Annotated in this window: 43 protein-coding genes (2 of these 43 only partly in view); 19 read left to right on the top strand and 24 right to left on the bottom strand. The window is 47.0% G+C overall.

The genetic code is table 11. The annotated features are described in order from the left end of the window. A protein-coding gene (locus tag L1N97_RS14265; protein ID WP_229587670.1) for a tryptophan synthase subunit beta like protein crosses the window boundary here: on the top strand, positions 1 to 362 show its 3' portion. The gene continues 1 nt to the left of window position 1, outside the view; 362 of the gene's 363 nt are visible here — the last part of the coding sequence; its start codon straddles the left edge of the window (only 2 of its three bases are visible, at positions 1 to 2); its stop codon occupies positions 360 to 362. Positions 363 to 368: 6 nt separating this feature from the next. Here L1N97_RS14265 and L1N97_RS14260 read toward each other — a convergent pair whose 3' ends face one another. The 8 genes from L1N97_RS14260 to L1N97_RS14225 all read right to left on the bottom strand — a co-directional run bounded on the left by L1N97_RS14260 (position 369) and on the right by L1N97_RS14225 (position 8,878). Further along, positions 369 to 2,267 (bottom strand): bifunctional diguanylate cyclase/phosphodiesterase, encoded by a 1,899-nt coding sequence (locus L1N97_RS14260; protein ID WP_236130245.1) that lies wholly within the window; start codon positions 2,265 to 2,267, stop codon positions 369 to 371. A 34-nt stretch (positions 2,268 to 2,301) separates the two neighbouring features. Continuing rightward, positions 2,302 to 2,958, bottom strand: a complete 657-nt coding sequence (locus L1N97_RS14255; protein WP_236130244.1) for a transglutaminase-like cysteine peptidase — start codon at positions 2,956 to 2,958, stop codon at positions 2,302 to 2,304. A 239-nt stretch (positions 2,959 to 3,197) separates the two neighbouring features. Continuing rightward, positions 3,198 to 3,995 carry a hypothetical protein gene (locus L1N97_RS14250; protein WP_236130243.1) on the bottom strand — a complete coding sequence of 266 codons (798 nt, stop codon included), beginning with the start codon at positions 3,993 to 3,995 and terminating at the stop codon, positions 3,198 to 3,200. Between the two features lie 170 nt (positions 3,996 to 4,165). After that, positions 4,166 to 5,764, bottom strand: coding sequence for a peptidoglycan-binding domain-containing protein (locus L1N97_RS14245; protein WP_236130242.1), 1,599 nt, complete (start codon positions 5,762 to 5,764; stop codon positions 4,166 to 4,168). Between the two features lies 1 nt (position 5,765). Then, complete coding sequence (locus L1N97_RS14240) at positions 5,766 to 6,113, bottom strand: hypothetical protein (RefSeq protein WP_229587661.1); 348 nt, start codon at positions 6,111 to 6,113, stop codon at positions 5,766 to 5,768. A gap of 22 nt (positions 6,114 to 6,135) precedes the next feature. After that, the gene (locus L1N97_RS14235; RefSeq protein ID WP_229587659.1) at positions 6,136 to 6,423 is read right to left on the bottom strand and encodes a hypothetical protein; all 288 of its coding nucleotides are present in this window, start codon (positions 6,421 to 6,423) and stop codon (positions 6,136 to 6,138) included. Next, on the bottom strand, positions 6,424 to 7,239 hold the full coding sequence (locus tag L1N97_RS14230) for a hypothetical protein (protein ID WP_236130241.1): 816 nt from the start codon (positions 7,237 to 7,239) through the stop codon (positions 6,424 to 6,426). 193 nt (positions 7,240 to 7,432) lie between these two features. Beyond that, positions 7,433 to 8,878, bottom strand: a complete 1,446-nt coding sequence (locus L1N97_RS14225) for a sensor domain-containing diguanylate cyclase (RefSeq protein ID WP_236130240.1) — start codon at positions 8,876 to 8,878, stop codon at positions 7,433 to 7,435. A gap of 490 nt (positions 8,879 to 9,368) precedes the next feature. Here L1N97_RS14225 and L1N97_RS14220 point away from each other — a divergent pair, with 490 nt between their 5' ends. Together L1N97_RS14220 and L1N97_RS14215 are read left to right on the top strand one after the other, a co-directional pair. Further along, entirely contained in the window at positions 9,369 to 10,214 is an 846-nt protein-coding gene (locus tag L1N97_RS14220; RefSeq protein ID WP_236130239.1) for an alpha/beta fold hydrolase, read from the top strand. Continuing rightward, complete coding sequence (locus L1N97_RS14215) at positions 10,204 to 11,184, top strand: sensor domain-containing diguanylate cyclase (RefSeq protein WP_236130238.1); 981 nt, start codon at positions 10,204 to 10,206, stop codon at positions 11,182 to 11,184. The genes L1N97_RS14220 and L1N97_RS14215 overlap by 11 nt, the downstream gene beginning before the upstream one ends. A 266-nt stretch (positions 11,185 to 11,450) precedes the next feature. Here L1N97_RS14215 and L1N97_RS14210 read toward each other — a convergent pair whose 3' ends face one another. Continuing rightward, entirely contained in the window at positions 11,451 to 11,639 is a 189-nt protein-coding gene (locus L1N97_RS14210) for a YgaP family membrane protein (RefSeq protein WP_226751918.1), read from the bottom strand. Between the two features lie 445 nt (positions 11,640 to 12,084). Here L1N97_RS14210 and L1N97_RS14205 point away from each other — a divergent pair, with 445 nt between their 5' ends. The 5 genes from L1N97_RS14205 to L1N97_RS14185 all read left to right on the top strand — a co-directional run bounded on the left by L1N97_RS14205 (position 12,085) and on the right by L1N97_RS14185 (position 19,733). Next, the gene (locus tag L1N97_RS14205) at positions 12,085 to 14,067 is read left to right on the top strand and encodes an LTA synthase family protein (RefSeq protein ID WP_236130237.1); all 1,983 of its coding nucleotides are present in this window, start codon (positions 12,085 to 12,087) and stop codon (positions 14,065 to 14,067) included. Positions 14,068 to 14,130: 63 nt separating this feature from the next. After that, positions 14,131 to 15,330, top strand: coding sequence for a TolC family protein (locus L1N97_RS14200; protein WP_236130236.1), 1,200 nt, complete (start codon positions 14,131 to 14,133; stop codon positions 15,328 to 15,330). Further along, positions 15,327 to 16,364, top strand: coding sequence for a hypothetical protein (locus tag L1N97_RS14195; protein ID WP_236130235.1), 1,038 nt, complete (start codon positions 15,327 to 15,329; stop codon positions 16,362 to 16,364). The genes L1N97_RS14200 and L1N97_RS14195 overlap by 4 nt, the downstream gene beginning before the upstream one ends. A gap of 2 nt (positions 16,365 to 16,366) precedes the next feature. Then, complete coding sequence (locus tag L1N97_RS14190) at positions 16,367 to 19,432, top strand: efflux RND transporter permease subunit (protein WP_236130234.1); 3,066 nt, start codon at positions 16,367 to 16,369, stop codon at positions 19,430 to 19,432. Then, a complete protein-coding gene (locus L1N97_RS14185) occupies positions 19,419 to 19,733 on the top strand; it encodes a DUF3240 family protein (protein WP_236130233.1) in 315 nt (104 codons plus the stop codon). Before L1N97_RS14190 ends, L1N97_RS14185 begins: the two co-directional genes overlap by 14 nt. Before the next feature lie 90 nt (positions 19,734 to 19,823). Here the strand turns inward: L1N97_RS14185 and L1N97_RS14180 are convergent, their stop codons facing one another. The 3 genes from L1N97_RS14180 to L1N97_RS14170 all read right to left on the bottom strand — a co-directional run bounded on the left by L1N97_RS14180 (position 19,824) and on the right by L1N97_RS14170 (position 23,963). Continuing rightward, entirely contained in the window at positions 19,824 to 22,088 is a 2,265-nt protein-coding gene (locus L1N97_RS14180; protein WP_236130232.1) for a TonB-dependent receptor, read from the bottom strand. Between the two features lie 85 nt (positions 22,089 to 22,173). Beyond that, a complete protein-coding gene (locus tag L1N97_RS14175; RefSeq protein WP_236130231.1) occupies positions 22,174 to 22,710 on the bottom strand; it encodes a response regulator transcription factor in 537 nt (178 codons plus the stop codon). Continuing rightward, entirely contained in the window at positions 22,707 to 23,963 is a 1,257-nt protein-coding gene (locus L1N97_RS14170; protein WP_236130230.1) for an ATP-binding protein, read from the bottom strand. The genes L1N97_RS14175 and L1N97_RS14170 overlap by 4 nt, the downstream gene beginning before the upstream one ends. Before the next feature lie 284 nt (positions 23,964 to 24,247). Between L1N97_RS14170 and L1N97_RS14165 the strand changes: the two genes are divergently transcribed. From L1N97_RS14165 to L1N97_RS14155, 3 genes are all read left to right on the top strand, one after another. Beyond that, the gene (locus L1N97_RS14165) at positions 24,248 to 25,480 is read left to right on the top strand and encodes an Nramp family divalent metal transporter (protein WP_236130229.1); all 1,233 of its coding nucleotides are present in this window, start codon (positions 24,248 to 24,250) and stop codon (positions 25,478 to 25,480) included. A 154-nt stretch (positions 25,481 to 25,634) separates the two neighbouring features. Further along, the gene (locus L1N97_RS14160) at positions 25,635 to 26,591 is read left to right on the top strand and encodes a sugar kinase (protein ID WP_236130228.1); all 957 of its coding nucleotides are present in this window, start codon (positions 25,635 to 25,637) and stop codon (positions 26,589 to 26,591) included. Positions 26,592 to 26,708: 117 nt separating this feature from the next. Then, complete coding sequence (locus L1N97_RS14155; protein WP_236130227.1) at positions 26,709 to 27,326, top strand: TetR family transcriptional regulator; 618 nt, start codon at positions 26,709 to 26,711, stop codon at positions 27,324 to 27,326. A gap of 111 nt (positions 27,327 to 27,437) precedes the next feature. On the opposite strand, the gene L1N97_RS14150 is transcribed toward L1N97_RS14155, so the two are convergent. The 5 genes from L1N97_RS14150 to L1N97_RS14130 form a co-directional block, all read right to left on the bottom strand. Then, entirely contained in the window at positions 27,438 to 30,545 is a 3,108-nt protein-coding gene (locus L1N97_RS14150; RefSeq protein ID WP_236130226.1) for an efflux RND transporter permease subunit, read from the bottom strand. A gap of 14 nt (positions 30,546 to 30,559) precedes the next feature. Further along, a complete protein-coding gene (locus L1N97_RS14145; RefSeq protein ID WP_236130225.1) occupies positions 30,560 to 31,708 on the bottom strand; it encodes an efflux RND transporter periplasmic adaptor subunit in 1,149 nt (382 codons plus the stop codon). 251 nt (positions 31,709 to 31,959) lie between these two features. Further along, positions 31,960 to 32,916, bottom strand: coding sequence for a glutaminase B (glsB, locus tag L1N97_RS14140; RefSeq protein ID WP_229587632.1), 957 nt, complete (start codon positions 32,914 to 32,916; stop codon positions 31,960 to 31,962). Positions 32,917 to 32,983: 67 nt separating this feature from the next. Next, entirely contained in the window at positions 32,984 to 33,331 is a 348-nt protein-coding gene (locus L1N97_RS14135) for a hypothetical protein (protein WP_236130224.1), read from the bottom strand. Positions 33,332 to 33,543: 212 nt separating this feature from the next. Then, a complete protein-coding gene (locus L1N97_RS14130) occupies positions 33,544 to 35,736 on the bottom strand; it encodes a TonB-dependent receptor (RefSeq protein WP_236130223.1) in 2,193 nt (730 codons plus the stop codon). Positions 35,737 to 36,130: 394 nt separating this feature from the next. Between L1N97_RS14130 and L1N97_RS14125 the strand changes: the two genes are divergently transcribed. The 5 genes from L1N97_RS14125 (at position 36,131) to L1N97_RS14105 (ending at position 43,944) form a co-directional block, all read left to right on the top strand. Further along, positions 36,131 to 37,711, top strand: a complete 1,581-nt coding sequence (locus L1N97_RS14125; protein WP_229587626.1) for a methyl-accepting chemotaxis protein — start codon at positions 36,131 to 36,133, stop codon at positions 37,709 to 37,711. Between the two features lie 9 nt (positions 37,712 to 37,720). Continuing rightward, positions 37,721 to 39,832 (top strand): putative bifunctional diguanylate cyclase/phosphodiesterase, encoded by a 2,112-nt coding sequence (locus L1N97_RS14120; protein ID WP_236130222.1) that lies wholly within the window; start codon positions 37,721 to 37,723, stop codon positions 39,830 to 39,832. A 103-nt stretch (positions 39,833 to 39,935) separates the two neighbouring features. Beyond that, the gene (locus tag L1N97_RS14115; protein WP_229587623.1) at positions 39,936 to 41,867 is read left to right on the top strand and encodes an esterase/lipase family protein; all 1,932 of its coding nucleotides are present in this window, start codon (positions 39,936 to 39,938) and stop codon (positions 41,865 to 41,867) included. 88 nt (positions 41,868 to 41,955) lie between these two features. Further along, positions 41,956 to 43,317 carry an oxygen-independent coproporphyrinogen III oxidase gene (gene hemN / locus L1N97_RS14110; protein ID WP_236130221.1) on the top strand — a complete coding sequence of 454 codons (1,362 nt, stop codon included), beginning with the start codon at positions 41,956 to 41,958 and terminating at the stop codon, positions 43,315 to 43,317. A gap of 117 nt (positions 43,318 to 43,434) precedes the next feature. Next, positions 43,435 to 43,944: a hypothetical protein gene (locus L1N97_RS14105; RefSeq protein WP_229587619.1), complete on the top strand. Its 510-nt coding sequence runs from the start codon at positions 43,435 to 43,437 to the stop codon at positions 43,942 to 43,944. Between the two features lie 74 nt (positions 43,945 to 44,018). Here the strand turns inward: L1N97_RS14105 and L1N97_RS14100 are convergent, their stop codons facing one another. Beyond that, positions 44,019 to 46,562 carry an EAL domain-containing protein gene (locus L1N97_RS14100; protein WP_236130220.1) on the bottom strand — a complete coding sequence of 848 codons (2,544 nt, stop codon included), beginning with the start codon at positions 46,560 to 46,562 and terminating at the stop codon, positions 44,019 to 44,021. Positions 46,563 to 46,760: 198 nt separating this feature from the next. Next, positions 46,761 to 48,197 (bottom strand): Na+/H+ antiporter NhaC family protein, encoded by a 1,437-nt coding sequence (locus tag L1N97_RS14095; RefSeq protein ID WP_236130219.1) that lies wholly within the window; start codon positions 48,195 to 48,197, stop codon positions 46,761 to 46,763. A 236-nt stretch (positions 48,198 to 48,433) separates the two neighbouring features. On the opposite strand from L1N97_RS14095, the gene L1N97_RS14090 reads away from it, so the two are divergent. Then, positions 48,434 to 49,783 (top strand): M14 family zinc carboxypeptidase, encoded by a 1,350-nt coding sequence (locus L1N97_RS14090; protein ID WP_236130218.1) that lies wholly within the window; start codon positions 48,434 to 48,436, stop codon positions 49,781 to 49,783. Positions 49,784 to 49,789: 6 nt separating this feature from the next. On the opposite strand, the gene L1N97_RS14085 is transcribed toward L1N97_RS14090, so the two are convergent. The 4 genes from L1N97_RS14085 to L1N97_RS14070 are packed head-to-tail and all read right to left on the bottom strand — an operon-like array spanning position 49,790 to position 54,318. Continuing rightward, complete coding sequence (locus L1N97_RS14085) at positions 49,790 to 50,959, bottom strand: exo-beta-N-acetylmuramidase NamZ family protein (protein ID WP_236130217.1); 1,170 nt, start codon at positions 50,957 to 50,959, stop codon at positions 49,790 to 49,792. Further along, a complete protein-coding gene (gene murQ, locus L1N97_RS14080; RefSeq protein WP_236130216.1) occupies positions 50,956 to 51,876 on the bottom strand; it encodes an N-acetylmuramic acid 6-phosphate etherase in 921 nt (306 codons plus the stop codon). Before murQ ends, L1N97_RS14085 begins: the two co-directional genes overlap by 4 nt. A gap of 13 nt (positions 51,877 to 51,889) precedes the next feature. Further along, positions 51,890 to 52,747, bottom strand: coding sequence for a BadF/BadG/BcrA/BcrD ATPase family protein (locus L1N97_RS14075; RefSeq protein WP_236130215.1), 858 nt, complete (start codon positions 52,745 to 52,747; stop codon positions 51,890 to 51,892). Continuing rightward, entirely contained in the window at positions 52,747 to 54,318 is a 1,572-nt protein-coding gene (locus L1N97_RS14070) for a sodium:solute symporter (RefSeq protein ID WP_236130214.1), read from the bottom strand. The genes L1N97_RS14075 and L1N97_RS14070 overlap by 1 nt, the downstream gene beginning before the upstream one ends. 265 nt (positions 54,319 to 54,583) lie before the next feature. On the opposite strand from L1N97_RS14070, the gene nagZ reads away from it, so the two are divergent. After that, on the top strand, positions 54,584 to 56,395 hold the full coding sequence (gene nagZ, locus L1N97_RS14065) for a beta-N-acetylhexosaminidase (RefSeq protein ID WP_236130213.1): 1,812 nt from the start codon (positions 54,584 to 54,586) through the stop codon (positions 56,393 to 56,395). A gap of 2 nt (positions 56,396 to 56,397) precedes the next feature. Continuing rightward, entirely contained in the window at positions 56,398 to 57,588 is a 1,191-nt protein-coding gene (locus L1N97_RS14060; RefSeq protein WP_236130212.1) for an acyltransferase family protein, read from the top strand. Here L1N97_RS14060 and L1N97_RS14055 read toward each other — a convergent pair. Next, positions 57,578 to 57,671, bottom strand: the 3' end of a protein-coding gene (locus L1N97_RS14055) for a DUF1294 domain-containing protein (protein ID WP_236130211.1). The gene runs 563 nt beyond the window's last position; the window shows 94 of its 657 coding nt (coding positions 564-657); the start codon falls outside the window, past its right edge; its stop codon occupies positions 57,578 to 57,580. The two genes, L1N97_RS14060 and L1N97_RS14055, sit on opposite strands and share 11 nt — an antisense overlap.

Genomic DNA, 57,671 nt, shown 5'->3' with positions numbered 1-57,671 from the left:
TGTATGTTAAGCGAGCCAGCAATAAAGAGATCGTCGCGTTAAGCACGGAGCCATCCGCAGACTATCCAGAATTTATCTCTAACAACGATCCTGATCTTCTGCAGTTTATGCAGAAAAATATGCCAACTTATGCGCTAGCCAGTACAGAGTTGAGCCACAGTCAACAACTGGAAGATTCCGACGCAGATTTAGCGCGCGTCCTGGAAGATTTGGTGGAGTTATTAACGGCTAATGGCGTTATTACCTTTACCAAACTGCCGATGGCAGCGCAGGTGAAATTACTGAATCGTAAAACGCTACGCCACAACATGCAAACGCTTAGCCTCCTCAATGAAGAAGAGGACGACAGCATTATGCCCTAAGCGGCGTTAAACAATAGCCGGGCCGGTTAAGCCATCAAAACCCAGCTCAAGCAAGCCTTCGATGTCTGCGCTGGCGCTTACGCCCTCGGCAATCACGGTTAAGCTTAAAGTATGTGCCAGTTTGATTAAACCCGACAACAAATGGGCACTGTCTTTGTTTTGATAACGTCGTACCAAGGCGGCGTCGATTTTTAAGTAGTCTATGCCCAGTTTTTCTAAGTCTTGGATAGCATTAATGGCAAAGCCACATTTTTGCAAGCCAACATTCACTGACAATGACGTTAAAGCGGCAGCGAAACGGCTAAACAGCAATGGCTGTTTCACCACTAAGCGCTCATCAAACTCCAAGGCTAAACGCACACGAATCGATGGCTCCACCGCCTGCAGCAGCGTTAATAATTCATAATGTGTTGCTACATCTATCAAGGTAAGATCAGAGATATTAAGCGCCAAGTTCAGCGCATTGTTCTCTTGCAGCAGCAACAAAGCGTGCTTTAACATGGCGATATCCAACTGGCTGGTGTAGTGATAACGCCGCGCCCAACCTAGCACCTGAGCAGCCGATAACCAGTGGCCGTCGATTTTCATTTTTAACATGGCTTCTTGATGCATAACACGGCCATCTCGAAGTTGCACCGGGTAAATAGTCGAGCTAATACTGTCAGATGTTACCGCCTGCTGCAGCGCTTTTAGCCAGTCGGTTGCATCAGCTAAATCGGCGTATGGCTTGGCATCAAGCAGCGTTTTACTTTGTAGTGGTGGCGAGGCTTCAACTTCAACTAATAAAGCATCAAGCTGCGCTAACGTTTGCTGCCGGCTAGTAACGGTATCTAATGACATACCGACCAACAATACCGGTGCATTGACCGCACTGGGCGAAACCTTACAGTTCTGATTAAGTTGTTTGAGCAGTTGTTCTGTCAGTTCAGCGGTTGAAGCTAACTGATCGACAACTAAAAAGAAATCGCTACCATTTAAACGGCTAACCAAGCGCATCCCCGAATATTGCTGAACCTCTGCAATTAACTGTTTTAACCAAAGATCTGTTTTGGCATGGCCGAGTTGCAGGTTTAACTCGTGCAGTTCGCTCACCCGCAATAACAGCACGCAACTTAATTCACTGTGTTCAATGTTGCCAAAATAACTGTCGAGCCAGTTGGCGCAATAATCGCGGTTAAACGCGCCGGTAACATCGTCCAATTCATGTTGCTTTTGCAGTCTATCCAGTTGTTTTTGTTCTTGTTCCAGCATGCTGCGCACGCGGCTGGTTAGCCGATTCATGGCTGCAACCAAGCGTTTTAACTCAAAGGTTGAGGGTTCTTCACTGGTAATAAATTGGCGATTACCTAGCGCTTCAGCATGGTTTACTACTTGGTTTAAGGGGCGACTGACACGTTTGAGTAAAAAGCTGCCCACCACACCACAAAAAATAGCAATCAGCAAAAAGCCTAGCGCTAAATCTTGGGTAATCTGCCATAACGCGATTAAGCTGTAATCGGTTTGGCTTTCCAGTTCAATACTGCCAAAGCGTTGCCAGCCATCTTGGATCTGAGCAATACCGGGTTTAACATTAAACGCTAATAAACTAGCAAACCAATCGGGTACCGCAACCGGTTGAGGGCTAAGCGTAAACTCTGTAAGGGTATTTCCTGCCACATCTTTCAAGGCAATGCGTCGGTAATAACCGGTATCAAATTGTGCCGAGAGCATCAACTCGATAGTGGTCAGATCTTTTTCCATTTGTGACAGGCTTAAAGCCATTCCGGTGGCATTATCGATATTTTTAACTTGCAGTTGTTCTGCGAGATAAATTTTTGATTGGTAGGCACTGATAAAAAAGCTACTGCCAAAGGCTAAGAGCACAATAACAATAATTCCAATCCACAACTGCTTAATCAGAGACATAGCCTAAACTCCTTAACCCACATATTGCCCAGCATCATAAAAAAATGCCCTGCAGTGATAATCGTGCTACCAGATCACGCCAGCGCGATAACCGCGCCGACGCACTGTGTTTTGATTTTTGATTGCCGCTACCCGCCCAAAGCCCAGTAGAATTAAAACTAAATACTGGCGTTAGATCTGGCCTGGCTGATGCGGGTAAAATATTTTGAATTAAACTATCGATAATCAGAGGTTCAGCTTCGGCATCTGGATAATAAGCCAGTACCATATGCGCTAAACTGAGGCCGCTGTGTTCAGCCCCAACGCGCGCTCGAACATAGACTAAGCGAAGCTGTGTATCAGGGATCCCTAAAGCGCGTAAGCTGATGTAACTGGTGATCGCCCAATCTTCGCAGTCGCCGCGCCTTGATGCCAATATTTCGGCAGGGCTAGCCCAGTAATCTTCGACTTGATAGAGCGAGGTATCTAACTCGTAACTGAGTGTGTTATGTAAGAACGTATTCACGGTTTCTAGTTGCTGAACAACCGGTAAGTTTGCAGCATCTTGCAACATTTGTTGCCAAGCCGATGAGGTAGCCAGTGTTGTTGACGCTGGAGCAGATTGTTCGAGATAACGATCAAACTGAGAGAAATCAATAAGAAAGGGGGTTTCAAGCGCATGGTTATGCAACGCTGCCGCGATAAACAGCATGCCTCCAAAAGATATTGCGAATTTTTTTATCGCCTTTGCTGGCATTTAGCACACGCTCAGTACTCGTAACCCAGCCCCAAGATAGTGTAAAACTACTTGTATCTCAACGGATTTTTGCAGCGCGCTCTGCTCTTTTGTTATACCTGTTACCGTCTGAGGCCGTTGTGACGAGTGTGACAGCCTTAAATCACGCTCATCGGGTTTGACACGTTAAGCTAGGCTAATCACACGCTGTGAACTTAGCGTTTGCGTGTTGCTGCGGGATGAATACGCTCGTCATACAGTTTGCCAAGCGCTTGGCTAATGCTGAGCGTGTCATCTTCGGTTAAATACCGCTCAACTTGTTTATGAACAAAAATGACCGATTGTTTATGTTGTTTAGCAAATTGCTGGCACAGTGTAGTGAGTTGTTTTTGAAATTCCTTGGCTGCGGTTTCTTGATGTACCGCGTGGATGGCTTTTTCAAAACTGTTGCCGTGCTCTGCGTAGTATTCTTTTAAGGTGATCTTGGGAATGCGATAAGCTTTACTGGCATAGTCTAGCGCTTCTCTAAAGCTGCTATAGCTTTCACCAAATACGTCAAAGCTGGCGCTAAGGTGATAATGTACTTGATGATTAATACCGGCAGCTTCGTAATTAAAACCCGGAAAATTAAGCCTTTCGGTGGTTTCTAAACCTAGTTTTAAGCCCGCAGCAATGCTATGGCTTAAGCTAAAATCCAGCGCAGCGAGTTCTTCTTCTGTCCACATTTCGAAAATATTTAAGGCTTTTTCATATTTTTTCGCCAGTTTTTTCTTGGCGTAAACACGGCGCTCTTCTAATGCCCCCGCTTTACAGCTTTTTAAATGCTCAAAGCATTCACGACAACTGGGGATCTTCACAAAGTCAGCAGGTTCTTGTGTGCTGAGAAAGAAATCACGGTATTTTAATGGCGGCGCAAAGTCATATTCACTGGCAATACAACCACAATAAAAGCAGGTATTAAAAGACGCTCTCTCAGTCGGCACAAGGAGGTGGTAGTCGGGATATTCGCTCATAAAGGCTCGCCTAGTTAAAAACTGCCGTTATAGTACGCTGTTTCACACGATCTCAACAGCTAAGTGCCGCCGTGAGCCTATTAGGCAAACTGTAACGGGGCATCATTACACTGATGAGGTGGTTGACATGCTTAACTAAGCGGGCGGCTTCGGCTAAGGCTTGGCTGAATTTAGGATATGTGTGCTTGAAAAAGCGCCTGTTTTATATCGATGCTGAGTTGATAATCAGCGATGCTATCGAGTTGTTGTTTTATGGCCTTTGCCGAATTAGCGAAATCAGCCAGTGCCAGTAATGCCAGTAACCAACCAAAGGGTGTGGTTACGGTTTTGAGCACCCGATGCGCCATACGCATTAAGTGGCTAATAATATTTAAGCTTGCGGCATAAAGCTTAACGCGAAAACGATATTGCACGAGATGGTGCTGGATTTGTGCAGGGGTAGCGCTAGGGCTGAGTAAACAATATTGGTCAAAATCGTGGTCGTGGCTAAACAGCAAATTGGCGGGTTGGCTAAACTGATACACTGAGTTGCGCAAATAACTGGTGCCTGCGTGCACAATATCGATGGCTTTAACCACGCCAATATAAAATTTTCGGGCTTTTCTACTGATATAGCGCGCGAGATTAGCAATAAATTCTGTAGTGAACTGCTGCAGTTGTTTCACGGCTCGAAATAACCAGCGGATCACTCGCTTGAGGCCATCAAAAATACCGTTGGCCAGCCGAGCAAATTGGTTCTGAAATTCTTTTTTGTGCTGTTTGTGCGACAAAATGCTTTGCACGGTATTATTGAGCTGCTTACCTAGGTAAATGTCTTTGCTCGGCTCATGAGTTAAAACAGCAAAAGCAGCCATCAGTTGCGCATCTACAGTGTTGCTGTGTGGTTTTGCATGAAGTGCTTCTGACGAATTGTCTTGATAAAAACGACTAATGGCGAGTGTTGTTTTTGACAGCTGGCGCCTTGGTCTGGCACTTCTTTTCGCGCGCAGTCTTTCCCATTCAGTTTGGTCTTGGCCAGGGGTAATATCATAGCCGAGCAGCCATAGTTCGATACGGCTAATGGCCTCAATGTTGTGCTGAAACTCGTGAGTAACTTGAGCAAATAACGCAGCATCGGCAAGCTTAACCACGATAGCATCATGTTGGTACAGGGCATGCACTAGTGGCTCGGTAAGCGTTAACGATGCCGTACTGAGCAAGCCTAAACGCCGTGCAAATTGCGCAAACCGGGCGATGGCCAAAGCGAAAGCGGGGTTGTCTTGTGGCAATAGGATGGTTTTGGTGTGGATACGATGCTGTGCCCAATCACTAAAAAAGCCCATACTGTAAAGACGACAATAAATACCCCGTAACAACGCTAGGTTAGGCATGCCGACGGCAGGAATTAATTGCGCCAATGGCTTGGCCCACACCTGTTGCCAATCTGCGGGCTGTTGCTGATTTTCAAAGCTCACTAAACACTCCAACACCTGCCACGTTTCTGGCCCTGCCCAGCCGTCCACTTCGATGCCGGCTTCTTGTTGTAGCTGTTTAATTTTCTTTACCAAGATCGGATCTAAAGTGTGATTGCTGCGATTAACCCGCTTGTCGCCCTCGGCTAAATAACCTAACTCAATTAAACGTGCTCTAACGGCACGAATATAGGCCGCCGAGTCGGTTTGATTGGGGTTGCTTACCGCCATAACGGGGTTGGGGAGATGTCGCTCATTAACGGCAGCATCGAGCCCCATGCCAAATTGCGCTAAAAAATCTGCTGCAGAATCAGCCATATTAGAGATCTGCGATATCGCCAACGATGGATTTCACAAAATCGATGGTGGCTTTACGCGATTCGGCGCCGGCTTGCACTAAATCAGCATGGGCTAAACGCTGCGCCTCGGTAATATTTGTGTCATAAAAAGCGACAATATCACCATCAATACTGGTTTGGGTGCTGGCGAGTACTTTGACTTTAACCGCGGTATTGCCTTTCGCTTTGGCCATGACATCGGAGAATCGGACTAACTCCGGATCGCTGCCCTCTAGTGTGACGGAGCCTTCAAAGGTAATGACATCTAATTTGGATAAGTCTTGTACGGCGTTTGCGAGATTAGACATGGCTTTTTTAAACGTGGACATAAGTGTTCGCCTCTTTTAGCAGTTAGTAAAACAAGATACTGATAGCGTGAGTAAAGGTCGTTCCGTAGCGTTGTTGCAAGGTTGCTAAGGCTGTGGTTTTGGGTAATGCAACCTTGTTGATTACTGGGGTAAAGCCTGTTGGATTAAAGGGAGAGCGAAACTGCAGCACATCCGGCAGTTCAGTGTTGGCACTTAGCACCATGCAGCCAGAATATTCCTGCCACTGAAAACCACTTTGCTCAGTAAATTGCTGGTGTTTGGCTTGCGATGCCGCATAAATTTTTTGTAGTTGTGCCATGTTGTTACTCATTTAGGCCACCTGCACTAATTCATCGGCTTGATAGCTGCGCGCAGCTTGCATGACCAACCTTGCTTCATCATCACGCCGATGTAATAAACCATCGAGCCCGCGGCCCTGCCACAATCGTTTCATATTGATGATTTGTTGAGCGATGTCTTGATAGGCATAGCGTAGAACCAAAGGTTGTATTGCCGCCATCTCACGGCGAGAATCGCCACTGATGCTGGTGCCTCTGTTATAGACCAAAGACAATAACGCGCTTTGTGCATCGGGATGCAGCTTTTCGACACCAGGAAAGGTGAGTTGGGTTTTACTGGCATAAAGAGGCAGTGATGCATGGACAAATACATGTTTAGCGGCTGACAATGGAATAACCAGTGTTTGAACTGAGCTTAGCAAACGCTTTGCGCTGGCGGCTTTGCTGCCGCAAACACGGCGTAATTTAGCGATATCATATGTTGGGAGCAGGGCTGACCAATCGCGTTCAAATTGCGCCGTGCTGGCATACCCCAAATCATAGCCAATACCGATGGTGATACCTGAGTCACCGCCGGGCCAACTGGGGTGAATGAGTTTGGCCTGATAGTACTGCTCAGAGCTAATTTCGTGCTGAATAATTAAGTCGATACCCTTTTTAGAGAGGGTGAGGCCCTGTGTAATGGCCGGGGGCGTGGCGGTAGTGTTTGTTGCTTGCCCAAGGCGAACATCAATCGGTAGCAAGCGTTTTTCTAAGGCGCTAAGGGTTTGTCCACCCAAAACCCCATCAGGCTCCACGCCTAAAAACTGTTGGATCCTTTTCAGCCGTTCCGAGGTGGTGCGATGCATGGCGTCCATCCTGCTGTGTTTTGAAAAGCGAACATGTTTAAGTATAGACCGCATTAGCATGGCAGCAAGTGACCAACCGGTAGTCGGTTAAGTGCACTCAAGAAGTTGCGGCTTAAGCCGCTGCTGCAATTAGAGTCAGCGGCTCATAGAAGGGGTAATTATATGCGGGCTGGCGCAATGTTATGACGCCAGTTCAGCGTGTGTTGGCTAAAACCAGCGCTTTGCGTTGTGATTTTGCTTGATACATGGCAGCATCTCCAGCGGCCAAGAGAGCCTCTAGCGTTTCGGGCACGGTGCTAAACATGGCGTAACCAATACTCGCCGATACCGAAAAGTTTTGCTGATGCAGGCTAATAGTAAATTGCTGAAAATGTTTTTGTAATTCATCGAGTTTGGCAACGATTTCTTGCTGTGATCTAAAGCAGGCCAGGGCAACAAATTCATCACCCCCGATGCGTGCTACGGCGTCTTCCATGCGCATTTTGCTTTGTAAATAACGGGCAATCTCTTTTAAGGCTGCGTCACCAGCGTGATGGCCATAGGTGTCATTGAGTTGTTTGAAGCGATCAACATCAATATAAAAAATGCCCAGCAAGCCGCCATTTTGGCGTTGATAATCCATTAAATGTTGGGCCTTTAAGCTAAAACCTCGGCGATTTAATATGTTACACAACATATCAATATTCGCTTCGTTTTCAGCACGTTCTTTTGCCATAGCAATGCGGCCGATACGCCGTGACACGGCTATGGCTAACATCAGGCTTTCCACCGCAAAGGCAATAATGAAACCATAGCGCTGCACAAAGATATTGCTGTCTAATAATACAATCCGAAAGATCATGCTAATTAACACAATGCTAAGGGCGCAGAACACCAAACCTGCCTCACTCACTCGTCGTTGCCATTGCCACAGCGCGCTGGCAAAAATAGCGGCGACCAATGCCAAGGTTCCATAGCTCATTAACATAGCGGCGGCGGTGGCCAACGGATGGTTTTCAATGACCATTCTAAGCAAGCAACTGAACAAGACGATCAGAGACGTGGTTTTAAAAATGAGGCTCGTTCTTGGAAAGTCAGTGTTCACTTTCAAAATTTCGCACATAAACCAAGTGGCACTGACCACCGTTAAACCAATACTGAGTAAATAGGCGAGATGGATTTCTCTTAATAGATGGCTGGCAATATACAGAAATAACTGGCCTTCCTGCAGCAGGATAAAACTGGTGATACAAAAGATGTAGGCGCTGTAAAGTTTTAACGCCTTGTCAGGTACTTTACGGCTGATTATCAGCACATAGAGCATTAACGTAAAACTTAAACCGTAAAATAAGCCCATAATAAGATTATGTTTTTGGCTAGACAGCATAAAGTCTGTCAGCGGTTGCCATTGAAAGCGTGGGTTGTGCGCAAATTTGGAATCTATGCTAAGTAACGCCGAAAACTCGCCTTGATCAATTTGAAATGTCACTTCACCTGATGGGATCGGCGATTGCGTTATGCCGGCCTGCTGCCAGCTAAAGCGGTTTAAACCATGTCGCTGAAAAGAAAACACACCCGGCTGATTGAGCTGACATCGCAGAGTAAATTGATTAAGGCCTGGGGTGAGTTTAATGCTGGATTTTTTAGCTGCGGTTAACACTTCTGCCCTAGGCGAGTCGTGAGAGACTACTGAGCATGATTCTGCGGCGACTGCCCTGCTCGAATGAGTCAATAATACCAGGAGCAATGCCCAAATAAGCAACGTAAAAACAGACATTTGTTTAGCTGACATCAGTTCTATCCTATGAACAAAAAAGCATAACATGCCAATTAATCACCAGATTAATCAAACATTTTATGAAGCGCGTGGTCAGAGCCGATAAAGGCCAAGCTAGTTTAACATTTTTTACTGTTTTTATAACGGTAATGGCTGCCTAACATGGCCGCAGTAAAGATAGGGCGGTGATAACAGAGATTGAGCTATCCGTGTTTATTCGCGGTAAGGCTGAAAATGTTGTAAGTACTTTCTTGATACTACTGACAGCGCATGACGGTTAAGCTAGGCTAAAGCAATCAATTAATGTGCACGAGCAAATGGAGTTTACGATGCAAAGCGATTTGCACCACGGCTAGTGCAACAGTGAGGTTTTATGGCTCAGACAGAGCAGCCCAATTTTAATGCAACAACCGCAACTGAGGTGATACGTCGACACAATATTGCCATTCATGGCGAAGGTGAGCAAACGCTGGTGTTTGGGCATGGTTTTGGTTGTGATCAAGATATTTGGCAGCATGTTGCCCCGGCCTTTTACGCGCAGTATCGTGTGGTGTTATTTGATTATATTGGCTGTGGTAAATCAGATCTTGGGGCTTATAACAAGAAACGTTATAACCATTTGCAAGCTTATGCGGATGATTTACTGCAGTTGTGCCAAAGCTTACAGTTAAACAACATTATTTTTGTGGGGCATTCGGTTAGTGGTGCGATTGCGCTATTAGCCTCGATAAAGCAGCCTACATTATTTAAAAAAATCATTGCCATTGGTCCTTCGCCACGTTATTTAAATGACCCTCCAGCTTACTTCGGTGGCTTTGAAGCCAGTGACATCGCCGGTATGCTAGCCATGATGGAGTTAAACTATTTCGAATGGTCTAACTATTTGGCGCCAAAGGTAATAGGGCAAACAGATGACGCTAAAAGCGTCGATGAGCTGAAACTCAGCTTTATGCGCTCCGATCCGGTAATTTCGTTACAGTTTGCCAATGTGACCTTTTACTGTGATATTCGGCCGCAATTGCCAGCCGTATCAGTGCCAGTGACGATTCTGTATTGTCTTGAAGATATTATTGTTCCCGTGCAGGTTATTGAGTATCTTCAGCAGCATATTCCGAATGCCAAAATTATGGAGTTAGCGGCATCTGGGCATTATCCACAATTGATTAACCCTGGTGCTGTTATTGCTGCCATTCGTAAGGAAATCAGTAGTGAGTGTTAGTCTCGAGCTGGCATCGTTGCCTTGCGGCATTATGCTGCTGGACCAAAAAAATACCATCCAACAAGTAAATGCCTTGTTTTGTGATTGGCTGGGTTATCCGCAGCAACAGTTGTTGCATAATACGGTAACCCGAGTCTTTACCCCGGCTACGAAGTTAATCTATCTCGGGCATATACTGCCCACATTACAAACCAACGGGCAGATTGAAGAAAAATTGATCATATTAAAACAGGCCAATGGTCGCGATTTACCCGTAATGGTTAACGCCCACCGCGTGCAACAGCAGGATCAGGATTATTATGTATTTGTCGTGCTGCGCATGTTACGCCGGCAGCTTATTGAAGAACAATTACTCGCCGAACGACGCAAAGCCGAACAAGCGAATGCAGAAAAAGATGATCTTAATCAGCAGTTGCAGTTAGCGCAAAGTGAATTGTTGGCGAAGCATCAAGAGCTACTTATACTGAATTCGGGCTTAGAAACGCTGTCGGTGACCGATGCGTTAACTGGGTTATTTAATCGACGGTTTTATGAGGCGCAACTGGATCTATTGCTTGCCCAATATCAACGTAACCAGCAGCAATTTGCTTTAATTTTAGTGGATATCGACTTTTTTAAAACCATCAATGATATTCACGGCCATGCGATGGGCGATACCGTGTTGCAAGCCTTGTCGCAACAACTGCGCCAGCATATTCGCGAAATTGATATTTTGGTACGCATTGGTGGCGAAGAGTTTGCCATTTTATTGCCCGACACCGATCTGGCTGCCGCTCGCATTGCCGCAGAACGACATCGCAGCAGTATTGAACAAATCAGTGGTTTTGCCTTTACCATCACCGCCAGTTTTGGCATTGCCTTAGTGGCTGACGCGGATACCAAAAAGAGTATTTACCAACGCGCAGATAGTGCACTGTACCATGCTAAAACGCATGGTCGTAATCGCGTAAGTACAGAGCACGATCAGTAACAATATTATGCGCTGGTTATCGGCTTAGTTGTGAGCTGATGAACCGACCGGCATCCTCGATATGCCTACTGCGCTGTTCTGCAAGGTGAATGAGCAACGCGGTTGTGCGGTATTGTTAGTAACGCATGATCCTCGCTTGTCGGCGTCGTGCCAGCGATAGCGTTAATCAAGCAGAGCTAACTTAAAAGCCTTAAAACGCCCTGATAAATCAGGTTATTTAAGGCTTAAATAACGTAGGATATTCAGGTGCCCTTATCGTTTTTAGCTTACGGAATCTTACAGGTTTTAATGCCAATCAAACTGTAAAGTGGGCAAAAGTTAAATAAACCGGTGGCTAGCGGCACCACACCAATCCAACCCCAAACACCAATATAACCGGTTGCCGCGAGCGCAATCAGCAATATCCCAGCGATAATTCTCAGTGTTTTATCCAGCGAGCCTACGTTTGCTTTCATTTGCTACTCCGTTCAATTCAAGTTAGGGGTTACTCAGCATAGCCTGTCTGGTGCTTCATGTCTGCCAGCGTTGGATGCAGCCCACAACGGTCAGGTAGAAATGACGGGCACGACTTCATCGCTGCCTCACTTTAACCTCAATGAGTTAATTTTCGAATGAGTGCGCCGCTGCAAGCAACATAAGTTCATCGACACATACATTAGAAGTGATTGTTATATGAGTATAGACTAAATTAAACAAAAATATAGCCGTTGCATCGCTTTATCATCTTTCACATTCAAAACAACGATCGTCACTCTATAGCCATGCCGCCATGATGTTAAGTGGCCCTGTACGCACTGTTCTATGCACTTTTTTTGTTCAGAATAATGCAGGCCTAGCTTAAGAATGACTTAAGCTTAAGTGGTTATTATTTCGCCTAATACATTGTGCGGAATATCATTTATGCAAAAAACTGAACGGTTGATTCGCCTAAGCGGGCCTTATTTACAGTATCTGGTGTTACTCGCTGGGGTGCTGTTGTTGTTGTCGGCTAATCGTTTGGGGTTGGTTTTTTGGCAGTACGAACGCGTATTAGCAACTGGTGAGTTAAGCCGTATTTTGCTGCAAGGTGTTAGGGCTGATTTGATCTTTGCCGGTATATGGTTGGCGCTACCCATGTTGTTTTTACCCTTGCTAGCACATGCTCGCACTATTCATATTTGGCGCAATTTAAGCCATTACTGGGTGTTGTTGGGTTTTGCTTTAGTGATTTTGTTAGAGGTGTCTACACCACAATTTATCTTGCAATATGATGTGCGTCCGAACCGGCTTTACATCGAATACTTAAAATACCCAAAAGAAGTTTTCAGCACCTTATGGCAGGGTTTTCGCTTGATGTTCGTGGGCGGCTTAATGGCTATGGCTTTATTGTTGTGGCTTATTAATCAATGGCTTAGGCGTGTATCCGCCAAGATGCGACCTTATCAACATACGCGAACCTTGTTGCTGAGCTGGCCGTTCGTGGTGTTTTTGGTTTTTGCCGCCATTCGTTCAACCACCGAACATCGGCCGGCTAACCCTGCGCTGTTCGCCATTACCGGTGATGCCATGGTTAATTCGTTAGTGATTAATTCGCCTTATTCGGTGATCTATGCCCTTTATAGTTTAAAGCACGAAGCGCGCTCTAGTGAGATTTATGGCACCCTAACCGAGCAAGACATGTTGCAATTAGCTTTAGATTGGCCATGGCTACACGCGTTGCAATTTACTGATGCTGAGTTACCCACAATGGCACTGCGCACACCGGTGCAAGCCAAAGCGCGGCCACTTAATTTGGTGATTATTTTAGAAGAGAGTTTGGGCGCAACGTTCGTTGAGCCGTTAGGCGGCGTAGCCGTTACCCCTGAGCTTGCTAAATTAAAAGAGCAAGGTTGGTGGTTTGAGCAAATGTATGCCACCGGTACCCGTTCGGTTCGAGGCATTGAGGCGGTTGTCGCCGGTTTTGCGCCGACACCAGCACAAAGTGTGGTGAAGCTTTCGGCAGCACAACAAAACTTTTATACCCTCGCCAGTACCTTGTCGCAGCAAGGTTACCATACGAATTTTGTTTATGGCGGTGAGTCGCATTTTGACAATATGCGTAGCTTCTTTACCGGTAATGGTTTCAATGAGGTAATAGATTTCCCCAAAATGATTCATCCACAATTTGTGGGAAGTTGGGGCGCAAGTGATGAAGATCTGTTTACGGCAGCAGCAAGCCGTTTAGCCGAGTTGGCACAGCAAGATAAGCCGTTCTTTAGTTTAATTTTTACCTCATCGAATCATGAACCCTTTGAGTTTCCGGATGATCGTATTGCGTTGCATGAGCAACCGAAAGCAACGGTGAATAACGCCGTGAAATATGCCGATTATGCTTTGGGTAAATTTATTGCCGAGGCTAAAAAGCAGGCGTATTGGCAAAATACCGTGTTTTTAATTGTCGCTGATCATGACAATCGGGTTTATGGTAATAGCTTGGTTCCGGTTGATAAGTTTCATATTCCAGCACTGATTTTGGGCGCCGATATTCAACCACAAAAAATCAGTGCGTTGGCCAGTCAAATTGATTTAGCGCCCACGTTATTATCGTTACTGGGTATCAGCGCAGAAACACCTTTGCTGGGGCGCGATTTTAGTCGTGATGCTGAGACGCCAGGCCGGGCTTTATTACAATTTGATCAGTATTTTGCGCTGTTGCAGCAACAACCAGATGCCAGCCCGAACATCACCATTTTAAAGCCCGATGGCCAAGCGGTGAGTGGGTATTACGATTTTGAACAAAAACGGCTGACACTCAGCGATAGCGCAGTGGCGGCAAAAACAAAAAACAAAGCGTTAGCCGAAGTGTTATTACCTTCGTGGTTGTATCGCGAGCAGCGCTACCGACTGAAGCAGGCTTTGGAGTGAAATTGAAATGCACGCTTTGCTCAAATGATGAATTAACAAGGAAGGATGCATAGAGGTGCTCTCATGAAGATTGTCATACCGTTATTGGGTTGTTGTGTTGCGTTGTTGGTGATGTTGCCACGTCATGGTATTGCGCAAACGCTGTCAACAGAGTTACAGCCGGTGTCTTCGTTAAGTCAATTAACGGATGCCGCTGAACAAAGGCTACAGCGTCAAGCACTGCATCAACCTGCGCCTTGGATCTCAACGTGGCTGACGGATGCGCCGGTGCTATCTGCAGGGTTGCTGAACAGCAGAAGTAAAGGTGGCAGTGATGAGATCGAGTTAGCGCTCAATCTCCCCTTAAAAAGTCCTAGTCGAGTGCGCTTAGACAATGATGTGTTAGATAATCAGCAACGCCTGACAGCCAGTTTACTTTCATACCGTCGTTGGTTTGCCAGTGGCTTAGTTCGCGATACGGTATGGCAAATCGTATTAGAACGAAAAAGACAACAACTCTTAACCGAGCAATTGGATATTTATCAGCGTTTTATCAAAAAATTGCGTAGCCCTGGGCAAGCAAGTGAAATGCAAAGTTATCATCAATACTTGTATCAACAAGGTGCGACAGAGCTGGCATTAGAGCAGTTAAATAGTGCCGCCAGATTACTGATTGCGCAGCAACAGTTACAGCAATTAACGGGGCAGGCTAACTTGCCTAATATGACTGCAGAAGAGCCTACGGCTGATTTTCAGTTAGTACAGCATCCTCGTTTACAGTTGTTGTTACTGCAAGAGCAACAGTTGCAATTACAGCAACAAGCAAACTCTCCAGCCAATAGCGCTTGGCAATTAACCACACGGGTAAAACGTGTTAACAATGCTGAGCAAAACGATAATCAGATAGGTCTGCAGCTGGATATTCCTTTAACTATTGGCGAGCAAACAAACCAGTTGGCGAATAGTACTTTTCAGTTGGACTATCAGCAATGGCTCAATGATTACAGTGATTCACAGCGTGAAATTGAACAGCAGCACAACGCCGCACGAGCCGAGCTAAAGACACAACAAGCGCAGTTAGCCCTTTTAAAAAATGACGAAGCCTTGCGCCGGCAAGCAAAAGCCAGTTTGTTGTTATTACTAGAACGCCAAGAAATTAACGCTGATGTGGCACAGCAGCGGCTGCAGCAACTGTTGCAGGCCGAGTTGCAACTTGTGCTATTAGAAATACAAGTACAAGCCAGTATCGCCAAATTAAATCAAACTGCCGGAGTGATGTTATGAATGTATTTTCCAAAGGATGTCAAAGGGCAGCCATCAGTGTGTTATTGGTACTTAGTGGGCAAAGTGTTGCCCAATCAGAACCGGCAGAAGTGACCATTTCAGCGTTAGGGGCATTAAACTTGCGTTATGCAGAGGTGAGCCTTGTTAGCGATTTCGCGGGGCAGCCTTTGTTGGCGCAAGCCAGTGCTTACACTGGCAGTGCTCGGCCGGTTGGTCGAATGATTGAAATCGCTGAGATGACGTGGTTAGCTCAGCCCGGCAGCGTGGTCGAGGCTGGCCAGCCGGTAATGCAGTTAGCCGGAAGCGAAGTGCATCATTTTTTAACAGAATATGATGCGCGTAAAAGTTATTTTCAATTAGTTAAAAAGCGTTATGACGATAATCAACAGTTGTTCAAACAAAAAGCCATTGGAGCCAGTGCATGGCAAGAAATAAGCTTGGCCTATCAGGCCGCGATGCTGGAATTTGAACATTTAGATCATTTTTATGAACGGATTAGCCAAGTAAGTGCTGATCATTCAAGTATTATCCTCACCGCGCCAACCGCCGGTTTAGTGTTAAGTGCTGATGCGTCGGAGCCTGTGTTATTTAGCATCTTGGATCAGGCACAGCTGCGCTTGACAGGAACCTCCGTCGAGCAACCCTTTCAACCCAGTGCGATACGTTTTGCAAATTGTCAGCTGGCAATTGAGCGCTTTGAAGCAGTAAGCGAAGGCTTTGCGCGCCGTTGGTGGACGGCACCCGTGGCGAGTGAATCGGCTTGCCAACTTAATTGGCAGCAACAACTTAATGTTACGCCAGTTTATGCGCAGGCGGTATATCGTGTCCCCACTAGCGCAATTGTTCGCCATCATAGTCAGCAGCATCTTTGGTTAAAAAGTGCTAACAGCTTGCGTTTAGTGCCAGTGTCAATTTTAGGCAAAGATGCAGGTGCTTTTTGGGTGCAGAGTGAGGCGTTAGCCCCCGCCGATCAGGTACTAATTCAATCAGTAAGTGCGGTGTACGGCCATTACTTAGGTTTAGGAGGCGAATAAGTATGGCCGCATTATTACGTTTTATTTTAACGCAAAAGCTCTTTGTGCTGGCGCTTACTGCGCTTGTGATTGCGCTTGCGGTGCAAGCGTGGCAGCGCTTGCCGATAGACGCTTTTCCCGATATTTCGCCCACACAGGTCAAGTTGATCATTCGTGCACCCGGTATGACGACAGCCGAAGTTGAAGCACAAATTACCCAGCCGATAGAAACTGAGTTGCTAGGGATCCCTAATCAAAGCATCTTGCGCTCAACCACCAAATACGGCATTACCTCTATTACGATTGATTTTACCGAAGGTACTGATATTTACTGGGCTCGGCAACAAGTGAGTGAACGTCTAGCTGGGGTTTGGGGCAGCTTACCAGATATCGCTGAAGGTGGGCTGGCGCCAATGAGTACTCCGCTGAGCGAAATTTTTATGTTCAGCTATAACAATCCTAATTTATCGTTAACTGAGCGGCGGCATGTTTTAGATTGGCAGATCCGACCGCTGCTGCGCACTGTGCCTGGCGTTGCCGAAGTGGCAACGATGGGGGGGTATGTACAAACCTATGAATTTAATCCAGATTTAGTGCGTTTACAGCAAGCTGGAATAAGCTTAGAGCATTTAATTAGCTGGTTACAACAGCAGCATATGAATGGCAGTGTTGGCCGAATTAATAGCGGTACCAATACCTTAGTTATTCGCACCGAGGGCAAACTAACGGATGCTTTTGATTTAAGCCAACTAACTATAGCTGATGCGAATGGCAATCCGATTACCCTCGCGCAATTAGGCGAAGTGAGCCTAGGGCATTTAGCGCGTTTTGGTGGTGTGACGCATAATGGCAAAGAAACCGCACAAGCGATGATTATCGCCTTGAAAGGGGCGAATACCAGTGAGGTCGTGGCCGCGGTCAAAGCTAAATTGGATCAAATTAGTATGACCTTGCCAGAGGGGAGTGAGCTCAATGTGTTTTATGACCGTGCGACCTTAATTGAAACGGCGGTGAGTACCATTCTTGAAGCTTTGTTTGCCGCGGTATTGCTGGTCATCGTGGTGCTATTTATCTTTTTGGCAGATGTTAGGGCGGCCTTAGTGGTTGCCATCGCGATCCCTTTGGCTGTGGCGATCACTTTTTTAGCCATGGACCAAGTTGGGTTAACCGCAAATTTAATGTCTTTAGGCGGTATTGTTATTGCTATCGGCATGTTGGTGGATGCGGCGGTGGTGGTGGTAGAAAACATTGTTAGCCAAGGTCAGCAATTACGTCATGCGCCAGTAGCACATCGCGTATATCGCGCAACCTTAGCGGTCGCCAAACCGGTTATTGCGGGTACGGCGATTGTGATCATCGTATTTGCCCCTTTGTTAATGCTAACAGGTTTAGAGGGGAAATTGTTTTCACCTGTCGCTATGACTATTGTCTTTGCCATGCTGGCTTCGTTAGTGATTGCTTTGTGTGTTATCCCCGTACTGGCGGTAAGTCTCATTAAAGTGTCGGATAAACCTGCGCCGAAGTTTTTGCAATGGCTATTACAGCGCTATCAACACGCCTTAACCAAGGTTATCCAACGTCCTGCGCCTTGGTTGATTATGGCGCTACTGCTGGTAATGGGGACGGGCTTGACGGCGAGCTTTGTCGGTAAAACCTTTATGCCCGTTATGGATGAAGGCGATTTAATCGTACAGCTTGAAAAGCATCCTGACGTGAGTTTAAGCGAATCTTTAGCGGTCGATGGCCAAATTAGCCAGCGGCTTTTGCGTGATGTAGCTGAAATAAAACAAATTGTTGCTCGCATCGGTTCAGATGAACTCGGGATGGATCCGATGGGTTTAAATGAAACCGACATGTTCATGCAATTGCACCCCGCTACAACTTGGCAGGTGTCGTCTAAAGAAGCGCTCACCGAGAAAATCCGCACTATTTTACAAGAGTATCCGGGGATTAATTTCAACTTTACTCAGCCCATTCAGATGCGTGTTTCAGAAATGCTCACTGGGACTTCTGGCGATGTTGCGGTCAAAGTGTTTGGTGACGATGTGGCAACTCTCAGTCATTTAGCACAGAGCATTGCTCACACGACTGAGCAAATGAGCGGTAGTGTCGATGTGCAAACCACCATTATTGATGGCGGTGAATTTGTGAATGTTCGGCTACGGCCTGAGGTTGCGGCGCGTTATCAGCTTACTACCGAAGAGTTGTCTCGACGTTTACGGATCTTTGTTGATGGTTTGCAGGTGGGTGAAATTACCAATGGTAAGATTAAAACGCCCTTGTTATTTAGTAGTAGCCAGCAACCTAATCAAGTGAGTTATCTTGAACAGTTAGCGACCTTGCCAGTAAGTTTGCCCAATGGCAGTGTGGTCGCGTTAGCGAGTGTCGCTACCATTGAAACGCAGTTCGGCCCGAGTTTAATTGAGCGTGAAAATGGCAGTCGTTTTGCGGTGGTCACGAGTAATGTGAGTGGTCGTGATATCGTCAGTTTTGTTGAAGAGTTAAAACAGCAAATTGGCCAAGCGGTTAGTTTACCCAGTGGTTACACCATTGAATATGGCGGTGAGTTTGAGAATCAGGCACGAGCAACCAATAACTTGCTCATGATCGTGCCGGTGGTTTTGCTGGTGATCGTGCTGATTTTATTCACCACCTTTCGCTCTTTAGCGATTGCGGGGCTGGTGTATGCCAATATCCCTTTTGCCCTGATGGGGGGCGTGTTGGCGTTGTTTATTAGCGGTGAATATTTATCGGTACCTGCATCGGTAGGTTTTATTGCCCTACTGGGGGTGGCTGTACTTAATGGTGTGGTGATGCTGTCACATTTTCAAAGTATTGATGAACGCTATAACGACATTAAAGAGTTGGTTATAGCAGGCGCCGGCGATAGGTTACGGGCTATTTTGATGACGGCAACAACGGCTATGTTAGGATTGATCCCGTTAGCCTTAGCCACGGGGCCAGGAGCTGAAATTCAGCGACCGCTGGCGATAGTGGTGATTGGCGGTTTAATTACTTCAACGCTGACCACCTTATTTTTACTTCCTTTAATGTATGCGCGTTTAAGAGGCCGTCATGACAGAACTTGAGATGCTATATGTGTTTTTTCCGTTAGAGCAACGCGATGCCGTGGTGGATAGTTTATTAGCTATTGACGATCTGACTGGCTTTTCTATTGTCACCTTAGATGGCCATAGCCGTGATAATAGTCAATTTGACCGCTTGGAGCAGGTTGTTGGTTATCGGCAGTTATGTCGTGTCGAAGTGATAGTGAACAAGCTATTGCGTGAGCAAGTTATAGTGCAATTGCGACAATGTCGCTCAGCTAAAACGGGTAATAGTGGGTTTCGTTATTATGTGATGCCGGTGTTGGAAAGCGGCCACTTGTAAGTCATTAGCCACAATTAAAAACACCACGCCCTGCAATAGCAGGGCGTGAATGACGACGATAAAATATAGCAGTTGCTACTGCACTTGCGGTTAAAAAGTATAGTTAAAGCCAGCATAAACGGTACGACCCATTCCTGGTACGCCAATACCAAACGGGATGCCATTCAACGACATGGTCATTCCTTGGCCGGTATACACACCACCCTGGGGTAGATAATAGAATTTATCCAGTAGGTTCTCTACACCCACATCAAGCCGCAGTGACTGCCAGCTATAACTAAATCGCGCATTGAGCAAGGCATAACCCGCAGTTGCCGGCTCACCACGAATCGTTGATACTCGATTCTTATTTTTACTTATCTGCCATTCTAAACTGTTTTCCCAGCCCGCTAAGGTGTGGTTGAGTGTTAACTTGCCATGCAGCGGCTGCACATTATGTAAACCCGCATCGGTATCGGTATTGCGTGCATCTATGTAACTGAACAGGGCTTTAAGTTGCCATTGCCCACTATTATTGTTGGCTAATGTGGTTTCAGCACTGAGATCGATTCCTCGCAGCTTGGCACGTTGGTTTTGATATTGCAGCACATTAAACTGGCCTGCTAACCAACTGCTGTTGGCTGCCACCGCATCAATATAATCTTGCACATCGGTGTAATAGGGCGTGATTATTACCTGCTGTTGTTTATCTTTACTTTGCCACGCTAAGCTTGCCGATACGGTATGCGCTTTTTCTGGTGCTAGCGCTATATTTCCCACATAACCATTGCCATCACCCACCAAATTATTCATCGATGCAGCCATAGGCCAAAATGACCATGGATAGGCTTCATAGAGGTTGGCTGAGCGCATCTTTTGCGCTAAGGCAAACTCTACACGTGTGCTGTCGGTGAGTTGATAGCGGGTCAGTGCGGTGATGTCTAAGTTAGTATCGCGTTGTTTACGTTCCGCTTGATTAAAAGCTGCGGCATTAGTAGCTTGCATGCCCATCGCACTTACTGACGTGTCATAACCTTGCACTTCATCGGCATTGCGTGTCACGCGCTCTACTCGAACGCCATAAAGCAGTAACCAATCCGGCGTTAAAGCTAACTCGTGCTCGGCAAACACCGCTCTGCGATCACGACGGCCATTATTGATATTTAAAAACGTACCTGGGCCCATACCACCGCCTGACGCAGGCCAGTAGTCATCTAAAGAAAATTGTTGTAACTCACTGCCTAAGCGTATCGTTGAGTGAGCCCAAACAGTCATTTCAATATTTAGACTTAGCCCCCGGTTGGTGGAGTCAGAATGCATTGGCATACCTGCAGCGCAGGTGCCAGCAGGATCGCCATGAAAACGGATCGGGGCACAGGCCTGACCGCCCATCGCATTCGAGCCATACCAAAATTGCCGATCAGGGCCAAAATCCATCACATGCTCCACTGTTTCTTGATAGATGCGGCTTTGCCATTGTCCCCAAGCAGTTATGCGTTGCCAGCTAAGGTTAATTCGCTGTTGTTCGTTATCGAGCAAATCCATCCGCTGATTTGGGTAGAGTTGTATGGGCATATTTTGGTAGCCTAATTGCAACTCGATGAGATCGGCTGCGGTTTTATAGGCAAAACGTAGCTGATGGTTTTGGGTTTCATAGGCACTTGAGCCGACTTCATCTAGCGGTAGTGTTTCGCCAGGTCGACCTGTAGCGTTAACGGTTTTAAAGTTTGCCGCTGCCGTGTAATTGTTGCCTTTACTCCAATTGCCACTATAGCTTGCATACAGATCTGCGCTACTGTGGCTCACTTTCAGGTGGCTACCACGAGCTTGGTTATTACTGCGATAAAAGCCACCTAGTTCGGCCGTCGTTTCTGCTTGTTCTGAAAACTCAGCGGCTTTGGATTCACTGATGATGGTGCCGCCAATGCTATCTCCGCCGACACTGACTGGCGTAACACCGGCAAACACAGAAAGCTGACCGACATCAGATGGCGCCATATAGGATAGCGGTGGGTTCATATGATTAGGACAAGCAGCAATTAAATCCATGCCATCCACTTTAATGCGCAAGCGATCATCGGCCAAGCCGCGGATCATTGGTAAGCTTGAAACGGCGCCCGTTTGATTTAAGCTAACACCAGCAAAAGCGTTAAGTAATGCTGCCGTATCACTTGTTGCAGCTACCTGCGCTTGCAGTTCACTGGCCAATAATTGTTGTGCCATACCCACCGGTTGGCGCTGCCCTTCAACTTGAATATGTTCAATAGTTGGCTCGTTACTGTCTGTGGCCATAACAGGGTTAGCGAATACGGCTAGGCTAATGGCCGCAGCCAGTTTAGAGAGTTGAGCAAAGTGCTGAGAATGAGATGAGTGCATAAAACTCCGATAGCATTGAGACTTTTAAGCTATGGTAGTTGTTTGCTACGGTTAACGTAATGCGGCATATTGTCGCAGTAACGGCTTAGGTGGGGCGATGTTTAAGCAGTTTTCGCTGTAAGGTACGCCTGTGCATACCCAAGCTTTTCGCTGTTTGCGAAATATTGCCATCGTGTTTGGCAAGCACGCGCTGAATATGCTCCCATTCTAATTGTTCTGGTGACAAAAAAAGATTGTTCGATGGTGTTGCGGTGTGTTCTGCTTCAGTTAAATTGTCACTAAAAAGCGTTTGTTGTAGTAATTGAAAATCGACGGGCTTGGTCAGGTAATCGTCAGCGCCTTGTTTCACTGCTAGCACAGCAGTATTAATACTGGCATATCCAGTTAATACAATAATACGGCAGTGACTCAATGCCATTCGTAATGGCGCAATAAAACTTAAACCCGATTGCTGACCAAAGCGTAAATCTAACAAATAGATATCAGCTTGTTCGGCAATTAATTCTGCCTCAGTTAATGGCTGATAAAATGCTTGGATTTGCCAGCCTGGTTTTGCTAAACGCCTAGCGAGTGTGTTAATGAGTGTAGGATCATCATCAACAATAACCAGTTTTTTAATCATGCCTGACCTCCAAAGTGCAATAGTGTTTCCATACCACCAGAGGAGCGGTTTCGCCTTATAATCTGGCCACCTAGGCGCTCGATAGACACATTAGCAAGAAATTGTCCCCAACCAAGACCTTGTTCGCTGTGTTGTGGTAAGCGACCAAGCTCAGCTAGGCGCTGTTCGGATAGACCTTCGCCAAAATCAATAATACAAAGCGACAACTGCCCTTGCTGCAGCGTTAATTTCAGCTCAAGCTCAGGTTTTTGCTGCTGTAAGCCAGCATCGGCCGCATTGTCTAATATTTGAAACAGCGCTGCGGCAACGGCAGTTGCTTCTTTTATATGACAACGGCTATCGTCCGTGTTTTCGGTTATCGTAACGTGAATGTCTGGACGAGTGACCATCCAAGACTTTAAGCTTTGTCGCAAGATAGGTAATAGTGGGGCGGGTTTCAAATCGCGCCATTCTCCTGCATGTTGGCGCAGTTCGCTAATAATCTGCTGACAACGCCTTAGTTGTTGTTGCATATCCGCAGTTGCGGGGTGTGCCGCGATCAGCGGTTGCACTTCGTCGGTTAATAACAGCAGGTTTTGAATAGGTGAAGCTAAATCATGCGCGGCATTGGCGGCGTATGTGGCAATGGCTAAGGCGTGCTCTTGACGTACTTGCTGCTGTTGTAATTGATTAAGTTGCTCTGAGGTAGTTCGGTTCAATGCGGTTTGTCGGCTAATAAACCAACTGATAACGATTGCAGATATAACAAAAGCGCACCACATTTGCCACATATGGCGTGAGAAGGGCTGCATTACATTAGTATGCAGCATATGATGTCCAATGCCTTCAGCCGCTTGCAGGATCTGTGTTAAGTCACCCATCCACAGTAATAAGCTGTAGGCAATAATAGCACCCAAAGCGAACACATAACTTAGCCAAGCGGGTAATAAAACAGCCACAACTGCCACAGGTAGTAATAATAGCGCAACAAAGCCATTACTGACGCCACCGGATAGTGCCAACAGCGTAAAGATCGCCAATAAATCGAGCGCACAGCAGACAACAAACAGTAATTTACTTTCGTGCCATGCCCTCGGTAATTGCAGCTGTGCCAAGTTAGTTGCTAACAAAGTACAAAGCACAAGCACGATGACATTCCACGCTGTGACCGGATAGACCATTATGCTGCCCAGTAGCGCTATTAACGTTAAGATGCTAAAGATTAAAGCTCGGAATTTCACCAGCTGCCAAAAAGAGGTGGTTGCCGTAAACATGTTATTTTCCATCTAGTAAGGGAAAAACTGTAACCGCTAATGCTCTTGGCGTTAACAAGCAAAAACGCAAATGATATTAGCATAATTATGTGTTTGAGCTGAAGATAGCATCCATTGTACCTACACCGTATCGCAGTTATTTTAATCAAGTCGCACGCTAAGCAAACTGAAGTGTTGTACTTAGTCGCAAAGACGCTTAAGTTGAAGCAAACACCAGACAAATAATGCTGTTTTGACATCAATATTGCAAAGTTGTCGCGGCAATACCTTCAGGAATTCAGATTATGCGTGCGTATTTTCGTTTAGGCCCCGCCACTTTAGTGACAGCGGCTTTTATTGGCCCAGGCACGGTGGTAACCGCTTCATTGGCTGGCGCGAACTATGGTTACGCCCTGTTATGGGCGTTATTATTTTCTGTCATCGCAACGATGATTTTACAAGAAATGGCCTCACGCTTAGGCATCGTTACCGGTAAAGGTTTGGGTGAAAACCTTCGACATTTAGTACAACAGCCGCTATTAAAAGTGTTGTTATATAGCCTGGTGGTGGCGGCGGTTGTTGTGGGGAATAGTGCTTATCAAGGCGGAAATTTAACCGGTGCTAGCCTGGGTGCCGATGCCATTTGGGGGCAACAGTCGCTGGTGCTGTCGCTAAAGCAACACTCAGGGTTAAACCCTTGGTCATTGCTGTTAGGCGTCATTGCGATCGTGGTACTGTGGCGTGGGCAATATCAACGAATTGAGCGGTTTTTAATTGGTTTAGTACTGCTGATGAGCTTGGCGTTTATCAGTACCATGCTGCTAACCAAGCCCGATCTGAGGGCGATGTTGTCGGGCATGTTATTACCGACAATTCCTACTGGTGCCACGTTAACGGTGATTGCCCTGATCGGCACCACGGTAGTGCCTTATTCTTTGTTCTTGCACGCGGCAAGCTCTGCCACAAAATGGCACAATCAGCCCAATAAAGCACAAGCTCTGGCAGAGTCTGCGGCTGACTTACGCACCGCCATACCCTTAGGTGGATTGATCACTTTAGCCGTGTTATCTACGGCAGCAACCGCTTATTTTGGCAAAGGCCTACAAATGGAAAATGCTGGTGATTTAGCGTTGTCGTTGCAACCGGTATTTGGTGATGCAGCAACCTACTTAATGGCATTAGGTTTACTAGCAGCAGGTTTGTCATCAGCCATTACCGCACCGTTAGCCGCGGCTTTTGCTTTGCGCGGCTTGTTACAGCTGAGCCCACAATGGTTTCGACTGAGTTGGTTACTGATTATTTTGGTGGGTATGCTGGTATCGAGTTTGGGCTTAAAACCCTTGAGCATCATTTGGTTTGCCCAAGTGGCTAATGGTATTTTGCTGCCAATCATTACCTTGTGCTTATTACTAGCCGTGAACTCCTCACTACTGGGCACCTATCGCAACAGCTTGCGGCAAAATCTGTTGGGTGCGGCGGTATTTGCTGCAACCTTATTATTAAGCGGCCGCACCCTCTACCTGGCTTTTTTTAGTTAACCCTCATCCGACCACACTCAGGTACTGGTCCGACCGGTGTCTGAGTGTGGTCTGATGTGTCTCTGAGTGCGGTCTGACCAGTGTCTGAGTGTGGTCGGAGGTGTTTGTGGCGGTTTAGTGAGAGAATAGCGGCTTGGATAATAAAGGATTAAGTATGAATAAGCGTATTGTGATTATGGGTGAGTGCATGGTTGAGTTGTTTCAACTTGTTGAAACGGTTTACCATAAAGCGTTTGCCGGTGATGTGTTTAATACGGCCGTGTATTTAAAGCGTTGTTGCGAACTCCCAGTGCAGGTGCAGTTTTTTACCGCAGTAGGTACGGATTTAATCAGCGATAAATTGGTGCGTGCGGTCGAGCGAGAGCAAATGGATACCCGTTTGATTTTCCGCACAAAAACCGCACGACCCGGATTATATATGATTAATACCGATGCCTTTGGCGAGCGCAGTTTCGTGTATTGGCGTGACACTTCGGCCGCCAAACAGATGATGCAATTAGCCTTGCAGCAGCAAGCCGAGCAACAAATTAGCGGCACCGATATGTTTTTCTTTTCAGGCATTTCTTTAGCCATTTTAGCCAAGCCCGACCGTGAGGCGCTGTATCAGATGATTACACGCTTAAAAGCCGCGGGTAGCCAAATTATTTTCGACCCGAATTACCGTGCCGCTTTATGGGAAAATGACAGCGAAGCGCAGCAAGCCTTAACTCGAGCCTATCAATTAACTGACATTGCTTTACCCGGCTTAGAGGACCATAAAAAGCTGTTTGGAGCGAGCAATACCGAGCAGGTTGTGGCACATTTAACTGAACTGGGCGTGGCAGAAATTATTGTTAAAAATGGTGAGAACCCGATCTGTGGTTATTACCAAGGACAGACGTTTAGCGTAGCTGCCCACCCGGTAAAAAAAGTGATCGACACCACTGCGGCCGGTGATGCTTTTAACGGCGGTTACTTAGCCGCAAGGCTTGGCGGTAGTCTACCGCAGCATGCCGTAAAGTTTGCCGCGCGGCTTGCGGGCTTTGTGGTGGAGCATACCGGCGCTATTGTCAGTAAAGATAATTTCAGTGGTTTTTGGGCGCGTCATCGGCCGTCGCAATTTCAAAAATAAGTGTGCGTTGCTTTGCGACCAGTCGCCCCGTTGTGCCGTTCGGCTATTAGGTCTGCATACATGAGTTATGTTAATATTACGGCCATGTAATGCAGCGAAATAGGCCTGACAAATTCTATGGCAAGACGTACTAAAGCCGAAGCAGAAACCACTCGCGCAGCGATCTTAGATGCGGCTGAACAGCTGTTTTTTCAGTTTGGTGTATCTCGAACCACTCTCGAGAAAATTGCCCAAGCCGCTAATGTTACCCGCGGTGCTATATACTGGCACTTTGATAACAAAGCCGATGTGTTTAACGCCATGTTAGAGCGGGTGCGCTTACCGTTTCAGCATTTGTTGGCGGAAGTGGATAGTAATCCGCATGTCGATCCTTTCTTACAGGTGCGAGACCTCATGGTTAACGCCCTACAAATGATTGCCAATAGCGAGCAGTTACATCGTGTGCTGACAATTGTATTTCATCGCTGTGAATATCTCGATGAATTAAACCCGGCCGTAAATAAACAAGATGAATTAGATGCGCAAACCATCGCGGTGATGCAGCGAGCCTTTGCACGTGCCGAGCAAGCGGGGATGTTACGCGCCGGTGTATCACCTCGTCTGGCGGCATCGGCCTTTCATATGTATGTTGGCGGTATCATTAGTAGTTATTTATTAAAACCGCAGCAATGCGATTTAGATCAGCATGCAGCTGTATTGATTGATGCCATGCTGCAAGGCTTAAAGCAGCGCTAATCACCCGGTAACATTAAGCATAAAAAAAGCCGGCTATTTAGTGTAGGACTAAAAGCCGGCAAAGGTACGAATCGGTGGCAGTTTTACCTGCCTACTAAGTTAGGTTTCGCTTTACTCAGCGTTCGCGCGGGGTTGCTTGGCAAAAAAGCGCATAATCACCAAGTAAAATACCGGTACTAAAAACACGGCCAGTACCGTGGCGGAGATCATGCCGCCTAGTACACCAGTACCAATCGCATTTCGACTGGCAGAGCCTGCGCCGCTACTGATCACCAGTGGCAATACGCCAAGTGAAAAGGCCATCGATGTCATAATAATGGGGCGTAAACGCAACCGAACCGCTTCTAAAATGGCTTCGACCAGCTCTTTACCTTGTTGCTGTAACTCGCGTGCAAATTCAACAATTAAGATGGCGTTTTTCGAGGCCAGCCCCATGGTAGTTAATAGCCCTACCTGAAAATACACGTCGTTGCCTAAACCGCGCATATACGCTGCCGTTAACGCACCAACAATACCGAGCGGTACAACTAAGATCACCGCAAAAGGCACGCTCCAGCTTTCATACAAGGCCGCTAAACATAAGAACACCACTAAGATCGACAGCGCATATAAAGCGGGTGCTTGTGAGCCAGAGAGTTTTTCTTGATAAGAGGTCGCGGTCCATTCAAAACCAATACCATCAGGCAGCTGGCCAATAAGCCGTTCCATGGTATTCATGGCATCACCTGAGCTTGAGCCCGGTGCCGGCTCGCCTTGGATCTCCAGTGCGGATACGCCGTTGTAACGCTCTAAACGTTGCGGGCCATATACCCATTCGCTGCTGGCGAACGAAGCAAAACTGACCATCTCACCGTTGTCGTTGCGCACAAACCAACGCTTGATATCTTCAGGTGTCATACGAAATTCAGGTTCGGCCTGCACAAACACTTTCTTCACGCGGCCACGATCTAAAAAGTCGTTAACATAGGTCGAGCCCCAACCAATCGACAGGGTTTGGTTAATATTGCTAAGAGAGACCCCCAACGCTTGTGCTTTTAACTGGTCAACATTAATTTTTAACTGTGGGCCATCTTCCATGCCATTTGGCCGAACACCAATTAAGCCGGGTTCTTGCGCTGCCATACCCAGTAGTTGGTTTCTGGCGGCTAACAGTGCTTCATGACCCACACCGCCTCTATCCTGTAAGAATAAGGTAAAGCCGGTTGCGCGGCCTAACTCGGCAATAGGCGGTAAATTAAAGGCAAAAATTTGCGCCTCTTTTACCGTCATAAAATAACCCATGGCACGGCCAATCACTGCTTGTACGCTGTCGGAGGCATCACGCAGGCTCCAATCTTTTAAACGCACAAAGGCTAAGCCCATATTTTGGCCGCGACCGGCAAAACTAAAGCCCGATACGGTAAACACAGATTGCACCGCCTGCTCTTGACCATAATGGCCAGCAATTTTATCCATGACGGCTTCAGTACGCTCTTGGCTGGCACCGGTAGGTAATTGAATTAAAGTAAGAAATACGCCTTGATCTTCCTCGGGTAAAAATGAGGTAGGTAAGCGCACAAACATCAATGCCATCACCATCACGATGGCACCATAAACCAACATTGAACGTTTTGGCCGTGCAAGCATGCCCGCAACACCGCGCTGATAATTGCGATTGGTTTGCTCAAAACCCCGGTTAAACCAACCAAAAAAGCCTTTTTTCGCTTGATGATTACCGTGGATGGGTTTGAGCATGGTGGCACACAGTGCCGGTGTGAAAATGATCGCAACCAGCACCGATAGCGCCATAGCGGTGACGATGGTAATCGAAAACTGTTGGTAGATAGCGCCGGTTGCGCCACCAAAAAAAGCCATTGGTACAAAGACCGCAGATAACACTAAACCGATACCCACTAAGGCGCCGGTGATCTGTCCCATAGATTTACGAGTGGCTTCAATAGGGCCTAACCCTTCTTCGCTCATTACCCGTTCAACGTTTTCGACTACGACGATGGCGTCATCGACTAATAAGCCGATGGCCAGCACCATACCAAACATGGTTAAGGTGTTGATTGAAAAACCAAAAGCAGCCATCACGCCAAAAGTACCTAGTAGCACCACGGGCACGGCTAAGGTAGGGATCAGTGTGGCGCGGAAATTCTGCAAAAACAGATACATGACCAAGAATACAAGGATAATCGCTTCAATCAGCGTTTGTACAACTGAGCTAATCGATATTTCGACAAAAGGCGTGGTGTCATAAGGCACCACAGTACTTAACCCCGCCGGGAAATAAGGGCGCAGTTCATCCAGTTTGGCTCGTACCGCGGCAGCCGTATCAAGGGCATTCGCACCGGTTGCTAATTCAATAGCTAAACCCGTGGCCATTTTGCCATTGTAACGGGCGATCACGGAGTAATCTTCGCCGCCAAGCTCAACCCGCGCCACATCTGCCAATTTCACGGTTGAGCCATCGCTGTTGGTGCGCAGTAATATTTGGCCAAATTCTGCGGCTGAGGTTAAGCGTGTTTGCGCTAAAATAGCTGCATTAAATTGTTGACCGGGCAGCGCGGGCGAACCACCCAGTTGTCCCGCTGTTACCTGATTATTTTGTACTTGAATGGCCGCAGTAATGTCGGCGGGGGTCAGTTGAAATTGGTTTAACTTATCGGCATCTAGCCACACACGCATCGCATATTGGCTACCAAACACTTGTACATTACCTACCCCGCTGGTGCGGCTTAAAGGGTCGCGCACATTGGCCACCACAAAGTCAGCAATATCATCGCGAGTTAAGCTGCCATCTTCAGAGATAAAGCCAACGACCATTAAGAAAGCGCCATTCGATTTAGCCACACGCACACCGGCTTGCTGCACTTCTTGTGGCAGCAAGGGTAAGGCTTGTTGCAGCTTATTTTGCACCTGTACTTGTGCAATATCGGGATCAGTACCGGTTTCAAACGTTAGCGTTAAGCTGATATTGCCGGAAGAGTCTGAGTTGGCCGACAGGTACATCAGGTTATCGAGGCCATTCATGGTTTGCTCGATAACTTGTGTCACCGCATCTTCAGCGGTTTGAGCAGATGCACCGCGATAAGAGGTGCTGATACTGATCGCCGGTGGCGCGATCCGAGGATATTGCTCTACCGGCAGTTGTTTGATGGATAACAAGCCTGCCAACATGATAACGATGGCGATAACCCAAGCGAAGATCGGTCGATTGATAAAGAAATTTGCCATGTGCGACTCCAGGGTTACTGCACAGCAGCAGAATTAGGTGAGGTTTGGGTTGCCGTTACTGTACGTACCGTGGCGCCAGGCCGAATTTTTTGTAAGCCCGCGACAATCACGCTATCTCCTGCCTTGAGGCCGGAAAGCACTTGCCAATTTTGACCCACAGCACGCCCGGTCTCAATTACCCGTGCTTCTACAATGTTATCCTGGGTGACTAACATCACCGATGCTTGACCTTTGGGCGTTCGGATCACCGCTTTTTGCGGCACCATCAGAGCATTTTGGTCGATACCATGCTGCAGGCGGGCTCGAACAAACATGCCAGGTAATAAATCACCCTGATCATTGGCAAACACGGCACGCAAGGTCACCATGCCCGTGCTGGGATCGACATTCACTTCAGAGAATTGCAGGCTGCCCTGTTGCGGATAGGTACTGCCATCATCTAGCAACAGTTCAACCGTTACTTCGGCACTACCCATTTGCTGATGTTGCCGTTTAAGTTGCATTAATTCGCTGCTTGATTGCGTAAGATCAACGTAGATAGGGTTAAGTTGCCTTACCGTCGCCATCACCTGTGCCTGATTCGCCGTTAACAAAGCCCCTTCGGTTACATTCGAGCGGCCAATTTGACCCGCGATAGGTGCCGTGATCTCGGTATAATCTAAGTTAATTTGCGCGGTTTGTAAGGCGGCCTCACTACTGGCAACTGCGGCATTTGCTTGCATTAAAGCCGCTTGAGCATCGTCATAGTCTTGTTGGCTAATGGCTTTTTTACCTATTAACCCTTTTAAGCGATCGGCTTTTAGCTGTGCGTTGTGTTGCATGGCTTTACTGCTGCTTAAATTCGCTTTGGCATGTGCCAAAGCGGCTTGATAAGGTGCCGCATCAATTTTATAGAGCACTTGTCCGGCAGTGACTAATTGGCCTTCCGTAAATAAGCGTTGTTTTAAGATACCGTTGACTTGAGGGCGTATCTCCGCCTGACGATAATCCGTGGTGCGCCCTGGTAATTCAGAGATCAGCGGCATAGCGGAATGGCTTAACGTCACAACTTCTACTTCTGGCGCAGGGGCAGTGCCTTGAGTGGCACTGGGTTCAGGTTGGCTACAGGCTACTAATAACATGCTGAATGCGGCAACACTCAATAGTTTAATCTTAAAACGCATAAAAACTCCTGTGAGACATAACTGAAAAGCTGCGATAGATAACAGTAGCAGAATAATGGCTGCAATATACATACAAGGCTGTATGTTATCAAGCGCAACAAGGCTTGTCGCGCTGTATGTGCGACTAAAGGCTATAAACAGCGGTTGAGTGTTAACCGTGAGTGTGTGTCATGCCCAAGAAGGCTGAACGCCGTATGGGTTCGATAACGTTAATGTCTCTTTGGCCCGCTAGGTTAGAGAAAACACTGTGATTAGAACAACGATAAGCCCAATTCTTCAGCAATGGCGGTGATCAGTTGCATGGCTACGACCGAGTTACCAAACCGGTTGAGCGGTGGACTCCAAGCCGTGATCACCCCAAATTGCGGCACAATGGCAACAATAGCACCACCAACGCCACTTTTTGCCGGTAAACCCACTTTAAACGCAAATTCGCCAGATTGATCATACATGCCACTGGTCGACAAAATGGCGTTAACGCGGTGCGCGTCACGTCGGCTGCAAATTTGCGCTTGGGTGCCAGGCTGCACGCCACGGTTTGCCAAAAACAGCAGGGCGCGCGACAATTCGGCGCAACTAATGGCGGTTGCACATTGATGAAAATACTGCGCCAAAACTAAGGGCACTTCTGCTTCAATATTGCCAAAGCTTTTCATCAAATAGGCGAGGGCCGCATTGCGATTACCGTGCTCTAATTCGGATTGATACACTTGTTGATCGGCATAAATCTGATCGGTTTGTGCTAAGCGGCGAATAAAACTAAGAAAAGCACTTTTACTAGCAGAATAATGACTTACCAACACATCCGAGACTAAAATGGCCCCGGCATTAATCACGGGGTTACGTGGAATGCCTTTTTCCCATTCTAGCTGCACAATTGAGTTAAATGGCTGCCCTGACGGCTCCATATTGACGCGTTGCCACAGCTCATCGTCGAGTCTATTCATCGCCATCACCAGCGCAAAAATTTTCGAGACACTTTGTAAGGAAAACTGTTGCTCAAACGCACCGGCACCACTGATTTTGCCATCCAAGGTGGCGATGGCAACCCCTGCTTGTTCGGGGGCGACCTGTGCCAATGCGGGGATATAGTTGGCCACTTTACCTTCGGTATAGCGCGGCTGATATTGGGTTAATAACCGTTGTAATAAAGCTTCTAAGCTGGGATCGGCGAAAGACATAATGGCGAGATATCGTGATAGCAACAAGGCTGCAGTATACCATAGCCAAGGTGGGCATTGCAGGCGCGAGCGCGGTTTAGCCTGTTGGCGACCATCAACGCTGGGCTTGGCTAAACTCAGGTATCGTTAAGGTTGCGTCATAACGAATATTTTGTTCAAGTTGATCAAAGATCCACAACAAATGCCCTACTTTTAGCTGGTTGGCGCCTAAGCGTAAGTTAATACCTTGGATATAAGCGCGAAACTCTCGGCCCAAGCCACATAAATCGGCTTCTTCTGTGGCAGTAAGTAAGGCTTGTTCACTGAGCGGTCGATGTGCATGTTTTTGCGCTTGGGCCAACGCAGAAAAGTCGCGTTGGTAAAAGTACCACAAGGCTAAGGCAACAATAACAAGCATAACGATGACGGCGGCTACGATATTGTCGAATAAAAAATTGAACATGGTCTACCTCGTTAGCGGTGAAGTGGCAGAAAAGGTGTGGTTAGCCGAGTGAATCGTTTCATTGACCATGTTACGTGGTGAGCGGTGTTTTAGCGCAGTCGTTCAGGCGTTTTTTTAACATGATAAGCAGTAGCAATATCGCTTACTGAGATAGATAAAAATCCCAGCTGCGGTAGGCCACAGCTGGGATGTTCGGTGTAACAGGTGTTTAATTAAAACTGCACGGTATAACGCACACCCAGTTCGCGTGCATCATTGCTTAAAATACGCAGAACATAGTCACCGGTATTCAACCGGGCATTATCATAGCGCTCATCAAGCAGGTTTTGCGCATATAATGACACTGACCAGTCACCCTGAGCCGGTGCATAGCGCAGATCCATATTAATTAACTCACGGCTATCGATTTGGGTAAAGCGGCCACTGTCACTGCTTGGTTCGCCATACATCTCATCGCGGAAAGAGTAATCTAGCCGTGCGGTCAATTCGGCACCGCCTTCCAACGCAAATTTATACGTTGCGCCCAGCGCGGCCGTAACGTCAGGTGTCAACGGTGCAACGGGTTTCACAGCACCGATCTGATCCACATCAACATCGATATAGCCTACTGCACCATGCAGTTTAAAGGCGTCAGTGACAAACCAGGTGCCTTCCCATTCAATACCACGTGAGGTTTGGCTTACCACTAAGTTTGTGGTGCTAAAGCCACCTTCTGCGGTGGTGCTCACCTGATAAGGTAAATCATCATATTCGGTATTAAATACCGCAATGCTCATAGCAAAGTTATTATTGATTTGCCCTTTTAAGCCCACTTCGTAGTTTACTGCCGTGATGTTTTCAGAAGCCACTAAGCAATTTGGATCGCCAAACAAGCAGTAAGGACGCGCCGGGAACTGACCTGATTGATAACCGCTTTGGATGCTAGTGTAAACATTCAAGCCATTTTGCATGGTGTAGTTTGCGGATAAGTCATAGCTTAGCTGGCTCCAGCTGTCGCTAGCAGTAAAAGCACCAATGCCGACATCGGCAATCACGTCTTTTTTGTCACGGTTAAAACGCAAGCCACCGGCAATACGCAGATCGTCTGTAAGCATATAGCCGACATTCACAAAGATAGCGCGGCTGACTGAGCGCTGATCCAGCTCTAACAGGTTGGCACCACCGTTAAAACGTGAATCGGCACCTTGCCGATTGCTGCCTTCTTCGGTGAAATAATAAATCCCAGAAACAAAATCGACTTCACCAAGGTAACCATTTAATTGCAATTCAGCAGATGTTTGATCCGCATTACCCACTTCAGGATAGTGATCTAAGCTAAAAATGGTGGCGTCATCATCTAAGCCGGCTTTGTAGTCAGAGGTGCGATGGCTAATGATGGCTTTAGTGGCTAAGGTATCGGTCAGGCCGAGATCCATGGTCAGTGATAAACCGCTGGCAGAATTACTGACTTCAGTGACTTCTTTAGTGCCTGTGGCATTATCATAAATATTAGCCGCCACATCGCTGTTGCGTAGTGGGCCTGCTGGGGTGGGTTGGCCAAAACGCTCACCGGTGTAATAAGCACCCGTGGGCACTTCATCGATGAGTGTGGTGTAAGGGCGCAAGCCGCCATTACCGTCGTTAGCATCAGCGGTAAGGGTAAAGCTTAAATCGTCTTGTGGCGAAAATTTAATAGATAGACGACCGTAGGCTTCTTGGGTTTCACCCACATCATATTTGGCATTAGGCACGTTAATAAATTTACCTAAGCCATCACGCTCGTTATAGCCGGCATTTAAGTTAAAGGCGAGGGTATCGGTCAATTCATGATTAACAAACACATCACCTTTTAAGCGACCGCGTGTTCCGACACTGACCGTAGCCTTATTCAGAGCGACTTCATCTGGTTGTTTCGTAATAATATTAATGGCGCCGCCAATGGAATTACGACCATACAAGGTGCCTTGTGGACCACGTAACACTTCAATGCGCGCAATATTATTCAGGTTCCAGTTTTGACCGACTTGGCGGCCAAGATACACGCCATCTACGTAAACACTGACACCCGGATCGGTGGTGATCAAGTGATCTTGCAAACCGATACCGCGAATAAAAGGGTTAGCCGACGAAGTGTGACCGGCAGAAAAACCTGTGACATTTAAATTGGGAACAAATTTACCGACATCGGTTAAATCAGTAATGCCTTGCTCGGCTAAGGCGTCGCCGCTGAAAGCACTAATGGCCACCGGCACTTCATAAATGGCTTGTGTACGTTTAGTTGCGGTGACTTCAATTATTTCAATTTTACTTTCGCTATTGTCCGCAGTTTGTTGTGCTAGCGCGGAGGCATTAAACAAACCCGCCATCGCCACAGTCAGTAGGCTAAGTTTGGTAGATAAAGCAGGTGTCAGCTGTAGAGTTGGCATAAGGTGTCATTCTCCTAAGTAGACTGCCCAACAGATGGGCAAACCCGCGGAGTATAAATGCTGAACAGCTGGATGAAAACCATTACCTGGCATTTAGCTCACCGTTTTTAATTGATGCTAACAGAGCGTAACTGTGGCGATAATTTGTGGCTGAGAAGATAAAATTAGGTGAGTTGCAGCAATGTTTACATCAAAACTTATACGTTACAAAAAAAGCTGAGTTGGCTAACAGTGCTTGTCACAGATACGTAAATTATATTTTACGAATATTGGTTTTCAGTGTTGACAGTAAAAAAGGAACAGGATATAACCACAATCAAATAATGGTTAAATAACCTTTAAATGCTCATGGTTATTTATTTTGTTTAATTAATTCTAATAAAGTAGAACTGTTATGAAACAAAATTTACCGGTGACAGGATGTGAGCAGGTAGTTGATGCAGAAGCAAATATTTTATCAACAACAGATCTTCAAGGACGAATTAAATATGTAAATGAAGAATTTATTGAAATAAGTGGTTTTAGCCAAGACGAATTGTTAGGACAAAATCACCACGTTGTCCGTCATCCTGATATGCCGCCTTTGGTTTTTCAACAGTTTTGGCAACGTATACAAGCCGGCTCACCCTGGATGGGTATTGTTAAAAATCGTTGTAAAAATGGTGATCACTATTGGGTTGACGCTTTTGTAACACCTATTAGTCATAACGGTAAGGTTTCAGAATATCAGTCTGTCCGGCGGAAAGCGTCTGCGCCACAAATTAAGCGTGCACAGCAAATTTACACGGCGCTGAATAAAGGCAAAATCCTTCGTCAAAGCAAACCAACCTTATCACTGCGTTTAAAATTAATGTTCACCACCTTCCTACCCATCGCAATGGGTATAACAATCGCTCATTTTATTTCATCTCCAATGAGCTATGTTCTGTATCCTTTTTTGGGGCTGTTATTGGCTTTGATACTGAATTGGCAATTACTCGAGCCACTGCAAAAGTTGTTTCAAATGGTGAAGGAGCAGTCTGCAGATCCAGTAGCCTGTTATGTTTATACCGGTCGCGCTGATGAAATTGGCCAAACTCAACTACTAATTCGAGCATTAGAAGCTGAAACCGCCGGAGTGGTTGGGCGCGTTGCAGATTCTGCTAATTCTTTAGCAAGAGGAATTGGGCAGCTAACGCAATCGGTGTCGGCGACTCGGCAAGAAATTTTTGCACAGTTTGCTGAAACAGAGCAGGTAGCTACAGCCATTAATCAACTGTGTGTCAGTGTGCAAGATGTTGCGGGCAATGCAAAATATTCATCAGATGCAGCAGATAGTGCATTTTGTCGAGCGCAAAGTGGTAAGGGGGTAGTTGATCAAAGTCTTGGTGCTGCCAAACAACTACAACACACTTTAGCCGAAGCGCGGCAAATTGTATTAAAGGTAGCGCAGAGTAGTCAGGATATTAGTCAAATCTTAGATATTATTCGAAGCATTGCAGAGCGAACCAACCTCTTAGCTTTAAATGCTGCCATCGAGGCCGCTCGTGCCGGAGAGGCGGGACGCGGTTTTTCAGTCGTGGCCGATGAGGTAAGACAACTAGCAAGTAGAACGCAGACCGCGATATCTGATATTCAACAAAAAATAACTAAATTACAGCAAGGAACTGTTCTGGCCGTCGATGCTTTACAACAAAGTAATGATAGCGCGGAAAACTGTGCAGAAATGAGTGCACAAACAGCAGAAGTGTTGGAGCAGGTTTTACATTCTATTCAAAGCATAACCGAACAGAATCAACAGATTGCAGCAGCTGTTTCTCAACAAGGTTCTGTGGCGGAAATGATCAATCAGAATATAACCAGCATTAGAGATTTAGCCGGTCGTAGTCTGGACAATGCCGAATCCACCGCCTGTGCCAGTGATGAAATGAATGGCATCACGCAAGGTTTTGATGCGTTAACTCGGCAATTCTGGGCGCGGCAGCGCACCAACTAGCTAGGAGGCATGATGTTAGTTAGTAGTCAGCAGGAATGTCAGACGGTTCTTAATTTATTAACGGACAATTTACCGGGATTTTTTTTTCAATTATCTGAAACCACTGGACAATCCTATCAGTTGTTGAAGTTGACCAATAGTGCTGCAGCGATTCTGGGTATGCCATTGCAAGAGTTGCACACTAATCAATCCGCTATTTTTTCTCGGATAGCGGCTGAAGATTTTGATGATCTCAGAGCACTACTCACCCATTCTGCTACTCATGGTACACCATGGCACATGCAATTTCGTTATCAACATCCAAGCGGTAACATTGTTTGGCTTGCCGCGCATGCTTCACTTGAACAAGATCATTTAGGTCGACCAAGCTGGTATGGTTATATCAGTGATATCAGTAGCATGAAGCAAAATGAACAAGCTTTAGAGGATTATGCTGTTGCGCATCGTGAGATCCTCGATAATGTGGTGGATGCCATTATTACCATTAATGAACAAGGCTTAATTCAAACCTTTAACAATGCCGCAATTAAGTTGTTTGGTTATAAAGAAGAAGAGGTGCTGGGCAAAAATGTGTCGATGCTGATGCCTGAACCCTATCGCAGCCAGCATGACCACTATATTAATGCGCATTTACACTTTGGCGTAACAAAAATTATTGGCCGTAGTCGAGAAACTAAAGGCCAGCGTAAAGATGGTCGTTTATTTAATATGGAGTTACGCATTTCACGGATCGAACGTGCTGACAGTGTAACCTTTATTGGTATGGTAAGAGATCTTTCGGAGCGCAAACGTGCAGAAGTTTTAATTGAAAAATTAGCTTTTTACGACCCTTTAACCTCGTTACCGAACCGCCGTATGTTGATGCAGTGTTTAAATGATGCCTTAGAAAAGCGCCAGTACGGTCAAGAATTGGGCGCTTTACTGTTTATTGATTTGGATAACTTTAAACATCTAAATGATTCACTTGGTCACGCAACCGGTGATCAGCTTTTGCGGCAAGTGGCGCAGCGTTTACAGCAAAGCGTACGGCAGCAAGATACCGTGGCACGCTTAGGTGGCGATGAGTTTATCATTTTGTTGTTACATCTCTCACCAGAATACTATCAGGCCATTGATCAGGCCGCCCAGATCGCCGAGAAAATTCGTGCAGTACTGAATACTCCATTTAAATTAGAAAAGCTGAGTTATGTGAGTAGCCCTAGTATCGGTATTACGATTTTTTCTGATGACAACAAAGTCGTGGATGAGCTTTTGCAGCAAGCAGACTTAGCGATGTATCAAGCGAAAGCCGCTGGCAAAAACATGATTAGCTTGTTTGATGTGTCGATGCAAATACAAGCTTCAACCCGGACGCAATTAGAAAGCCAATTGAGACAAGCTCTCAGCAACCAACAATTACAATTGCATTATCAAGGCTTGCATAATGAGCAAGGCGAATTAGTCGGGGCTGAGGTTTTAATACGTTGGTTTCATCCTGAGCTTGGCTCCGTTAGCCCAGCGGTGTTTATTCCTATCGCTGAAGAAAGTGGTTTAATTTATGAAATTGGCCAATGGGTTATTGAGCAATCTTGCTTGCAACTCACCAATTGGACTGCTGACATGCCGGGTCTAGTGCCTAAATTATCGATTAATATCAGTGCACGGCAATTTCACCAAGAAAATTTTTTGCCGCAGGTTTTAGCTATTTTAGAGCAACATCCGTTAGTCCAGAAGCGTCTGCAATTTGAATTAACAGAGAGTATTTTAGTTTCTCGAGTAGATGAAGTTGTTGCTAAAATGCGCCGCTTGCAAGAATACGGCATTGGCTTTGCGTTAGATGATTTTGGTACCGGTTACTCGTCTTTAAGTTATTTGAAGTGTTTGCCCTTAGAGCAATTAAAAATTGATCGTAGTTTTGTCGAAGATATTTTGCATGACAACAATGATGCTGCAATAGCCTGTACGGTGATTGCGTTATCAAAAGCTTTAGGCTTAGGGGTAATAGCAGAGGGCGTAGAAACTGCTGAGCAGCGTGATGCGTTGGCAGGAATGGGATGCTATCACTATCAAGGCTTTTATTTTAGTAAGCCACTGGCTAGCCATGATTTTGTTAATTTTCATCGTGCCGTGTTTGCCAGTTAAAGTTGACATAGGGCTCGCGCCTTAGCTTTCTGTCATACTAGTTCGATATTCGTAGGCAACGGCGCATGTTATGATAGTTCATCTAAGCCATGGTCAGTAGTGAGTGAATAGCGTGTTAGTTACAGCAAAGTTGCCGCTTTTTTCTCTGGCAGCGGTAAAACGTCGTTGGCATTGCTTAGTGTGCTTATGGTTGTTGCTCGCTTTAAGCGGCTGCGCCACCGTGTCGGTGTCGAATGTGGATAGCCGCGAGTATGTTAAGCAGCGGCGGGGCGATGTGTTAACTACAGGCACCATTAGCCAATATACAGGTGTCGTGCTGCAAATACTTGGGCTAGATCAGGCAACCTGTCAGCGCGAAGCGGCAGAATGTGCCGAGATCCTCAGCACCGGTTTGGGTTTAACCAGTGAACAACGCCTATCGGCGATGGCGGAACTGTGGTTACATCAAGCCTTATGGTATAGCCGTCCACGCAATAAAGATGTGCTGGCTGAGGTCGATGCCTACCTGATGAGCGCTCGCTATGCTTACGCTTATTTATTTTATTCTGGTGTGACACCGATTAATCGTTTGTTTGAAGACCGGCAAACGCAAGTGCGTGATTACTATAACTTTGCCACCCAACAAGCCGCAACCTTATTATTCTCACAGCAACAACGGCGCTGGTTGCAAGACAGTGCTATTACCCTACAAACCGAGCGTTGGCAGTTACGTAGCCAGTTGCAGCATCGGCGCTTTCGCGAGCAAGCACTTCCTGCACAGCTTGTGCCCACCAACACCTTGTCATTTCAAGGCTTGCGCAATCAATATCGCCGCGATGGGCTCGGTGCTGAATTAGTGGCCGTCAGTGCGGCGCGCACGCAATTAAATTTGCAGCAAGGCTATAGCGAATTACCCTCGCCGGTGGTGACCGCCGTATTGAGTTTTGGCGGTAACACTTTAGCTGAAGTGTTAAGTACCGATCAGGTGACCTTACATGTGCTGGATCCGCTGCAACAGCAGCAAGTGACGATTGCTGGCGCGAAGATCCCATTGGCGGCCAACTTTACCGCGGGTTATGGTTTATGGTTAGCGCGTTCTGATTTTTCTCGGCAAGCGTTTTGGAATTTAATGGGTGCAAGCGATTCATTAGCGCAGCCACATTTATTTATGCTGCAGCCTTATGATCCTAATCGTAAAATTATCATTATGTTACATGGTATTGCTAGTAGCCCTGAAGCCTGGGTTAATACGGCGAATGAGGTTTTGGGTGATGAAAAGCTGCGTGCCAACTATCAATTATGGCAATTGTATTACCCTACGAACTTACCTTTGGTTCTGAATTTACAAGCTATCCGCCAGCGTATTACGCAAACCTTACGACAGTTTGATCCTGAAGGCTTGGCTCCGGCTTCAGAAGATATGGTGATCATTGGTCATAGTATGGGTGGGCTATTGGCGCGTTTATTGGTGTCTGACTCGGGTGAGCAATTATTGTATGCCGTTAGCGAAGAGCATAAATTAGATTTAAAACGTCAGCAGCGTTTCTTTCAAAGCTTTCGTGATGATTTTACGTTTTCAGCTTTACCGGGGGCGAATCGGGCGATTTTTATTGCGACACCACATTTGGGTACGGCGGTGGCAGACTATCGTTTAGCTCGCTGGTTAGCCGGGCTCATTACCTTGCCCGTGACGGTGTTAGAACGTGTGGCCGAAGCGGCTGAGCTGTTAAACGATCCCAGCAGCAAGAGCCAAGCGCGGGTGCCACTGCGGATCACCAGCATTGAAAACCTCAGCGATCGCGATAGTTTTATCATGGCGGCGGCACGCATTCCGATTAATGCTGCGGTGCGGTATCACTCGATTATTGGGGTAGAACAACCCAGCTTACCTGTGGCCCAACACTCGGATGGCGTTGTACCCTATTTAAGTGCGCATTTACCGGAAGCTGAATCAGAGATGGTGATCCGCTCGGGGCATAGCGTACAAGAAACCTCGGCTGCCATTTTAGAGATCCGCCGCATTTTGCATCAGCACCTCGCTGAGTTAACACGCTAAACGGCAAGTATTTCCGTTTGCGATAGATCAAGGCTGAGTCAGTGAAAGCTCAGTATACTGCCGCCTTAGCTAAATAAGGGGGCAGAAGATGCAAGCGATATCATGGGATGCGGCGTTAATCGCCAAATACAACATTAACGGACCGCGTTATACCTCTTATCCAACCGCGTTAGCGTTAGATCCGGCTTTTGACTCGGCCATGATTACCCCCGTGCTGCAAGACGCTCCGTCTGAGCTGAGCTTATATATCCATATTCCGTTTTGTCATCAGCTTTGCTATTACTGTGGCTGCAATAAAATTGTCACGCGGCATCAGCACAAAGCTGATCAGTATTTAACGGCATTGGCGCAAGAAATGGCGCTGTATCAAGCTAGTGTAGCCGATAAGCGCATCACGCAATTGCACTTGGGTGGCGGCACACCCACCTTTTTAACGGAAGCGCAGTTAACGCAATTAATGCAGTTAATTCATCAGCATTTTCAGCTGACAACTGAGGCAGAGATCAGTATTGAGATCGATCCGCGCAGTTGTAGCGAGCAAAAGCTGCGACATTTACGCCAACTGGGGTTTAATCGTGTCAGTTTTGGTGTGCAAGATTTAGACGAGAAAGTGCAAATTGCCATTAACCGAGTGCAAGAAACCGAGTTGATCCGCCAGCAAATGCAATTAAGTCGAGCACTGGGTTTTAGCTCGGTCAATCTGGATCTGATTTATGGCCTGCCATATCAACAGCCCGATAGTTTTGCTGAAACCTTAGCCGAGATTATCCGTTTATCACCCGATCGCATTTCATTATTCAGCTATGCGCATTTACCAGAGCGCTTTGCCGCGCAGCGTAAAATTCCCGACGACAGTTTACCGGCTGCACCTGCAAAGCTGCAGTTATTGCAATTGGCGATCACGGCGTTAGTAGGAGCCGGTTATCAATTTATTGGCATGGATCACTTTGCTAAAGCCAGTGATCCACTGGCGATAGCGCAGCAGCAAGGCCGTTTGCAGCGTAATTTTCAAGGCTATACCACAGCCGGGCAAGATGCGTTGTTGGGGCTGGGGGTGTCAAGTATTAGCCAAATCAACGGTGTATTGTGGCAAAACAGTAAGGTATTAGCCGATTATTATGCTGCCTTACAGCAACAACAGCGCCCAGTTGAGCGTGGCTTGAGTTTAAGTGGGGATGATCGGCTGCGCGCTGCATTGATTAGCCAACTCATTTGTCACTTCAAATTGGATATCACTGCTTTTTGCCAGCAATGGCAGTTAATCGATTTTTGGGGATATTTTGCCGATGCGGTGCCGCAGTTGCAGCCGTTTATCACCGATGGTTTACTTGTAGCCAATGACAGTGAGTTAACAGTGACTGTCTTAGGTCGGCTATGGGTTCGCAGTATTTGTGCCTGCTTCGATGCCTATTTAACGCAAAGTCAGCAACGTTATTCCAAGGTAGTATAAATCGGCATAGGGCAGGGTAAGTTGACTTTTTTAATCAAAATGCCGAAAAAGCTTTCAGCAGTGGTTCAGTTGTACAGTGCAAGATTAACGGGTGTTTAGCAGAAAGTGGAGCCGATTATGGCCACAACAATCACCAAAACCCTGTTTGCTGTTTCTTTGTTAACACTGGTACAACTGCCAGTGCTCGCGCATCAAGCGTCGCCCGTTGCCATTGAGCGAGTAGGTCATGATGTGTTGGTGTATACCTTAAGACGGGCTGCCGATGAATTAGTTAGAGTGGCCCGCATCGATCCGGTGCAACAAGGCTATAGCCGATATTACAAGGTTAAGCATGCAACACCGCGTATTGTTGCCAAGCAGCGCCAAGCATTACAGCAGTTAGCCCATGAACATCAGCGTCATCTGGTGTCGTTAGAACGTCAGCTTGATCGCGAATTAGCGCAATTATCTGATGCTTATCAGCACAGTCATCACAAAGCCAAACCCAAACAAAAGAGCAAAGCAAGACAAGCGTATCAACGTAAAGTTGAACGAGCTTATGATAAGTTTGCACATCAAGTAGAAGTGGCGCATAACCAATTTGACAAACAGCGTGAACAGATCTTGCTTGCGAAATACCGCTATTAGCCGTGCGGGTGCGGTTAACCAAACACGCGCAGGTAACTGAGCGGCTATTATAGCAAATAGCCGCTTAGGGGGCGTCAGACCGTGTCATGTTCAGCGGATGTACTGGGTGTGGTTTTTAGCCACTTTTTAGTGATGTCGGCTGCTGGTAATGCTGGCGAGATGAAATAACCTTGGCCGGTATCGCAGCCGGCTTGCAGTAAAAATTCACACTGAGCGGTGTGTTCAATACCCTCGGCAATCACTTCTAAACCCAAGGCTTTAGCCATGGCAATAATGGCCAAAGTGATTTGCCGATCACTTTCATTGGCCGGTAATTCACGAATAAAGCTATGGTCAATTTTCAAAGCATCGATTGGCAAACGGCGTAAGTAAGACAGGGATGAATAGCCTGTCCCAAAATCATCAATGGATAAGCGTAGCCCCAGCTTTTTCAGTTCGGTTAGTACATTTAAAATATAAGCCGAATGCTCGGGTATAAAACAGCTTTCAGTCAGTTCTAACTCTATCAAACGTGGCTGAATTGCGGCTTGCGTGACAATAGCGCGAAAGCGTGGTAGAAAATCCAGCTCCATTAATTGCAACACTGAAATATTAATGGAAACAGGCAGAGCGGATGCTTGCCATTGCTTTAACTGAAAACAGACTTGGCGCAACACCCATTCGCCTAACTGATGAATCAGCCCGAGTTTTTCCGCCAACGGGATAAACAAGGCGGGCGACAGTGGGCCTAACTCTGGATCTGACCAACGCAACAAGGCTTCAAAACCAATGACCTCTTGGGTTTTTATGCTGAATTTAGGTTGATAATGCACCTCAAGTAATTGCAGACGCAGTGCTTGTCGTAACGCTTGCTCTAACTTCAGTTCATCGACGTTTTGTTGGCCTTGGCTCGCGTCATAAAAGCGGTATTGATTACGCCCCGCATTTTTTGCCTGATACATTGCGACATCAGCATGTTTCACCAACATTTCCGCTGTATGCCCATCCTTGGGAAATAAACTGATGCCAATACTGGTGGTTAAAAAGAAATCTTGCCCTAATAATTGCACTGGCCGTTCAAACTGCGCGATTAAACGCTGCGCTAATGCTTGCAGTGAATCACAAACTTTGATTTCGGGGATTAAAATAATAAACTCGTCGCCGCCTAAGCGGGCAACAGACTCACCTACGCGCAAGGTGTTTTGTAAGCGTTTGGCCACTTCTTTTAAGGCTTGGTCACCGGCATGATGACCAAGGGTATCATTGATGCGTTTAAACAAGTCTAAATCTAAAAACAACACTGCGAGGGCATGTTGATGGCGCTGTGCATTGGCTAGTGCCAGTTGTAGTCGATCGAAAAACATCCGGCGATTGGCCAAGCCGGTTAATTCATCGATATAAGCCAGTTGATGAATTTTTTCTTCTTGTTGTTTACGCTCGGTAATATCACTAAAAATTGCCGCATACTGGGTAATCTGCTGAGATTCCGAGCGAATAGCAGTAATACTTAGTGATTGCGGATAAATCTCGCCATTTTTGCGTTTATTCCACACCTCACCTTGCCAATGGCCGGTTTCTAAAATGGTGTGCCACATGTGGCGATAAAACTCTGCTGGATGTAAGCCTGAGCTGAGTAAACGCGGTGTTTTACCCAGTGCCTCGGCTTGGCTATAACCGGTGAGTTTGGTAAAGCTGGGATTAACCGATTGGATAAAGCCATGTTGATCGGTGATCATAATGCCATCCATAGAGGCATCAATCACTTTGTGTGCTAAGCGCAGGTAATCAGCCGAGGTACGCAGAGCAAGATCGCGATCTTGTAAGGCGGTTTTTAATTGTTCGATGTAGCTGTATTCAACATTTCGCAGGATATCGTTAAAAGACAATAACCCCAGAATTTGCTGTTGTTCTTTTACCACTAAGTGACGAATATTATGCTGATTGAGCAGCGTCACGGCATCTAATACACTCATGTTAGGTGGCACGACTAACAATTTTTTTGTCGCGATGTCAGCAACTTGCTGACAGTTACGGCCATCAGCCAGCAGTTGTACTAAATCCCGCTCAGTGATTAACCCTTGATGCTGATCAGCAAAATTAACAATGGCGGCGTCGGTTTTGGCTTGTCGCAAACACTGCACGGCTTCGGCTAAAGGTATCGTGCTATCTAAAAATACCGGGGCTTTTTCAATACAGCCGGCCACTTCCCGAAAACGTAAATAAAACTCAATTTGCTGCTGACGTACGATATCGCTTTGGGTGAGTAAACCGACCGGTTGCTGAGCACTGTTTACCACCAATAAACGGCGAATATTATGATTCAGCATTAAGCTGGCTGCGCCATTAATACTGGTCAGTTCACTGGCGCTGATCACCGGTGATGACATTAAACTGCCCACGGTAATGCTTGTCGGATCGATTTGATTGAAGTCGAGTTTGCGCGTATCCGCTTCAGACCAAATGCCGCTAATGCTGTCGCCTTCTTTGATTAAAATACAGCTAACATTATGTTGGCGCATCAGTTGTGCCGCGGTTTGCAGAGTATCGTTAGCGGCGCAAGTTAACAGCGGGCGTTTAATCAGATCAGCAATAATGGGTTCATGCTGAAGAAATTCGTTAGGAGGGTTTACCGTAGACATCAACTTTCCAACTCGCGTGGCGCAATTATGCACAGAGTAACAAAACAGCCAGAACAGGAATTTGATTTAGCACAACTAAAGCATGGATAGAGGTGTTGCTTACGCATAGCGCAATATAGGTATTCACTAAATAACAATACTGACGGGATCTGGCAATCCATAACCGTCAGTATCTTTACCGTAAGTATTGCAGCTGGGTTAAATCATCAGCCAACCGCTAATGGCAAAAGCGCTTAAGGCCAGTGCACCGCAAAACAGCGCATAGGGCAATTGCGTTTTAACGTGCTCGAGCAAATCACAGCCCGCGGCGACGGAACTTACCGCGGTACTGTCAGAGATAGGCGAGCAGTGATCGCCAAAAATCCCGCCGCTCAGAATGGCCGCTAATACCAATTGGGGGGGTAAATTTAATAAGGTCACCATAGGGATGCCGATGGGAATTAAAATGGCGAAAGTACCCCAGCTAGTACCGGTGGTGACTGACATTAAAGAACCGGCTAAAAACAGCAAGGCTGGGATTAAAAAATGCGGGATATTTTGATCGACCATACCGGCAATCACGGTGCCGGTGCCTAATACTTTTAAGCTGCTGCCTAGCGCCATCGACAGTAGCACAATAGTCACTACCGGCAGTAATTCAGACATGCCCTTAAAGCCAATATCCACTAACTGCTGATGTTGGAAGCGACGGCTGATAATCATCATGGCATACGCCACTAAACAGGCTAACACGGTGGCATATAGCACCGAGCGCGAACCCGAGCCCTGCACTAACTCGCCATTACCGGTTAAAAACATAAAGCCAATCATTGAACCGACTAATGTTAAAAGTGGTAACAGCATAAACGCCGGATGGCTGGCCGGCGTTTCAATTTCTGTTTGCGGTAATTGCTCGCTGGCGCGCTGTTCTACCCGTTTTAACGGGCCATATACTTTGCCACTGATAATGGTATACAGCACCACGGCTAGCGTAAATAAGGCATAAAAATTCAGCGGAATACTGCCTAACAGCACTGAAATGGCCGGCACCGGTAACTCGTAAGTACTTAATAAACCGAGCACATAAGCCCCCCAGCCATTGAGTAAAATGATAATACAAATAGGCGAGCTGGTACTGTCGATGATATAGGCAAGCCGAGCACGGCTCATTTGAAATTTATCAAATAAACCGCGGGTGCTAATCCCCTTGGTTAACGAGCTGAGGTTCGATTCAATAAAGGTAAAAAAGCTGATACCAAAGGTCAGTAAACCGGCTTGGCGGCCAGTGCGGGCAATGCCTTTTCGTACTAAAAAATCTACCGTTGCGGTAACACCGCCAGAGAGGCGTAAATAAGCTAATAAACCACCGACTAACAAGGAAAACATTAAGATCCGAGCATTACCATCATCAGCGGTAACCGCGACAATACGCTCTAAGGTTTGAATACTGCCATCAAGCAGCAAACCCGCACCAATGCCTTGTCCTTGCTGCATGAAAATCAGCAGTTCGGCGGTACAAAGAGATAACAACAGCGCTAAGATCACTTCTTTACGCCAGAGCACAACCGCAATCGCTACGATTGCCGGTAACAGGGTGAGCCAATTTGCCAAGATGTTCTCCGTTTTATGCGGGATCTGCTGGATGATTTCGGCCATAACGCTCAGGCGCTGGGTTCATCGCAGTTTGGATAATGTATGATTTTATACAGGCTAACTGCGCCTTCTGCAAGCGCGAAACCTGCGGCTTTACCCAGAAACTAATTAAAATATCCTATTGTCTTTTCATGCGTTTGTATTAGGATCTGTATAAGTATTGCAGTTTAAATGGGCTAATCATGAATAAATTGGTTTTCCTGATACTGGCAGTCAGCAGCGTAATAATGGCCAAAGCAATGACAATTCCTGATTATCACCCGTATCAACAAGCGCATTTAAATAAACCGCAACTGCAATTTAGCGACATTGCGCCGTTAATCGAGCATTACCAAGCGCAGCCATGGCTAACGGTAACCGAACTGGGGCGTTCGGTGGAGCAGCAACCCATTTATCAACTTCAATTAGGCCAAGGTGACAAGCGAGTATTGGCTTGGTCGCAAATGCACGGCGATGAATCTACCGCCACCGCGGCCCTGTTTGATTTATTAAATTATCTACAGGCACCAGAGCAGGCGGCGTGGCGCGAGCAGTTATTTGCCGACATAACGCTGTATATTATTCTAATGCTTAATCCGGATGGTGCCGCTAAGCGCAGCCGAGTCAATGCTCAAGGTATCGATATTAATCGTGATGCCCTGGCCTTACAAAGCCCAGAAGGGCAGTTGTTAATGGCGGCAGCGAAGCAGATTAAACCGCATTTTGCTTTTAACTTGCATGATCAAAACCGTTTTCATGCGGCAGGTCCTTATCCTAACCCCGCAACCATTTCATTGTTAGCGCCGGCTTATAATGCCGAACGTGAGATTAATGCTAGCCGCCGAGCTGCGATGCAGTTAATTGCACATGTCCAACCTTGGCTTGAGCAGCAGATCCCGCAGCATATCGGTCGTTATGCCGATGATTGGTCGGCCCGCTCTTTTGGCGATACGTTTGCGGCGATGGGTATTAGTACGGTGTTAGTGGAGTCGGGCGCTTATCGTGGTGATGACAATCGGCAAGTGGCGCGGCGGCTGAATTTTCAACTCTATGTGGCTTGGTTAGCTGCGATTGCCAGTGATAGCTATCAGCAGGCTGATGTGGCGTTGTATAACGCCATCCCATTTAATCGTAGCGGCGGCATGAAAGATGTGTTGCTACAAGGGTTAACCGTGAGCATCGGCGACACGACGGCTACTGTGGATCTGGCCATTAATTTGGCTCTTACTGGCGATCGGCGCGCGCGTATCGATGAGCTAGGTGACTTATCCTTGTTTAGCGCTTTTCATCAATTTTCGGTGCAAGGTTTAGCTTTTAAAGCTGGGCAGGCTTACCCGCTTAACACGGCCTTGTCTTTAGACACTGAGGCACATCTAGATTTACTGCAGCAAGGTTATACCCATTTTTCGGGTGATAAGGCTTTGTTGCAAGCAAGCAGCCGTTTACCCGTGCTGCTAAATCCGTTACGCCCGACACAAGGCTCGCCACAACTTTGGCAAGGTGCCACGTTTTTATTGGTCAATACGCAAGGCGAGGTTGTGCAAGCCGTATTAAATGGCCAATTAATTAGCGTGCCCAGCGGTGTTATTCACAACCCGTTAGGCACTTAACAGGCTTTACGGATAAAGCAAATAGGCTTGACGCTGTTTTAAAAACAGCTGTAGCTGTGGTTGCCAACTGGCGCGGATCTGCGCCTCACTTAAACCGGCTGCGATTTGCAGACGCAATTGATCGGTGCCGGCTAATTTATCCATAAACTCGGGCGCGCTAAATAACGTTTTCGCATGGCTATCAAATAACTGATTCCAGCGCATCAAATAACTCAGCGTTAAGCCGCCAGCCGGCACGTGGCGTAAATCTTCACCATGTAACAATTGGTCCATTAAGGGCGGTTTTAATGCGGCACCCGGTGTGCTAACCGGGGTAAAAGCAAAGCCGTCGGTGGCAAACTTATCATAACCAATCACTTGGAACGGAAAGGCAGTACCACGACCAACACTGAGCGGTGTCGCCTCAAAAAAGCCAAGTGAAGGATAGAGTTTAATCGCTTGTTGATTCGGCAGGTTGGGGCTTGGTGGGATCGGTAAGGTATAAGCTTGCTGGCGTTGATAGTTCGCCACTGGGATCACGGTCAGCGTTAATTTATCAGCTTGAGCTATCCAACCCTCGCCTTTAATCATTAGGGCTAGCTCACCAACGGTCATACCATGTAATAATGGAATGGGGTGCATCCCCACAAATGACTGAAAAGCTAAGTCGAGCACGGGCCCATCCACATAGGCGCCATTCGGATTAGGCCGATCCAGCACCAGCATCGGTTTCGAAAATTCGGCTGCCGCCGCTAACATGTAGTGCATCGAGCTGATATAGGTGTAATAACGTACGCCAACATCCTGAATATCAAACAGGATAATATCCAGTGCTTGCATTTGCTCGGGGCTGGGTTTTTTGCTGGCGCCATACATTGACCAAACCGGTAAACCAGTGCGGCTATCTGTGCCATTAGCGATAGCGGCGCCGGCGTCATGATTCCCTCGAAAACCATGCTCTGGCGCGAAAATCGCGACTACCTGAATGTTTTGCGCCAGTAAAAAGTCAACCAGATGTTGTTCACCCACTACCGAGGTTTGATTAACTAACAAGCCAACGCGTTTACCTTTTAGTAGCGGCAAGTATTTAGCCGGTTGCTCAGCGCCGGTCAGCAGCACGGGAGCGGCACTATTGGCCAAAGCTAGCGGGCTAAACCAAACGAGAAACGTGAGCGCAAGGTGCCAGACGGATTTCATTGCATCGCCTCCAATGCTTGGCGCACGAAGCCCTGTTGTGCCGTTAATTGCTTACGGCAACGGGCAATCGGTTGGCCACTGAGTAAATGTAAAATAGCCAGCTTGGCGTTCATTTGGCTGTCTTGTAAGGCTTGTTCCGCCACTGGCGCAGTGCAATCGGTGGCTTGCATCACTATACGAATGGCGCGAGCGACTAATTTTTGGTTGCTGGCATGCAGGTCGACCATTAAATTCTGATAAACCTTGCCGGTACGCACCATGGCGGCGGTACTGAGCATATTTAAAATCATTTTTTGTGCGGTGCCGGCTTTCATCCGGGTTGAACCGGTCACCACTTCTGGCCCAACTTCAGCGCAGATGGCAATATCGGCAGCTTGTAGCAGTGGGGCTTGGGCATTACAACTAATGGCCACGGTGCTGGCGCCAAGTGAGCGCGCGTAGGCCAGCCCACCAAGCACATAAGGTGTGCGACCGCTGGCGGCAATGCCCACCAGCACATCTTTAGCGCTAAATTGAATGCGTTGTAAGTCGGCAGCACCTAGCTCTGGGTTATCTTCTGCGCCTTCAACGGCTTTATAGATCGCTTTATCACCCCCAGCAATTAAGCCGATCACTTGCTGATCTGGCACGCTATAAGTCGGTGGGCATTCCACCGCATCTAAGATCCCTAAGCGACCACTGGTTCCTGCGCCCAAGTAGATTAAGCGACCACCGTGCGTAAAGGCTTTAACAATCTGATCAACCGCCGCAGCGATTTGCGGTAAAGCCGGAGTAATGTGCTGCGCAATCCCTTGGTCGGCTTGGTTAATTAACGACACCAGTTGCAAGCTATTCAGTTGATCGATATTGGCACTGTCGCTATTACGTGCTTCGGTGCTCATGTTGGCCAGTTGGGCTAATAATTGTTCTGTGTGCATTGTCTTGCCTGTCTTAAGAAGAAGCGGCCAATTTGGCCGCTAGAACTAAACCGCCCGCTAATGCATCACCGCGGGCAGGTTGTAATTGTGCTTGTAAGTTATCGCAAAGCCAAGGCTGGCAATGCGTGGCTAAGCCACCTAATAACACCAAGGGCAAATTTTGCTGGTTGAGCGCGCACTTAGCCAAGGTAGCAATGGCAGCACCTTGCTGTTGCTGTAATTGCTGGCTGAGCGCATCCTGATAGTGATAGACCAAAGGCGCCAGTTTGGCAAAATCATGAGCTTTGGCTTGTTTCAACCAAGGCAGCAACTGCTCGGCATCGATACCACATTGCTGACTAACCGCAGTCAGTAATGGGCTAAGTGGCCGTTGCCAATCTAATTGCCATAACAGTTGTCGTACTAATTGTTGACCCAGCCAAGCGCCACCGCCTTCATCGCCAATACCAAAACCCCAGCCGCCTACCTGGTGTTCAGTGCCATCCTGTTGCAAGCGCATACCCACGGAACCGGTACCAATCGCCACCACCACCACGGGTTGGCCTAAGTTCGCACCATATAAAGAGGTACGCGCATCCGTTGTCAGCTGCCAGTGGGCGAAAGGGATTTGCTGGGCTTGGTTAAATGCTTCGGCTAACTGTGGATTTCCCGCGCCCGCTAAGCCGAATATAGCACTGACGTCAGCAGGGCTGGCATTGGCTTGTTGGCAAAGCTGCAGGCTGAGCTCACGCACATGATGAATGGCTGCTGCAAAATCGTTGGTCAGCTGGGCAGCACCGGCGCGAGCCGTCCAGCGTTGACCGCTTTGTTGACACAGCAATAGGCCATCCGTTTTGGTGCCACCGCCATCTAAGGTTAACAAGTAACGCATTAAGCCTCCTTGGCATGCGCAGACGTGGTTTGCTGTGCGCTGCCGCTATAACAGGTTAAAAAGGCCAAAAGCGTGGCGATACATAACTGCCAGGTGAAGCCTAAATCTAAAGCCGCTAAGTTTGGACTAAGCTGCTTTAATACATAGGGTTGCAATACTAAGCAAGTAACAAAGCCAACACACAAGGCGGCCGTCACACTATATCGATTACCGCGCCGAGTAAATAACGCGGTAAAAAATACGCCGAGTAAACCGCTGTAAGAAAACACCATTACGCTTAGCGCAAAGGCCAGTAGCGGCATATCGGAATACTGTTGCCAGTAAAAACATAAGATGGCCATTAAGGATAACGCGATAGCCGTTAGCAGCATGGCGTATTGTCCGGCACGGACAAAATGTTTGGCTTCGGTAGTTGGTTGGCGGCGTAAGCGCCAAGGCTGATAGAGATCCGCAACCAGTACCGAGGCCATGGAGTTTAGCCCAGAAGTAATGGTTGAAAGCGCTGCGGCAATCACGCCGACCACCACCAAACCCCGTAAGCCAGATGGTAATTCATTTAGCACATAGTACATAAAGACGGTGATTTTCTCGCCTTGAAAGCTGTCTTGTAATACCTGTGTGCCCGCCGCTAAATCTGGCCGTTGATAAAACAAGTACAATAAAAATCCAATAACAATAAACACTAACATCACTGGGATAACTAATAACACTGAAGAGAGCAGCGCTTGCGCGCCTTTCGCCGGTGTTTTACAGGTCAATACGCGCTGCGTCATATCTTGATCTAAACCAAAGGCCGCAATATTTAATAAGACAAAGCCGGTAAGCGCTGACCAGACATTAAAGACGCCAGCCGAGCTAAAATCCAGATGGAAATCGAATAACAACAATTTAGAACGGGCTTGCTCTGGCGGATAACGTAAAGCCTCAACAACTTGTTGCCAGGGGAGATCGAGGCTGCTGTATAAATAAAACAAAACCAGCAAGGCGGCACTAACATAGACAAAGCACTGTAATGCATCGGTATAAATGACCGAGCGGATACCGCCCATCATGGTACAAAGTAAACCGATCACGGCCAATAACGCGACTGCGGCCACAATACCGCTGGCGTTGATATGATTAAACAGCAGCATTGAGACCGCTAAAGCCGCCATATATAAGCGCGCGCCACTGGCAAACACCCGACCAAATAAATACATTTGCCCAGCATGATTTTTCGCGCTGGCACTAAAGCGCTGTTCTAATAACTCATATACGGTGGTGACTTTTAGCTGGTAATAGCGAGGGATCAGCCATTTAATCACAAACCAGGCCGCCAAAATGGCGCCAAAAGAGCTGGCTAAATAGGTTAAATTGCCGCGAAAGCCCATATCGGGGCCACCTAAAAAAGTGGCCGCAGATTGCGACGTGGCAAGTACAGAAATGGCCACCAGCCATGCGGGCATTGAATTAGCCGCTAAGAAGTAATCACTGCTGTTCTTCGATTTTTGTTGGTTGACCCACCATGCCAATAAACCAAGGATCAAAAAGTAGCTGCAAAAGACCAGCCAATCTAATAAGGTGAGCTGCATTACGCTTTGCCTGTCGAAATTAATGCGCCAAACCCACCCCGCAGCACATTGTTGTGATGGGGTTGCTGGCAATTGCTAGCTGCAGTAAAGCATAAGTTATAGAATGTGAATAGACTAAAATATTCTTGTTTGCGTATTTTTTATGAATAATTTATGTTTAACCCTAATGAATTAGGCTAAGGATTTCCAATTGGCTACTGCTCGCCTTGGTTGCTACCGCAAAGTATTGCTAGCAATGCTGTCAACTTCACTGTTTTGGACTGCTATGGATATAAATGCTGCTGCGCGCAAGCCGGCAATAGATGTGCCCCACATGTTGGGACAAAAATTGATGTTGGATCTACGTTATTACTGTGACACGCCCGTAGCGGCGGGGCAATGTCGAACGCCGATGACGCAATTACCTGCGGCTTTAGCCGAGTTAATTCAACACTATCAGATTGGCGGCGTTATTTTGTTTGCAGAAAACGTGCAACAACCACAGCAGATTATTCAATTAACCGAGCAGTTGCAGGCGGCAGCTCAAGCGCAAGGACATCATTTACCGCTTTTTATCGGTATCGACCAAGAAGGCGGTCGCGTGGCGCGTTTACCCCGCCAACAATCAACCTCGTTTAGCGGTAATATGGCTATCGGTGCCACTTATCCCGTGCATGGCACCGCCTTTGCTAGCCAAGTAGGTACGGTTCTGGCGAATGAGCTGTTAAGTTTGGGCATTAACGTTAACTTTGCGCCCACGGTTGATGTGAATGTAAATCCCTTAAACCCGGTGATTAATGTCCGTTCTTTTGGTGAAGATGCCAAACAAGTGGCAGAGCTGGGTGGGGCGATGACAGGCGCGATGCAGCAAGCGGGCTTGTTAGTTTCGCTAAAGCACTTTCCAGGACATGGCGATACGCATGTTGACAGCCACTTGGGTTTACCCCTTGTTGATCATAGCGCGGAGCAAATTGCCAATACCGATTTATACCCCTTTGCGAAGATTATTCAGCAATATGATCCGGCGATGATCATGACTGCGCATATTCAGTTTCCGGCTTTAGACGACAGCGTGTTCGTTAGCAAAAATGGCGAAACCATGTTAAAGCCAGCGACATTGTCGCGGAATATTTTGCATGGCGTATTGCGCCAACAGCTGGGTTATAAAGGGCTGATTGTTACTGACGCCTTGGATATGGCCGGTATTAGTCATTTCTTTACCGTACCTCAAGCCGTGATTGAAACCTTTGCTGCGGGGGCTGATATTGCCTTGATGCCAGTGAAATTACAAAGCCCAGCTGAGTTACCCCAACTGGCCGCTTTATTAGATGAATTAAGCGCGGCAGTGGCGCAAGGGCATTTAGATAAGCAAGAATTACAAGCATCTTATCAACGTATTGTTAAGGCTAAACAGAGCCTAAAAGCGTTAAGTCAGCCCAGTCTCGCGCAGGCGACAAAAACCTTAGCTAACCCAGAGCATCGCGCCGCTGAGTTGGCCTTAGCCCGAGCTGCCGTCACCGTGGTAAAAGGGTCAACGGCGTTACCGTTAACCTTTGCGGGTAAAAAAACCGTCTTGTTAATGCCTGATACCAGTAAGGGCCGAGTGTTGCAGCAACATTTGCAGCAACTTGGCGCGAATAGCGCTGATATCACGGTGATCAGTTTAGTGCAGCTTAATTTAGATCAGGCCAAGCAACAGATTGCCGCAGCTGATCAGGTCATTGCTGCCTTTATTTCACCGATGCAATCTTTAGCTGAAATGGGCGGTATGGACGATCTTGCTGCGAATACGAATTTGGCTGAGGCGTATCAAAAGCAGCAGCGTTATTTTTATCAGTTATTGCAATATGGTGCCGCGTTAAAGAAAGATCAGACCTTTGTCAGTTTGCGCTCACCTTACGAAATCAGCCTGTATGCACCCTTAGTGCAGCGCACCATCGCGACTTATGCCTACCATAACTGGCAACAGCAAGATGGTAGCTTAGTCAGCCCAATTTATCAGGCTCTGGCCGAAGTGTTGGTGGGGCAGCGCCAAGCCACGGGCCAATTACCGGTCACGTTGCCGCTGAGTATGCCTGCGGTCACGGCGGGCCAATAGGCATGTTTGGTGTGCGCCAACACTGCCAAGCCATTTTGGCGCAACAGCCCGCGGGCCGTTTGTTGGCGCTGGATATATTGCGCGGCTTGGCCATTATGGCCATGGTATTGGTGAATAACCCAGGCAGTTGGCAATATATCTATGCGCCGCTACGCCATGCCGAATGGCATGGCTGGACCGTGACCGATCTGATCTTTCCGGCTTTTATCATTATGGTCGGCATGTCGATCCAGCTGAGCTTGCGGCAAAAAATAGCGCAAACCAAGCTGGAGGTCATTCAAGCCGGCGCACTACGTGCATTAAAACTGTATTTGCTGGGGCTATTCTTGGTGCTGTTTTATTATAACTTTCGCGATCCGGCTTACAGTTATCTGCAGCAAAAACTGCTAACAGTACGTTGGTTTGGTGTATTACAACGCATTGCCTTGGTGTACTTTTGTACCTTATTAATTGTGCTGTATTGCGGCACCCGAGCGCGAGTGCTGTGGCTGGTGGGCTTATGTGTAGTTTATCTCGCTTTGATGCAATACATGCCGTATCAGGACGCGCAAGGGCAACAATTTGTTGGGCTTTGGCAATTTGGCAATAATTTTGCCGCCTGGCTGGATCATCAGATACTCGGCGCGCAGCATGTGTTTTTTCGAAGCGCTACCCCCTTTGCGTTTGATCCCGAAGGCTTATTAAGCACTTTACCGGCCATCAGCAGCTGTTTACTGGGCGTGGTGATGGCGCAACTTTTACAAAGTGACCAGCCTCTCGCGTTTAAAATTCGTTTACTGGCTTTAGCCGGCGTGGCGATGGTATGGATTGCCGAACTCGCCCATCCGCTGTTACCCATTAATAAAATGCTATGGACCCCCACCTTTGTGTTGTTGAGCACCGGTTACACCGCGTTATTGCTGGCGGTGATTCTTTGGCTTACCGAGATTAAACGTTATCGCTTGTGGGGGGCACCGTTAGTGGTGTTTGGCGTTAATGCTATTTTGTTTTTTATGTTAGCGGGGGTGGCAGCTCGCATCTTATCCATGCTGCCAGTGGCAGGGACGACTTTGGGGAATAGCTTATTTCGGGAAGTTTTTCAGCCGTTATTCGGTAATTACAATGGTTCGTTAGCCTTTGCGTTGTGCTTTTTAGCGATAGCGTATCTGGGCATGTTGGCTTTGTATCGGCGCGGTTTTATTTTTAAGGTGTAAGAAATGCCACGCGGGATAACAGCTGTTGACCTGGTGTTGACAGTAGCCAGAGCAATAAAATGCAGTTGGCTAATACGATGAGC

The sequence above is a fragment of the Rheinheimera sp. UJ63 genome (assembly GCF_021568285.1).
Taxonomy (GTDB): domain Bacteria; phylum Pseudomonadota; class Gammaproteobacteria; order Enterobacterales; family Alteromonadaceae; genus Alishewanella; species Alishewanella maricola.
The sequence above is the reverse complement of the archived record's forward strand: the minus strand, read 5'-3'. Positions and strand labels throughout refer to the sequence as shown.

Coding starts and splice junctions, on each gene's coding strand:
- L1N97_RS14130 (WP_236130223.1), bottom strand. CDS start 35,736: ATGCCAACTCTACAGCTGACACCTGCTTTATCTACCAAACTTAGCCTA.
- L1N97_RS14145 (WP_236130225.1), bottom strand. CDS start 31,708: ATGCGTTTTAAGATTAAACTATTGAGTGTTGCCGCATTCAGCATGTTA.
- L1N97_RS14190 (WP_236130234.1), top strand. CDS start 16,367: ATGGCCGCATTATTACGTTTTATTTTAACGCAAAAGCTCTTTGTGCTG.
- L1N97_RS14160 (WP_236130228.1), top strand. CDS start 25,635: ATGAATAAGCGTATTGTGATTATGGGTGAGTGCATGGTTGAGTTGTTT.
- L1N97_RS14200 (WP_236130236.1), top strand. CDS start 14,131: ATGAAGATTGTCATACCGTTATTGGGTTGTTGTGTTGCGTTGTTGGTG.
- L1N97_RS14155 (WP_236130227.1), top strand. CDS start 26,709: ATGGCAAGACGTACTAAAGCCGAAGCAGAAACCACTCGCGCAGCGATC.
- L1N97_RS14175 (WP_236130231.1), bottom strand. CDS start 22,710: ATGATTAAAAAACTGGTTATTGTTGATGATGATCCTACACTCATTAAC.
- L1N97_RS14125 (WP_229587626.1), top strand. CDS start 36,131: ATGAAACAAAATTTACCGGTGACAGGATGTGAGCAGGTAGTTGATGCA.
- L1N97_RS14230 (WP_236130241.1), bottom strand. CDS start 7,239: ATGCATCGCACCACCTCGGAACGGCTGAAAAGGATCCAACAGTTTTTA.
- L1N97_RS14240 (WP_229587661.1), bottom strand. CDS start 6,113: ATGTCCACGTTTAAAAAAGCCATGTCTAATCTCGCAAACGCCGTACAA.
- L1N97_RS14245 (WP_236130242.1), bottom strand. CDS start 5,764: ATGGCTGATTCTGCAGCAGATTTTTTAGCGCAATTTGGCATGGGGCTC.
- L1N97_RS14135 (WP_236130224.1), bottom strand. CDS start 33,331: ATGTTCAATTTTTTATTCGACAATATCGTAGCCGCCGTCATCGTTATG.
- L1N97_RS14260 (WP_236130245.1), bottom strand. CDS start 2,267: ATGTCTCTGATTAAGCAGTTGTGGATTGGAATTATTGTTATTGTGCTC.
- L1N97_RS14095 (WP_236130219.1), bottom strand. CDS start 48,197: ATGGCCGAAATCATCCAGCAGATCCCGCATAAAACGGAGAACATCTTG.
- L1N97_RS14100 (WP_236130220.1), bottom strand. CDS start 46,562: ATGTCTACGGTAAACCCTCCTAACGAATTTCTTCAGCATGAACCCATT.
- L1N97_RS14255 (WP_236130244.1), bottom strand. CDS start 2,958: ATGCTGTTTATCGCGGCAGCGTTGCATAACCATGCGCTTGAAACCCCC.
- L1N97_RS14150 (WP_236130226.1), bottom strand. CDS start 30,545: ATGGCAAATTTCTTTATCAATCGACCGATCTTCGCTTGGGTTATCGCC.
- L1N97_RS14105 (WP_229587619.1), top strand. CDS start 43,435: ATGGCCACAACAATCACCAAAACCCTGTTTGCTGTTTCTTTGTTAACA.
- L1N97_RS14085 (WP_236130217.1), bottom strand. CDS start 50,959: ATGAAATCCGTCTGGCACCTTGCGCTCACGTTTCTCGTTTGGTTTAGC.
- L1N97_RS14185 (WP_236130233.1), top strand. CDS start 19,419: ATGACAGAACTTGAGATGCTATATGTGTTTTTTCCGTTAGAGCAACGC.
- L1N97_RS14205 (WP_236130237.1), top strand. CDS start 12,085: ATGCAAAAAACTGAACGGTTGATTCGCCTAAGCGGGCCTTATTTACAG.
- L1N97_RS14060 (WP_236130212.1), top strand. CDS start 56,398: ATGTTTGGTGTGCGCCAACACTGCCAAGCCATTTTGGCGCAACAGCCC.
- murQ (WP_236130216.1), bottom strand. CDS start 51,876: ATGCACACAGAACAATTATTAGCCCAACTGGCCAACATGAGCACCGAA.
- hemN (WP_236130221.1), top strand. CDS start 41,956: ATGCAAGCGATATCATGGGATGCGGCGTTAATCGCCAAATACAACATT.
- L1N97_RS14210 (WP_226751918.1), bottom strand. CDS start 11,639: ATGAAAGCAAACGTAGGCTCGCTGGATAAAACACTGAGAATTATCGCT.
- L1N97_RS14075 (WP_236130215.1), bottom strand. CDS start 52,747: ATGCGTTACTTGTTAACCTTAGATGGCGGTGGCACCAAAACGGATGGC.
- L1N97_RS14165 (WP_236130229.1), top strand. CDS start 24,248: ATGCGTGCGTATTTTCGTTTAGGCCCCGCCACTTTAGTGACAGCGGCT.
- nagZ (WP_236130213.1), top strand. CDS start 54,584: ATGGATATAAATGCTGCTGCGCGCAAGCCGGCAATAGATGTGCCCCAC.
- L1N97_RS14235 (WP_229587659.1), bottom strand. CDS start 6,423: ATGAGTAACAACATGGCACAACTACAAAAAATTTATGCGGCATCGCAA.
- L1N97_RS14090 (WP_236130218.1), top strand. CDS start 48,434: ATGACAATTCCTGATTATCACCCGTATCAACAAGCGCATTTAAATAAA.
- L1N97_RS14120 (WP_236130222.1), top strand. CDS start 37,721: ATGATGTTAGTTAGTAGTCAGCAGGAATGTCAGACGGTTCTTAATTTA.
- L1N97_RS14195 (WP_236130235.1), top strand. CDS start 15,327: ATGAATGTATTTTCCAAAGGATGTCAAAGGGCAGCCATCAGTGTGTTA.
- L1N97_RS14070 (WP_236130214.1), bottom strand. CDS start 54,318: ATGCAGCTCACCTTATTAGATTGGCTGGTCTTTTGCAGCTACTTTTTG.
- L1N97_RS14180 (WP_236130232.1), bottom strand. CDS start 22,088: ATGCACTCATCTCATTCTCAGCACTTTGCTCAACTCTCTAAACTGGCT.
- L1N97_RS14220 (WP_236130239.1), top strand. CDS start 9,369: ATGGCTCAGACAGAGCAGCCCAATTTTAATGCAACAACCGCAACTGAG.
- L1N97_RS14170 (WP_236130230.1), bottom strand. CDS start 23,963: ATGTTTACGGCAACCACCTCTTTTTGGCAGCTGGTGAAATTCCGAGCT.
- L1N97_RS14250 (WP_236130243.1), bottom strand. CDS start 3,995: ATGAGCGAATATCCCGACTACCACCTCCTTGTGCCGACTGAGAGAGCG.